The following is a 57,671-nucleotide window of genomic DNA, read 5'->3' as shown; positions in this document are numbered from 1 at the left end:
CCGTCCATCGACTACGTCGTGACCAAGCTGCCACGTTTTGCCTTCGAGAAATTCGCCAAGGCTGACGCACGCCTGACCACCCAGATGAAGTCGGTGGGTGAAGTGATGGCCATCGGCCGTACCTTCCAAGAGTCTCTGCAGAAAGCCCTGCGCGGCCTGGAAGTGGGCGTTTGCGGTCTGGACGAGAAGCTCGACCTGAGCAACCCGGAAAGCATGAGCGTGCTCAAGCGCGAGCTGACCGTGCCGGGCGCCGAGCGTATCTGGTACGTGGCTGACGCCTTCCGCGCCGGCATGACCGTCGAAGACATCTTCGGCATGAACATGATCGACCCGTGGTTCCTGGTACAGATCGAAGACCTGATCAAGGAAGAAGAGAAGGTCAAGACCCTGGGGCTTGCCAGCATCGACCGCGACATGATGTTCCGCCTCAAGCGCAAGGGCTTCTCCGATCAGCGTCTGGCCAAGCTGCTGGGTGTGACCGAGAAGAACCTGCGTACGCATCGCCACAAGCTGGAAATCTTCCCGGTCTACAAGCGCGTTGACACCTGCGCGGCCGAGTTCTCCACCGACACCGCCTACCTGTACTCCACCTATGAGGAAGAGTGCGAAGCCGCGCCGTCGGGTCGCGACAAGATCATGATCCTGGGTGGCGGTCCAAACCGTATCGGCCAGGGTATCGAGTTCGACTACTGCTGCGTCCACGCCGCCCTCGCTCTGCGCGAAGATGGCTATGAGACCATCATGGTCAACTGCAACCCGGAAACCGTTTCCACCGACTACGACACCTCCGATCGCCTGTACTTCGAACCAGTGACCCTGGAAGACGTGCTGGAAATCGTGCGCGTCGAGAAGCCCAAAGGCGTGATCGTGCAGTACGGCGGTCAAACTCCGCTGAAACTGGCGCGCGCCCTGGAAGCCGCTGGCGTGCCGATCATCGGTACCAGCCCTGACGCCATCGACCGTGCCGAAGACCGCGAGCGTTTCCAGCAAATGGTAGAGCGCCTGAACCTGCGTCAGCCGCCAAACGCCACCGTGCGCAGCGAAGACGAGGCCATCCGTGCCGCCAGCAAGATTGGCTATCCACTGGTGGTGCGTCCGTCCTACGTACTGGGCGGCCGTGCGATGGAAATCGTCTACGAAGAAGAAGAACTCAAGCGTTACCTGCGCGATGCGGTGAAAGTGTCCAATGACAGCCCGGTGCTGCTTGACCACTTCCTCAACTGCGCAATCGAGATGGACGTGGACGCTGTTTGCGACGGCACCGACGTGGTGATCGGCGCGATCATGCAGCACATCGAGCAGGCGGGTGTTCACTCGGGTGACTCCGCATGCTCCCTGCCGCCGTACTCGCTGCCGGCGCACATCCAGGACGAGATGCGCGAACAGGTCAAGAAAATGGCCCTGGAGCTGGGCGTGGTCGGCCTGATGAACGTACAGTTGGCGCTGCAAGGCGAAGACATCTACGTCATTGAAGTCAACCCGCGCGCTTCGCGCACCGTGCCATTTGTTTCCAAGTGCATCGGTGTGTCCCTGGCCATGATCGCTGCTCGCGTGATGGCCGGTAAGACCCTGAAGGAAATCGGCTTCACCAAGGAAATCATTCCTAACTTCTACAGCGTGAAAGAGGCGGTGTTCCCATTCGCCAAATTCCCTGGCGTGGACCCGATCCTGGGCCCAGAGATGAAGTCCACCGGTGAAGTGATGGGCGTTGGCGATACCTTCGGTGAAGCCTTCGCCAAGGCCCAGATGGGCGCCAGCGAAGTGTTGCCGACCGGCGGTACTGCGTTCATCAGCGTGCGTGATGATGACAAACCGCTGGTTGCAGGCGTGGCCCGTGATCTGATCAACTTGGGCTTCGAAGTCGTGGCCACTGCCGGGACCGCCAAGCTGATCGAAGCTGCCGGCCTGAAAGTGCGTCGCGTGAACAAGGTGACGGAAGGCCGTCCACACGTGGTCGACATGATCAAGAATGACGAAGTCACCCTGATCATCAACACCACCGAAGGTCGCCAGTCGATCGCGGATTCCTACTCCATTCGTCGTAACGCCTTGCAGCACAAGATTTACTGCACCACTACCATTGCTGCTGGCGAAGCCATCTGCGAAGCGCTCAAATTCGGTCCGGAAAAGACCGTGCGTCGCTTGCAGGATCTACACGCAGGATTGAAGGCATGACCAAATACCCAATGACTGTCCAGGGCTTCAAGGCCCTGGAAGAGGAGCACGCCCATCTGACCAAGGTCGTACGTCCAAAGCTGAGCCAGGACATCGGTACGGCCCGTGAGCTGGGTGACTTGAAGGAAAACGCTGAATACCACGCTGCTCGTGAGCAGCAAGGTATGGTCGAGGCGCGGATCCGTGATATCGAAGGCCGCCTGCAGAACTCGGTGGTCATCGACGTGACGACCATTCCAAAGACCGGCAAGGTGATTTTCGGCACTACCGTGGAAATCGCTAATGTTGAGACTGACGAAAGCGTGGTCTACCACATCGTTGGCGAAGATGAAGCTGACTTCAAACTCGGCAAAATCTCTGTCGGTTCTCCGCTCGCCCGCGCCTTGATTGCCAAGGAAGAGGGCGATGTGGTGTCTGTTAAAACGCCTGGCGGCGTGACCGAGTACGAGATTGTTGAAGTTCGTCACGTCTGAAAGGCGGCGCCCGCTTCGTGCGGGCGCCATGCTTTGGCAGCTCTCTCAGATGCTTTGGGTGGGTGGCCTGTGGTTGTTGCACATCGGCGTATTGCCTGCGCTGGGCTTGATTGGCCTGGCGCCGTTGCTGATCGATGAGATCGATGGATTGCTCAGTGCGTTGCTGGTGGGTTTTGCGGCGGCGTGCGTGACGCTCCAGGTATTGGTGCTGGTCAAGACCGAGGGCTTGGGGAGTTTGTGGCGGGATATTCGCGGGCAACTGCTGTTGATGGCGCTGTATGCGTGTGCAATGTATTGCATTGTGCATGTCTGGCTGCCGGAAGCGTTGCGCTGGCAGCTATTCAGCTATCTTGTGCTAGGGTTTTCCGGCCTGGTCCTGGTTTTACAGCCTGCACCCGGATGGAGTGGCGGGGCGCGCGAAGCACGCCCGTGACCCTTTTTATTACTTGAAGCGGTGTACGTTCGACAGTTGCTTGTTGACGCTGAAGTTCTTGCGATACAGCAGCGCCATCTTGCCGATGACCTGGACCAGGTCAGCTTTGCCTACCTTGCACAGTTCCGCAATGGCAGCCAGGCGCGCTTCGCGGTCAAGGATGTTGACCTTGATCTTGATCAGTTCATGATCGTTCAGCGCACGTTCGAATTCGGCTAACACACCTTCAGTCAAACCGTTATCTGCCACAATCAGAACTGGTTTCAGATGGTGGCCAATGGATTTGTACTGTTTCTTCTGCTCTTGAGTGAGCGGCATAATCTGACCCCTGCGTCTGATCTTGTAAAAAGCGGCGGCCAGTTTACCCGAGCGAGTCCGGGACCGCCCAGTTAATCACGACCCGTTTTATTTTTCGAGGTGGCCCGTGGCCCGTTCCAAAACCAGCCTTAAGTGGCTACAAGAACATTTCAACGATCCTTACGTCAAAAAGGCGCAAAAGGACGGCTACCGTTCCCGGGCCAGCTATAAGCTGCTGGAGCTCCAGGACAAGGACAAATTGTTCCGCCCCGGCATGAGCGTTATCGACCTGGGCGCCGCCCCGGGTGGCTGGTCCCAAGTGGCCAGTCGTCTGATTGGTGGGCAAGGCCGCTTGATTGCTTCCGATATCCTGGAGATGGACAGCATCCCGGACGTGACCTTCGTGCACGGCGACTTTACCCAGGACGCTGTCCTGGCCGAGATCCTGGAAGCTGTAGGAAATTCGCAAGTGGACCTTGTGATTTCTGACATGGCCCCCAATATGAGTGGATTACCGGCTGTTGATATGCCGCGAGCCATGTTCCTGTGCGAGTTGGCACTGGATCTGGCGGGTCGGGTATTGCGTCCGGGGGGTGATTTCCTGGTCAAGGTCTTCCAGGGTGAAGGCTTCGACGAGTACCACAAGAACATTCGCAAGCTGTTCGACAAGGTGCAGATGCGCAAACCGGACTCTTCTCGGGACCGGTCTCGCGAGCAGTATTTGTTGGCGCGGGGGTTCCGCGGCATTGAAGGCGCCGCCAGTGATGAGCGTCTTTGAAGGTTTGAAGGGAGTCGATAGGTTTTTTTATGTCGCTTTCGTCACGAAGCTTTACGAATATTGTGTAGTCAAAGTTTCACAAAGGGTTACAGACGGCGCCTGCCAGAGTTGTAGGTAATGTAGTAAGTTAGGCCGGTGAATATCATGCGAAGCGCGCGCCAGTAGCGGAGCTTGCTTCAGAGGGTAGTTAATTGAACGATATGGCAAAGAATCTGATCCTGTGGTTGATCATCGCGGCTGTCCTGGTGACGGTGATGAACAACTTCTCCAGCCCTAACGAGCCGCAGACCCTCAACTATTCCGACTTCATCCAGCAAGTTAAGGATGGCAAGGTCGAGCGCGTAGCGGTTGATGGCTATGTGATCACCGGCAAACGCAATGATGGCGATAGCTTCAAGACCATTCGTCCGGCCATCCAGGACAACGGTCTTATCGGCGACCTGGTCGATAACCACGTGGTTGTCGAAGGCAAGCAGCCTGAGCAGCAGAGCATCTGGACCCAGTTGCTGGTAGCCAGCTTCCCGATCCTGGTGATCATCGCCGTGTTCATGTTCTTCATGCGCCAGATGCAAGGCGGTGCGGGAGGCAAGGGTGGGCCGATGAGCTTCGGCAAGAGCAAGGCGCGCCTGCTTTCCGAAGATCAGGTGAAAACGACCCTGGCTGACGTCGCCGGTTGCGACGAAGCGAAGGAAGAAGTGGGCGAGCTGGTCGAGTTCCTGCGTGATCCGGGCAAGTTCCAGCGCCTGGGCGGTCGCATTCCTCGCGGCGTACTGATGGTCGGTCCTCCGGGTACCGGTAAAACCTTGCTGGCCAAGGCGATTGCCGGTGAAGCCAAGGTGCCTTTCTTCACCATTTCCGGTTCTGACTTCGTTGAGATGTTCGTCGGTGTCGGTGCCAGCCGTGTTCGCGATATGTTCGAGCAGGCCAAGAAACACGCGCCCTGCATCATCTTTATCGATGAAATCGACGCCGTTGGTCGCCATCGTGGTGCCGGTATGGGCGGCGGTCATGACGAGCGTGAGCAGACTCTTAACCAGTTGCTGGTTGAGATGGACGGCTTTGAAATGAACGATGGCATCATCGTTATCGCTGCAACCAACCGTCCGGATGTACTGGACCCTGCGTTGCTGCGTCCGGGTCGTTTCGACCGTCAGGTTGTAGTTGGCTTGCCGGATATCCGTGGCCGCGAACAGATCCTGAAAGTACACATGCGCAAAGTACCAATGGGCGACGATGTGGCTCCGGCCGTGATTGCGCGTGGTACGCCTGGATTCTCCGGTGCCGACCTGGCCAACCTGGTCAACGAGGCTTCGCTGTTTGCGGCCCGTACCGGCAAGCGCATCGTTGAAATGAAAGAGTTCGAATTGGCGAAAGACAAGATCATGATGGGCGCCGAGCGCAAATCCATGGTCATGTCCGAGAAAGAGAAGCAGAACACCGCTTATCACGAAGCCGGTCATGCCATTGTCGGTCGCGTTGTGCCCGAGCACGACCCGGTCTACAAGGTGTCGATCATTCCTCGTGGTCGGGCGCTGGGCGTCACGATGTTCCTGCCGGAAGAGGACCGTTACAGCCTCTCCAAGCGTGCCCTGATCAGTCAGATCTGCTCGTTGTACGGCGGTCGGATTGCTGAAGAAATGACCTTGGGCTTCGACGGTGTCACTACCGGTGCTTCCAACGACATCATGCGTGCCAGCCAGATTGCACGGAACATGGTGACCAAGTGGGGCTTGTCGGAGAAACTCGGCCCGTTGATGTATGCCGAAGAAGAAGGTGAGGTATTCCTGGGGCGCGGCGGTGGTGGTCAAAACGCTAGCTTCTCCGGTGAGACGGCCAAGCTGATCGACTCCGAAGTGCGCAGCATCATTGACCAGTGCTACGGCACCGCCAAGCAGATCCTCACGGATAACCGCGACAAGCTGGATGCCATGGCGGATGCGCTGATGAAGTACGAGACCATTGATGCCGACCAGATTGACGACATCATGGCCGGTCGCGTACCTCGTGAGCCTCGCGATTGGGAAGGCGGTTCAGGCACCTCTGGCACGCCGCCAGTGGTTCAGAATGAACGCCCTGAAACTCCGATCGGCGGCCCCGCAGCTGACGTCTAAGGTTTGAAATGACTTCTGTGTTGTCCTCCACCCGGTTGCCTTGCGGCAATCGGGTTCTTGATTTGGCCCATACGCATGTCATGGGCATTCTTAATGTAACTCCCGACTCCTTTTCCGATGGCGGCCGCTTCAGCCAGCTCGATGCTGCATTGCGTCATGCTGAAGCAATGGTTGCGGCAGGGGCGACTCTGATTGATGTCGGTGGCGAATCGACCCGGCCTGGCGCTCGCGTGGTATCTCCCTTGGAAGAGTTGGAGAGGGTCGCGCCGATTGTCGAGCGTATTGCGCGTGAACTGGATGTGATCATCTCGGTTGATACGTCGACGCCGGCCGTGATGCGCGAAACTGCGCGCCTTGGGGCGGGGTTGATCAACGATGTGCGCTCCCTTCAGCGTGACGGGGCCCTTGATGCTGCTGCGGCAACCGGGTTGCCGGTGTGCTTGATGCATATGCTGGGAGAGCCCGGCAATATGCAGGACAGCCCTCACTACGACGATCTTGTTGGTGAAGTGAGTGGTTTTCTTGCTGAGCGAGTCGCTCAATGCGCTGTCGCGGGAATTGCCGCAGAAAAGATCATCCTTGATCCCGGTTTCGGCTTCGCCAAGACCCTGCAGCATAATCTAAGCCTGTTCAAGCATATGGAATCCCTGCATGCCTTGGGTCGCCCTCTGTTGGTCGGCGTTTCACGCAAGAGCATGATTGGCCTGGCTCTGAATCGACCGGTGGGGGAGCGCTTGTACGGTGGTCTTGCGCTGGCGGCGCTTGCAGTGACCAAGGGCGCGCGAATATTACGTGTGCATGATGTTGCCGAGACGGTGGATGTAGTGCGTATGATTGCCGCGGTAGAATCAGCCGAATAAGAATGATGGAGCACTTATGACTAAAAAATACTTTGGTACCGACGGCATCCGTGGTCGGGTCGGCGAATTTCCGATCACTCCTGATTTCATGCTTAAGCTGGGTTGGGCGGCTGGTATGGCGTTCCGCAGCATGGGCGCGTGCCGCATCCTGGTGGGTAAGGACACTCGCATCTCGGGCTACATGTTTGAGTCTGCGCTCGAGGCGGGTCTATCCGCTGCAGGTGCTGATGTCCTGTTGCTGGGCCCAATGCCGACGCCGGCGATCGCTTACCTGACGCGTACCTTCCACGCTGAGGCCGGTATTGTGATCAGTGCCTCGCACAACCCGCATGATGACAACGGCATCAAATTTTTCTCGGGCCAGGGCACCAAGCTGCCGGACGAGATCGAGTTGATGATCGAAGAGTTGCTGGATGCACCGATGACGGTGGTTGAGTCCAGCAAGCTGGGCAAGGTGTCGCGTATCAATGACGCCTCAGGGCGATATATCGAGTTCTGCAAAAGCAGTGTGCCAAGCAGCACCAGTTTTGCCGGCCTGAAGCTTGTTGTCGACTGCGCTCATGGGGCGACCTATAAGGTGGCGCCAAGCGTGTTCAAGGAGCTGGGTGCGCAGGTAACTGTTTTGTCGGCTCAACCTGATGGCTTGAACATCAACGAAAACTGCGGCTCAACCCATATGGAGCAATTGCAGGCCGCTGTCTTGGCTGAGCATGCTGATCTGGGTATTGCTTTCGATGGCGATGGCGATCGGGTGCTTATGGTCGATCATACCGGCGCAATCGTTGATGGTGATGAGCTGCTGTTCATCATCGCTCGTGACTTGCATGAGCGTGACAGGCTGCAAGGTGGTGTTGTCGGGACTTTGATGAGCAACCTAGGGTTGGAGCTGGCCCTTTCGGATCTGGGCATTCCTTTTGTTCGCGCAAATGTAGGTGACCGTTACGTCATCGCTGAGCTGCTGGAGCGCAACTGGCTGATTGGTGGTGAGAACTCCGGGCATGTGGTTTGCTTCCAGCACACGACTACCGGTGATGCGATCATTGCAGCGCTGCAGGTATTGATGGCTCTGCGGGCTCGCGGGGAAAGCTTGGCCCAATCGCGTCAGGCGTTGCGTAAGTGTCCTCAAGTTCTGCTCAACGTGCGCTTCTCCGGCGGCGAAAACCCGATCGAGCACCCTGCTGTCAAAGAGGCGTGCGAGCGCGTGACCCTTGCTATGGCTGGGCGTGGCCGCGTGTTGTTGCGCAAGTCCGGCACAGAGCCTCTGGTGCGTGTCATGGTCGAAGGTGACGATGAAACACAGGTTCGCGCACACGCTGAAGACCTGGCAAAACTGGTAACTGAAGTTTGCGCCTGAATTCGGCTTGCCAGTGGTGATGTGGTTGGGTAACATCTGCGCCCACTTTGACCGACGAGGTACAGCATGCGTCGCACTATGGTAGCTGGTAACTGGAAGATGCACGGTACCCGCGCCAGTGTCGCTGAGCTGATCAATGGCCTTCGTCACTTGGCCTTGCCGAGCGGTGTTGATGTCGCGGTGTTCCCACCTTGCTTGCATATCAACCAAGTGGTTGATGGCTTGAAAGGCAAGTCGATCCAGGTCGGCGCGCAGAACTCTGCGGTGGAGCCGATGCAAGGTGCGTTGACGGGTGAGATTTCACCGAGTCAGTTGGTCGATGCGGGTTGTTCCTATGTGCTTGTCGGGCACTCCGAGCGCCGTCAGATGATGGGCGAGCGTGATAGGACACTCAATCGCAAGTTCGCAGCGGCACAGGCTTGTGGCTTGATTCCGGTGTTGTGCATAGGGGAGACCCTGGAGCAGCGCGAATCGGGCAAGACTCTTGAAGTTGTCTCGCGTCAGCTGGGCAGCATCATCGAGGAGCTGGGTGTTGGTGCGTTTGCAAAGGCAGTGATTGCTTACGAGCCGGTCTGGGCCATTGGCACCGGGCTGACTGCTACACCGCAACAGGCGCAGGATGTGCACGCAGCCATCCGCGCGCAGTTGGCGGCAGAGAATTCTGAAGTCGCACAAGGTGTGCGTCTTCTATACGGCGGCAGCGTGAAGGCGGCCAATGCGGTCGAACTGTTCGGCATGCCGGATATCGATGGGGGGCTCATTGGTGGAGCTTCCCTGAATGCAGATGAGTTCGGTGCGATCTGTCGCGCCGCGGGAAACTGAGAAAATGCTGGAAACAGTCGTAGTCGTTTTTCATCTGTTGGCTGCCCTGGGCGTAGTTGCCCTGGTTTTGTTGCAACAGGGTAAAGGTGCGGATGCTGGTGCGTCTTTCGGTGCAGGTGCTTCAAATACTGTGTTCGGAAGCCAAGGTTCCTCTACCTTTCTTAGTAAGTTTACTGCTATACTTGCCGCCGGTTTCTTCATAACCAGCTTGGGGTTAGGTTACTTTGCTAAAGAGAAAGCTCATGTGCTGACTCAAGTAGGTCTCCCAAACCCAGCAGTGTTGGAAGTACCAAAAGCAAAACCGGCTTCTGATGATGTCCCGGTGCTTCAAGAGCAAAAGTCGGCTACTCCAGCGACTGACGTACCTCCAGCTCAAGAGCAGAAGTAAGAAGGGTTGTAAACGCTGTATTGCCGAGGTGGTGGAATTGGTAGACACGCAACCTTGAGGTGGTTGTGCCCATAGGGTGTAGGGGTTCGAGTCCCCTTCTCGGTACCAATTATCAGGAGAGCCCGCTGTTGCGGGCTTTCTTGTAGGTGGAAGGTTACATTGACCCTGTAAGGGATCGGTCGTATACTTCCGCCCCAGCTTTGTCGCGGGGTGGAGCAGTCTGGTAGCTCGTCGGGCTCATAACCCGAAGGTCGTCGGTTCAAATCCGGCCCCCGCAACCAGTTTTAGCGGAGCCCCTTTTAAGGGGCTTTTTGTTAGCTGGACACTTTCAACGCCGCTGTTCGACGGCGTTTCAAGGATGGGCGTTTCGCCCATTTTTTTATTTTGCACAGCATGCACATACATGCACGAGGGGGTTCAGGTGTCGAGCAAGCTAGAAGAGTTGCAGGCCTTGTTGGCCCCGGTGGTCGTGGCCCTAGGCTATGAATGCTGGGGTATTGAGTTTTCGGCTCAAGGTCGCCACTCAATGTTGCGCGTTTATATCGATAAAGAGGGCGGCGTGCTGGTGGACGATTGTGCCATTGTCAGCCGTCAGATCAGCGGTGTCCTGGATGTTGAAGATCCAATCTCCGTTGAATACACCCTCGAAGTTTCCTCGCCAGGCATGGAACGCCCACTGTTCACTATTGATCAGTTTGCAAAATTTGCCGGTGAACAAGTGAAGATCAAGCTGCGGTCTCCCTTTGAAGGGCGACGCAACTTTCAGGGCCTTCTGCGCGGTGTAGAAGAACAGGATGTCGTGGTGCAGGTAGAAGACCATGAATTCCTGTTGCCGATCGATATGATCGACAAGGCCAACATTATTCCCAGTTTTGACTGAGACGCGGATCCCGCGGATCCAATGGCTTGCGAAAGGCGAGGCGTACGATGAGCAAAGAAGTACTGCTGGTTGTTGAGTCGGTATCCAATGAAAAGGGCGTACCGGCAAACGTGATTTTTGAAGCGTTGGAGCTGGCCCTGGCCACTGCTACCAAAAAGCGTTTTGAAGACGAAGTTGATCTGCGTGTGGAAATCAACCGCCACACCGGTGCCTATGAGACTTTCCGTCGCTGGACGGTCGTCGAAGAAGCCGATCTTGATGATCCGGCGATCGAAACCTGGCCAAGCAAGGTTGCGCAAACGCATCCTGGCGCCAAGGTCGGTGATGTCGTCGAAGAAAAGATCGAATCGATCGAATTCGGCCGTATTGCTGCACAGACCGCCAAGCAGGTCATTGTGCAGAAGGTTCGCGAAGCCGAGCGCGCTCAAGTCGTTGACGCTTATCGCGAGCGCCTGGGTGAAATCATCTCCGGCACCGTGAAAAAAGTCACCCGCGACAACGTGATCGTCGACCTGGGCAACAACGCCGAAGCGTTGCTGGCCCGCGAAGACATCATTTCTCGCGAAACCTTCCGTGTCGGCGTGCGCCTGCGTGCGCTGCTCAAGGAAATCCGCACCGAGAACCGCGGCCCTCAGTTGATCCTGTCGCGTACCGCGCCGGAAATGCTGATCGAGCTGTTCCGTATCGAAGTGCCGGAAATCGCCGAAGGCCTGATCGAAGTCATGGCTGCGTCCCGCGACCCGGGTTCGCGCGCCAAGATCGCGGTCCGTTCCAAGGACAAACGCATCGACCCGCAAGGTGCTTGCATTGGTATGCGCGGTTCGCGCGTCCAGGCAGTGTCGGGCGAGTTGGGCGGTGAGCGTGTGGACATCGTCCTGTGGGACGATAACCCGGCGCAGTTCGTGATCAACGCCATGTCGCCGGCTGAAGTGGCGGCAATTATCGTTGACGAGGATGCCCATGCAATGGACATCGCCGTTGGCGCAGACAATCTGGCTCAGGCCATTGGTCGTGGTGGTCAGAACGTGCGTCTGGCCAGCCAACTGACCGGTTGGACCCTGAACGTGATGACCGAATCGGACATCCAGGCTAAGCAGCAAGCTGAAACCGGTGACATCCTGCGCAACTTTATCGAAGAGCTGGAAGTCGATGAAGACCTGGCGCAGGTGCTGGTAGATGAAGGCTTCACCAGCCTGGAAGAGATTGCCTACGTACCGTTGGAAGAAATGCTCAACATCGACGGCTTTGACGAAGACACCGTCAACGAGCTTCGCGCTCGGGCCAAGGATCGTTTGTTGACTAAAGCCATCGCTACTGAGGAAAAGCTGGCAGACGCCCATCCGGCCGAAGACCTGCTCTCGCTTGAGGGTATGGACAAGGATTTGGCGATGGAACTGGCGGTGCGCGGCGTAATTACCCGCGAAGACCTGGCCGAGCAGTCTATTGACGATCTGCTCGACATCGACGGCATTGACGATGATCGTGCCGGCAAGTTGATCATGGCCGCCCGAGCCCATTGGTTCGAGTAACTAGGCGCGGCCTGAGGAGAGAAGTGCATGACGCAAGTCACGGTGAAACAACTGGCCGATGAGGTCAAAACACCGGTAGAGCGCCTGTTGCAGCAGATGCGTGAGGCAGGTCTGCCGCACACCGCCGCCGACGAAGGTGTGAGCGACAGTGAGAAGCAGTCTTTGCTGACTCACTTGAAGAGCAGCCACAAGGCGAAAGTGGAAGAACCGCGCAAGATTACATTGCAGCGCAAAACCACCAGCACCCTGCGTGTTGCTGGTAGCAAGAGCATCAGCGTTGAAGTACGCAAGAAGAAAGTCTTCGTACAGCGCAGCCCGGAAGAAATCGAAGCCGAGCGCAAACGCGAACTGGAAGAACGTCGCGCAGTAGAAAATGCTGCTCGTCAGAAGGCTGAAGAAGAAGCCAAGCGTCGCGCCGAAGAAGAAGCGCGTCGCCAGCCTGCTGCTGCGCAACCTGCTGGTACTGAAGCGGTCGCCGCACCTGCTGCGCCTGTTGAAGCTGTGCGTGAGGCCGCTCCGGTTGCCGCCGCACCTGCTCCTGCAGCAGACGCTCGCAAGCGCGACGAACCTCGTCGTCCGGACAAACCACGTGCCGACGATAACAATCGTCGTGGTGGTGGCGGCGATGGCGAGCGTAAAAACGCTCCACATCGTGCCTCGGTCAAAGAGAAAGCGCCTGCTCCACGCGTTGCTCCACGTACTACCGACGAAGAAAGCGATGGCTTCCGTCGTGGTGGTCGCGGCAAGGCCAAGCTGAAAAAACGCAACGCCCACGGTTTCCAGAGCCCAACCGGCCCTGTCGTGCGTGAAGTGAAGATCGGCGAGACCATCACTGTTGGCGATCTCGCCCAACAGATGTCGGTCAAGGCAGCTGAAATCATCAAGTTCATGTTCAAGCTGGGTACGCCAGCCACCATCAACCAGGTACTGGATCAGGAAACTGCCCAGTTGGTTGCTGAAGAGCTGGGCCACAAAGTGACCCTGGTCAGCGACACCGCCCTGGAAGATTCCCTGGCCGAGTCCCTGAAGTTTGAAGGTGAAGCCGTTTCCCGTGCACCGGTTGTGACCGTAATGGGCCACGTTGACCACGGTAAGACTTCCCTGCTCGACTACATCCGTCGTGCCAAGGTAGCTGCGGGCGAAGCCGGCGGTATCACCCAGCACATCGGTGCGTACCACGTTGAAACTGACCGTGGCATGGTGACGTTCCTCGACACCCCTGGTCACGCCGCGTTTACCGCGATGCGTGCCCGTGGTGCCAAGGCAACCGATATCGTGATCCTGGTGGTTGCAGCCGATGACGGCGTGATGCCACAAACCATCGAAGCCGTTCAGCATGCCAAGGCAGCTGGCGTTCCGCTGGTTGTTGCGGTGAACAAAATCGACAAGCCGGGTGCCGATCTTGATCGCATCCGTAGCGAACTGTCGGTTCACGGCGTGACTTCCGAAGAGTGGGGGGGGGACACTCCATTCGTACCGGTCTCCGCGAAGATGGGTACTGGCGTTGACGAACTGCTAGAAGCCGTTCTGTTGCAAGCCGAGGTTCTGGAACTGACCGCTACTCCATCGGCTCCTGGCCGTGGCGTTGTGGTTGAGTCCCGTCTCGACAAGGGCCGTGGCCCGGTTGCGACCGTGCTGGTTCAAGACGGTACCCTGCGCCAAGGCGACATGGTGCTGGTCGGTTCGAACTACGGCCGTGTACGTGCCATGCTCGACGAGAACGGCAAGCCAATCAAGGAAGCAGGTCCAGCTATTCCGGTCGAGATCCTCGGCCTGGACGGTACCCCGGACGCTGGCGACGAGATGAGCGTAGTGGCCGACGAGAAGAAAGCCCGTGAAGTGGCTCTGTTCCGTCAAGGCAAGTTCCGCGAAGTCAAACTGGCCCGTGCTCACGCCGGCAAGCTGGAAAACATCTTCGAGAACATGGGCCAGGAAGAGAAGAAGACGCTTAACATCGTCCTCAAATCTGACGTACGTGGTTCCCTCGAAGCGTTGAACGGCGCCTTGAACGGCCTGGGTAACGACGAAGTGCAAGTGCGCGTTGTCGGTGGCGGTGTGGGTGGTATCACCGAATCCGACGCCAACCTGGCACTGGCTTCCAACGCTGTACTGTTCGGCTTCAATGTGCGTGCCGATGCTGGCGCTCGCAAGATCGTCGAGCAGGAAGGCCTGGACATGCGTTACTACAACGTCATCTACGACATCATCGAAGACGTCAAGAAAGCCCTCACCGGCATGCTTGGCAGCGACGTCCGGGAGAACATCCTGGGTATTGCCGAAGTCCGTGACGTGTTCCGCTCGCCGAAGTTCGGCGCGATCGCCGGTTGCATGGTGGTTGAAGGTGTTGTGCACCGTAACCGTCCAATCCGTGTACTGCGTGAAGACATCGTTATTTTCGAAGGCGAGCTGGAATCCCTGCGCCGCTTCAAGGATGACGCTTCCGAAGTACGTGCCGGCATGGAATGCGGTATCGGCGTCAAGAGCTACAACGACGTCAAGGTTGGCGACAAGATCGAAGTCTTCGAGAAGGTTCAGGTTGCTCGCAGCCTCTAACTCGCGCACTTCCGGAGCCACGCCGCGTGTGGGCATGCAAATGCCTCGCGCAGCGTACGGACTCTAAACGCAACGCCCGGTCTGGCTTTTGTCAGGCCGGGCGTTTGCCGCTTTCAGACCCCACGGGTTTCACCGTGTGGCAGTAACAGGTAACAAGACATGGCAAAAGAATACAGCCGTACCCAGCGAATCGGCGATCAGATGCAGCGCGAGCTGGCCCAACTGATCCGTCGCGAAGTCAAAGACCCGCGCGTTGGCCTGGTCACCATCACCGCCGTAGAAGTGAGCCGTGATGTGGGTCACGCCAAGATCTTCATCACCGTGATGGGGCAGGACAGCAGCGAAGAAATCGCACAAAGCATCAAGGTGCTCAACTCCGCTTCAGGTTTCCTGCGCATGCAGTTGGCCCGTGAAATGAAGCTGCGCAGTGTTCCGCAGTTGCACTTCCATTACGACGAAAGCGTCGTGCGGGGTGCGCATCTGTCGGCATTGATCGAGCGCGCCGTGGCCGAAGACAGCCAGCACCCGTCCACACCTGAAGACGCCAAGGAGTAAGCGGTGGCTCAGGTCAAACGTATCCGTCGCAACGTCAGCGGCATCATTCTGCTCGACAAGCCTATTGGCTTTACCTCCAATGCCGCGTTGCAGAAGGTCCGTTGGTTGCTCAACGCCGAAAAGGCCGGGCACACCGGCAGCCTCGATCCCCTGGCCACCGGCGTACTGCCGTTGTGCTTTGGCGAGGCCACCAAGTTTTCGCAGTACCTGCTTGATTCCGACAAGGGTTACGAAACCCTGATGCAACTGGGCAAGACCACCACCACGGCCGACGCCGAAGGTGATGTTCTGCAGGTTCGCGACGTGACCGTTGGTCGTGCTGATATTGAAGCTGTTTTACCCGGTTTTCGTGGGGAAATCAGTCAGATACCGCCGATGTACTCGGCTCTCAAGCGTGATGGCCAGCCTCTCTACAAGCTGGCACGTGCGGGCGAAGTAGTGGAGCGCGAACCGCGTTCTGTTACTATTGCGCGCTTGGAATTACTCGCCTGTGAAGGCGACACCGCCCGGTTGGCCGTGGACTGCAGCAAAGGCACCTATATTCGTACCCTGGTGGAAGATATCGGTGAAAAGCTCGGTTGCGGCGCGTACGTTGCAGAACTGCGACGCACCCAGGCCGGTCCTTTCAGCCTGGCCCAGACGGTCACGCTGGAAGAGTTGGAAGCGGTACATGCCGAAGGCGGCAACGAAGCGGTTGATCGCTTCCTGATGCCATCGGACAGCGGTTTGCTCGATTGGCCGTTGTTACACTTCTCGGAGCATAGCGCGTTCTACTGGCTCAACGGCCAGCCGGTACGTGCCCCGGATGCCCCGAAGTTCGGCATGGTGCGTGTACAGGATCATAACGGTCGCTTTATCGGTATCGGTGAAGTGAGCGAAGACGGGCGTATAGCGCCACGTCGACTGATTCGGTCAGAATGACCGAACGAGTGTGGCTGTTAACAGGCACGGTCAACACTCATTTTTAGATACAGGGATTTGTCCCTGGCCTGTTGAAACTGCCCTTTGGGTGGTTTCCTGAAAAAAGGATTGCCTCATGGCTCTCGACGTTCAAGAAAAAGCACAAATCGTTGCTGACTATCAGCAAGCTGTTGGTGACACTGGTTCGCCAGAAGTGCAAGTTGCACTGCTGACCCACAACATCAACAAGCTGCAAGGTCACTTCAAGGCCAACGGTAAAGATCACCACTCCCGTCGTGGTCTGATCCGCATGGTAAACCAGCGCCGTAAGCTGCTGGACTACCTGAAAGGCAAGGATCTGGGTCGTTATCAGACTCTGATCGGTCGCCTGGGTCTGCGTCGCTAATAAGCGATTGCGCTAGAGGTTGGTTGTCTGCCGTGTGTCAGTGGGATTCCCGCTGGCCCATGGTAGGCTCCCAGCCTCAAGTTTTATCTGGATACACGTTTTACCCTGGACCAGGTTCGGGCCGATCCCCGACATTGCCCAAGAATTTCGCAAGAAGACAAGTTCCCCCAAGAGCCACAAAGAAGGTAGGACACCGTGAACCCGGTTATCAAAAAATTCCAGTTCGGTCAGTCGACCGTTACCCTCGAGACAGGCCGTATCGCCCGTCAAGCCTCCGGCGCAGTGCTGGTTACCGTTGACGACGACGTTACCGTTCTGGTGACCGTTGTTGGCGCCAAGACCGCTGACCCGAGCAAAGGCTTCTTCCCTCTTTCCGTTCACTACCAGGAAAAGACTTACGCTGCCGGTAAGATCCCTGGCGGTTTCTTCAAGCGCGAAGGCCGTCCTTCCGAGAAAGAAACCCTGACTTCCCGACTGATCGACCGTCCGATCCGTCCGCTGTTCCCAGAAGGCTTCATGAACGAAGTGCAGGTTGTCTGCACCGTCGTTTCCACCAGCAAAAAGACCGATCCGGACATCGCTGCGATGATCGGTACTTCGGCTGCCCTGGCGATCTCCGGCATTCCTTTCGATGGTCCGATCGGCGCAGCCCGCGTTGCGTTTCACGAAAGCACCGGCTACCTGCTGAACCCGACTTACGAGCAACAGAAAGCCTCGAGCCTGGACATGGTCGTCGCCGGTACCTCGGAAGCCGTGTTGATGGTTGAATCGGAAGCCAAAGAGCTGACCGAAGACCAGATGCTGGGTGCCGTACTGTTCGCGCACGACGAGTTCCAGGCCGTTATCAAGGCCGTCACCGAGCTGGCCGCAGAAGCTGCCAAGCCAACCTGGACCTGGGCTCCACAAGCTGAAGCCACCGAGCTGCTGGGCGCCATCCGCTCCGAGTTCGGCGCTGCCATCTCCGACGCCTACACCATCACTGTCAAGGCCGACCGTTACGCTCGTCTGGGCGAGCTGAAGGATCAGGTTGTCGCCAAGCTGTCCGGTGAAGAAGGCCAGCCTTCCGCCAGCGACGTTAAAGCGGCTTTCGGTGAAATTGAATACCGCACCGTTCGCGAAAACATCGTTAACGGCAAGCCACGTATCGACGGTCGTGACACCCGCACCGTACGTCCGCTGAACATCGAAGTTGGCGTTCTGCCAAAGACTCACGGTTCGGCGCTGTTCACCCGTGGTGAGACTCAGGCTCTGGTCGTCGCGACCCTGGGCACCGCCCGTGACGCCCAATTGCTGGACACCCTGGAAGGCGAGAAAAAAGACCCGTTCATGCTGCACTACAACTTCCCACCGTTCTCGGTAGGTGAGTGTGGTCGCATGGGTGGCGCTGGTCGTCGCGAAATCGGTCACGGCCGTCTGGCCCGTCGTTCGATCGCAGCCATGCTGCCTGCCGCTGACGTGTTCCCGTACACCATCCGTGTTGTCTCGGAAATCACCGAGTCCAACGGTTCCAGCTCCATGGCGTCCGTTTGCGGTGCTTCCCTGGCGCTGATGGATGCTGGTGTGCCGATGAAGGCACCGGTTGCCGGTATCGCCATGGGTCTGGTTAAAGAAGGCGAGAAGTTCGCCATCCTGACCGACATCCTGGGTGACGAAGACCACCTGGGCGACATGGACTTCAAAGTAGCCGGTACCGCCAAAGGTGTGACCGCGCTGCAGATGGACATCAAGATCAAGGGCATCACCGAAGAGATCATGGAAATCGCCCTGGGCCAAGCCCTGGAAGCGCGCCTGAACATCCTCGGCCAGATGAACCAGATCATTGGTCAGTCGCGTACCGAGCTGTCGGAAAATGCTCCGACCATGATCGCGATGAAAATCGACACCGACAAAATCCGTGATGTCATCGGTAAAGGCGGCGCGACTATCCGTGCGATCTGCGAAGAGACCAAGGCTTCGATCGACATCGAAGACGATGGCTCGATCAAGATCTTCGGCGAAACCAAGGAAGCGGCTGAAGCAGCACGTCAGCGCGTACTGGGCATCACCGCAGAAGCCGAGATCGGCAAGATCTACGTGGGTAAGGTTGAACGCATCGTCGACTTCGGTGCATTCGTCAACATCCTGCCGGGCAAGGACGGTCTGGTTCACATCTCCATGCTGAGCGACGCTCGCGTTGAGAAAGTGACCGACATCCTGAAAGAAGGCCAGGAAGTGGAAGTGCTGGTGCTGGACGTGGATAACCGCGGCCGTATCAAGCTGTCCATCAAGGACGTAGCAGCAGCCAAGGCTTCGGGCGTTTAATCGCCCCAAGCGTTCAGCTGAAAAAGAGGACTCTTCGGAGTCCTTTTTTTATGCCTGGGGGAAAATGTCGGGAAATCAGCCGCTTAGCAAAATCCAAAAGCCGCAACTTGCATGCAGAGGCGGGGGCTTTCATGCAAGATGCACGATTCCGAAAATTAGCTGTTTTCTTAACTCATTGTTTTATAAGGATTTAATCGCCGTTCACGACTTGGCACACTGCCTGCAATATCCCTGTTAACGCTGCAGCATCAAGGTTTACGCACTGCAGATTTTTAATAAAACAGGAGTTACTCGTATGAAGAAGTTCGCTCTCGCTACTGCTACCGCTCTGACCCTGGCCATGGGTGCTAACGTTGCCTTTGCTCAGACTTCCCAAGCGCCAATGACCCTTGCAGCTGGTGAAGCTACCAAGGCCAAGGAAGCTACTTCTGACACTTGGATCACCACCAAAGTTAAAGCCGACCTGTTGACCGAAAAAGGCATTCCAGGTTCTGACATTAAGGTTGAAACCAACAAAGGCGTGGTTTCCCTCTCTTCGGATGTAGCTATCTCGGACGCGCAAAAAGAGACTGCCGTAGCTATCACCAAGAAAATCAAAGGTGTAACTGCCGTATCGGCTGATGGCCTGCTGGCTGGCGGCGCGACCAAGGCTGACAACGTCGACAAAACCAAAAGCGCAGCTGCAGGTGCCAAAGAGTCCACTTCGGACACTTGGATCACCACCAAAGTAAAAGCTGACCTGGTTACTGAGAAAGGCATTCCTGGTACCGACATCAAAGTCGAAACCAACAAAGGCGTAGTGTCCCTGTCTTCGACCGCACCGGTCACTGAAGCTCAGAAAACTACCGCGGTGAACATCACCAAGAAAATCAAAGGCGTTAAAGCTGTATCGGCCGATGGCCTGAAAGCAGAGTAACGCACCCGTTTCGTCTGGACTGGACGGCGGCGGCTTAGGGTGAGTTAGATATCCACCTGATGCACCTCTGGAGTTCATGCGACCGACCACACGGATGTGGTCATTACAGGCCCCGGCACTTGTGTTGGGGCCTGTTCTATTGTGGGTCGGATACATTTTGTAGGTTTATGAAGATCAAATGTGGGAGCGGGCTTGCTCGCGAATACAGCGTTTCAGTCGACAATATTGTGACTGACACTCCGTATTCGCGAGCAAGCCCGCTCTCACTTTCAGATGTGTATGGGGGCCGGTTTACTCGGCATCCAGATGCATCGGTGTCACCACCCGCCCATCCTTCTCTGCCTGCCCCAGGTTGGCATCGATGAAGTACACCCGGTCATCCTCCAACTGTCCTTTATCCACCAGGTAGTCCTTGATGGTGCTGGCACGGTCCTGGCCGAGTTGGCGCAGCAGCACGTCACTGCTACTCCAGAACTTGATCACGCCGTCACGAAGCTTCGTGCTACGGTCATCGCTGCTCAGGTCTTTCCATTCGGCCGGTGGTTGTTGTTTCAGGCGAGTGCGGTAGATGCCTTCCAGCAATGGCGCTTTTTCCTTCTCGGGGACGACAAGCAACGATGCCTGGGCCGGCACCTTGTCTCCACGCCGCTGAAGAATCTTGTAGTAGTTGTACTGGTATTCACGCTCCAGTCGTTGGGCCGCCAGGATTGGTCCATCGCTGCTGGCCGCCGCTGTGCCTTCGATCTCCAGGCGCAGGGTAGGGCGTTCTTTCAGAGCTTTGGCCAACGTGTTCAGGGCGCCTTCAGCATCCTTGTTCAGTTCGCTGGAGCCAGCGGCGAACGATACGTTGCCAAGGTCTTCCGAGCCGCCGCCCGTCACCAGACCACCAATAAACTTGAACGGCGCCGTCGCTGCACGCACCACCAGGTTGCGCAGGGTCTGCCAGACAATTGGCATCACGCTGAACTGCGGGTTATTCAGGTCACCCGTCACCGGCAGTTCGATCGAGATTTTGCCGTCAGTGTCCTTGAGCAACGCGATTGCCAGGCGAATCGGCAAGTCCACGGCATCGGCGCTGTCGACTTTTTCACCCAGTTGCAATTGTTCGACCACCACTTTGTTCTCGGCCTTCAGTTGGCCTTTGGTGATCACGTAGTGCAGGTCGAGGTTCAGTCGACCCTTGCGGATACGGAAACCGGCGAACTTGCCGGAGTAGGGCGTCAAGGTGGTCAGCTCTACGCGTTTGAAGCTTGTTGCGATATCCAGCGACGCCATCGGGTCGAATGGGTTCACACTGCCCTTTATGGTCACCGGCGCATAACGGTCAACCTTGCCTTTGATATCGACGCTGGCCGGTTTGGCCTGGCGACTGTCGATGGTGCCGATCTGCCCGTTGAGCTGTTGAATCGCCGTCGCGAAGTTAGGCGTAAGGCTGAAGTCGGCAAAGTTGGCCGAACCGTCGTTGATCGCGATCTGGCCGATACGAATGCCCAACGGCTTTTCCTTGCTGGCGGGCTTGGGTGTTTTGTCAGCAGGTTGTGGAATCAACAGGTCATCAACGTTGGTGGTGCGGTCATCGTTGATCATGAAACGTGCATAGGGCTGCAGCAGGTTGACCTTGTCGATCGACAGGCTGTCGCCGTGCTGATAGTTCACGCCTTCGAGCACCAGGCGTTGCCATTTGAGGAAGTCGCGGGTCTTGAGGGTATCCAGGGTGTGCAACTGGTCAACCTGTGCCCGGCCCGTAACCTGGAGCTTCAAGGGATCAGTGCTTTTCAGGTTCACATCGAGATTGCTGCCGAGCATGCCGCTACGCAGTTCCAGGCGGATGAACGGGCTGATATAGGACTGGGCGACCCGCAGGTCGATGTCCTGGGTATTCACTTTCAACTTGGCGCTGACCGGGTTGAGGTTGACCTCGCCGGTCGCCTGAACCTTGCCCTGCTTGCCCAGGCCCGTGTCGACTTTCAACGTGAATGGGCTCTGGTTGAGGCTATCGAAGTTCTGCACATCGACGTTCAGCGGGCCGACTTCCAACGCGACCGCCGGCTTGGCCTGACGGTCAGCCAGGTGCACCTGATAGTTGCGCAGTTGCACGTCCTTGAGCAGCACTTGCCAAGGCTTGCCTGGCGCGACGGGTTCAGCTTTTGGCGAGTCGGCGGTGGCGGGTGCATTTTTGGGCTCGGACGCCGAGTCCGGTTTGCTGGGTTGGCTGGCAAACAGTTTCTGCCAGTCCAATTGCCCATCCGCTTCGAGCGCCGCCCAGGTTTCCAGTTTGTTGCTGCGGATCTTGCCAACGATAACCTGCTGTTTGGCGAGGTCTACCGTCGTTTCGCTGACGTCCAGGCGCTCCAGGCGCACCAAGGGGCGGCCGTCAGGCGCCTTGATGGCAAACGGCGCGATGCTGGCGGCGGTGTTGGTGAGGTTCAGTTCGGTCTCTTTGGCCAGGCTGAACTTGTACGCGGTGCTGAAGTTGAGCACGCCGTCTTCCAGTACCAAGGGCAGTGCGTCGCGTACGTAGGGCCACCAGGCTTTCATCTTGCCATCGGTGACTTTCAATGTGCCCTCGGAAGTCATCGGCACCAGGCTGAAATTACCTTTCCAGTCGATCTGCCCGCCTTCAGGCCCGGCTGCCACCAACGTCATATCGGCGTTGTCTTCAGGCAGGGTACTGAGGTTCTTCAGCTCGAAGTCGAGCTTGTCGTAGAGGAATTCGATGGGCTCGCTGGGGCGCAAGTCTTCAAAATGCACATAGCCGCCGGCCAGCTTGATGCTGTCTATGCGCAGCGGAAACGGCTTGGCATTCGGATCGGTCGGGGTCGGCTCGCTGGGCGGCAATTTGAACAACTGCGCGAGGTTCAATTGGCCGGACTTGTCGAAGAGCAGCTCGGTCTTGGGTTTGTCCAGTTGTATATCTGCCAGGTGCAGGGCGCGGGTCCAGAGGCTGTCGATCTGCAGGTTGGCGTAGAGGCGTTCGAATCCCAGCTGTTCCTTGCCTGGGTCACCGATTTTCAACCCCCATGCTGTCACTTCCAGGCTGAACGGATTGAGCTCGATCCGCTCGATCCGCGCCGGCACCGTGGCGTAATTGGCCAGTTGCTGGTTGGCAATGCGCAGCGCGACACCAGGGAGAATCAGGAAGCCCAGCAAGCTGTACAGGGCGAGTGCGGTCAACAAGGCGCCAGCGGCGCGAATCAATCCTTTGGGCATGGGGCGGCGCCATCTATGTCAATCAGGAGTGCCTTGGAGTATGGCACGGGTTTTCGGTTCCGAAGAACGGGTCCTTTGGGAAACGTCTTACAGCTGCAGTATCAAGGTTTTCAGCGGTGGCTGTTGATCCTGCGAGGGAAAGTCCGCACCTGGCGTCATGACTTTCCAGTCACGCACGGGACGTCCGGCCTTTTCTGCGCAACGCAACACGTGTTCACGCCAGTCTTCCATGCTGACTTTTGCCAAGTTGTTGCAGCAGATCAGCACACCGTTATCAGCTGTTGCCAGCAGCGCGGGCTTGAGCAGGCTCTGGTAGTCGCGCAGCAGGTCGACGGTGCCGAACGCGCTCTTGGCCCAGGCTGGCGGATCGAGCAGCACCAGATCGTATTGACGTTGCTCCAGGCGCGGATAACTGGGCAGCTTTTGCCCGCGGCGCTGGGTGATCGGCAGGCCGGCCAGTTGGCGAATTGCCGGGAAGTAGTCGGACTGTACGAATTCCATGGTCGGCAACTGCGGGTTCAGCAAGCCGTTTTCACGACCGACCGCCAGGTTGCCCTCGGCAAAGTCCAGGTTGCACACCTCACGCGCACCCCCGGCGGCCGCGCTCAGGCCTACGCCGCAGGTATAGGCGAACAGGTTCAGCACACTTTTGCCGGCACTGTGGGCCTTGACCCAGCCACGGGTGTTACGCAAATCAAGGAACAGCAGTGGGTCTTGCCCGGCATGGCGCCCGCGCACGCGGTAATTGAGGCCCCACTCGTGGCCTACCAGGTCTTCCAGTGCAGCGGGCTCGGCACGATAAACCGTGTCGTCGCGGTCAATGCGCGAGTTGCCACGGGAACGGTCGTTGTAGACCAGCAACAACTCCAGGCCCAAGCACTGGTTGACCTGTTGATGCAGGTCCAGCAGTTCTGCGGTTTCCAGGGGGTGGTGGAAGCTCTGTACGAGTAATTGCGGGCCGTAGCGGTCGACGGTCAGGCCGCCGGCGCCTTCCTGGCTGCCATGGAACAGGCGGTAGCAGTCGCTGCCTTGGGCGTGCAGCTCATTGATCAGGTCTTGGCGATGATCGAGGGCGGCGCGCAGCGCCTGATGCAGAGGAGACATGGAGCGCGCCTTGCTGGGGAAATGAGGGCGCGAAGTTTAACAGCTATGCGCCGTCGCCTACATCAACCCCATCCGCCGATGGGCCCGTTGCACTGAACCGTTGCGCATCGCCCAGCGCAGCATCGGCGCACTGCGCCTGACCCCGGCACGGATCATCTGGCGTTGCAGTGGGTGCTGGTGCTGGTCGAGCATGGTGCTGGCCCAATCCGGCAGCAGATCGATCCCGGCCTGCATCATCAGGCTGCCAAAGGGTTTGGCCAGCAGGCTGGGGGAGGGTGCATTCAAAAGCAACCGCAGCACTTCTCGGCTGCGCTCGTCGCACAGTAATTGCGGGCGGATACGTGCCAGATAATCCGAAACTTCCTGCCGAGAGCGCGGAACATGCCGCGCGCCCAACTGTTCGGCAACCAGGGCAATTTCACTGTAGTAACGGTCCTGGTCCCGACCTGAAAGACGCGGGTTGCGATAGCGCAGGTGAGCAGCGAGAAAATTACTGACCTCCGCCACATGCACCCAGGTCAGCAATTCCGGGTCGCTGGCCGCATAAGGCCGACCATCCGGAGCATGGCCGACGACCTGCAGGTGAATGGTGCGGACTTTTTCGATCAGCCATTCAGCGTCTTTGCGCGAACCAAAAGTCGTACCCGAGATGAATTGCGAGGTACGCCGCAAGCGCCCGAGCATGTCCTGACGAAAGTTCGAGTGGTCCCACACGCCCGCCAGGGCCAATGGATGCAAGGCTTGCAGCATCAAGGCGCTGATGCCGCCGATGAGCATGCTGCTGAAGTCGCCATGGACCTGCCAACTCACCGAATCGGGCCCGAACAGGCCGGGGTCGCCCTTGGGGTTTTCCAGGTCCAGTTGGCCCAGCGACAGGCCGGTCAGGCTCATCAACTGGGTTTCGATGCGGCTGCGGATAAATTCCATGGCGACTCAGGTTTTCCTATCGGTTCAAGCGTTTGTCGATCAAGCCCTCTACGACATTCGGATCGGCGAGGGTCGAGGTATCACCCAGGCTGTCGAGTTCGTTGCAGGCGATCTTGCGCAAAATCCTGCGCATGATCTTGCCGGAGCGGGTTTTCGGCAAGGCCGGGGCCCATTGGATCAGTTCCGGCTTGGCAAAGCTGCCGATTTCCTTACTGACCAACTCCAGCAGGTGCCTTTTCAACGCATCGTCGGGTTCCACCCCATTCATGGGGGTCACAAAGGCATAGATGCCCTGGCCTTTGACGTCATGGGGGTAGCCCACCACAGCGGCCTCTGCCACCAGGTCATGCAGCACCAGGGCGCTTTCCACTTCGGCGGTGCCGATACGGTGGCCGGACACGTTGATCACATCGTCGATGCGCCCGGTGATCCAGTAGTCGCCGTCTTCATCACGCCGTGCGCCGTCACCAGTGAAGTAGTAGCCGGGGTAGGGCTTGAAATAGGTGTCGATCATGCGCTGAGGGTCACCATACACACTGCGGATCTGCCCTGGCCAGCTCGCTTTGATCGCCAGCACGCCACTGCCGGCGCCGCTGAACTCTTTACCCTGTTCGTCCAGCAATACGGGCTGTACGCCAAACATTGGCTGAGTCGCGCAGCCGGGCTTGATGCGCTGCGCGCTGACCAAGGGGCTGAGCATGATGCCGCCGGTCTCGGTCTGCCACCAGGTATCCACAATCGGGCAGCGCTGTTCGCCGACGGCGTTGAAGTACCAGTCCCAGGCTTCCGGGTTGATCGGTTCGCCGACGCTGCCCAATAGGCGCAGGCTGGCGCGGGACGTGTTTTCCAGCGGCGCGTGGCCTTCACGCATCAACGCCCGCAAGGCGGTGGGCGCGGTGTAGAAAATATTGACCTTGTGCTTGTCGATCACCTGCCAGAAGCGTGAGCTGTCCGGGTAGCTCGGTACGCCTTCGAACATCAGTGAGGTTGCGCCATTGGCCAGCGGGCCGTACACAATGTAACTGTGGCCGGTGACCCAGCCCACGTCGGCGGTGCACCAGAACACTTCGCCATCGCGGTAGTCGAGCACGTATTTGAAGGTCATCGCGGCTTGCAGCAGGTAGCCGCCGGTGGTGTGCAGCACGCCTTTGGGTTTGCCGGTGCTGCCGGAGGTGTAGAGGATGAACAACGGGTCTTCGGCATCCATGGGCTCGGGCGGGCAGTTGTCGCTTGCCGCATCCAGGGCCTGTTGATACTTGAGGTCGCGGCCTTCGCTCCAGTTGACGGTCGCTCCGGTACGCTCCACCACCAGCACCGTGCTCACGTTCGGGCAACTGGCCAGGGCTTTGTCGACGTTCTGCTTAAGTGCCACCGGCTTGCCGCCGCGCACGCCTTCATCAGCGGTGATCACGGTGCGGCAGTCGGCGTCTTGAATGCGGTCGCGCAGGGCGTCCGGCGAGAAGCCACCAAATACCACGGAATGCACCGCGCCAATCCGCGTACAGGCGAGCATGGCGTAGGCGGCTTCGGGGATCATCGGCATGTAGATGCACACCCGGTCGCCTTTCTTTACGCCACGGCTTTTCAGCACATTGGCCAGGCGGCTGACGTTCTGGTGCAGTTGGCGGTAGGTGATTTTGCAAGACTTTGCAGGATCATCGCCTTCCCAGATGAAGGCCGGCTGCTCGGCGCGTTGCGCCAGGTGGCGGTCGATGCAGTTGTAGCTGACGTTCAGTTGGCCGCCGGCAAACCAATGGGCGGCGCCGGTGTTGATGTCTGAGCGTTGAACGGTGTGCCACGGGGTTATCCAGTCGAGAAAGCCTTTGGCCTGTTCGGCCCAGAAGGTATCCGGCTGTTCGATGGATTGGCGATAGAGGCGCTTATAGTCCTCTTGACTGAGTTGCGCAGCCCGACGGACGGCATCGGCGGTGGGGAACGTGCTGATATCGAACATGAGCAATCCTTATTCTTGTTTTTGCGACAAGTCATAAAGATGCACCCTGCACGGTGAGGGTTCAAGGCCAACGTCCAAACGGATGTTGGCCTTGCGATACCTGGATCAGCCGCGGTGACGACCGCGGAAGTAGTTGATCAGGCCCTGGGTCGAAGCATCCTCGGCCGAGGTTTCTTCGGCGCCGGTCAGGCGGTTGTAGACGCCCTTGCCCAGCTCTTTACCCAGTTCCACACCCCATTGGTCGAACGCGTTGATACCCCAGATCACGCTCTGCACGAACACTTTGTGCTCATACATCGCGACCAGCGCACCCAGGCGACGCGGGCTGATGCGCTCAACCACAATGGTGTTGCTCGGGCGGTTGCCCGGAATCACCTTGTGCGGTGCCAGCTTCTGCACGTCTTCTTCCGGGATGCCCTTGTCGCGCAGCTCGGCTTCGGCTTCAGCGCGGGTCTTGCCGAGCATCAGTGCCTGGCTCTGGGACAGGCAGTTGGCGTAGAGCCACTGATGGTGGTCGGACACCGGGTTGAAGCTGACGATCGGCACGATGAAGTCGGCCGGGATCAGTTGGGTCCCCTGGTGCAGCAACTGGTGATAGGCGTGCTGACCGTTGCAACCCACGCCACCCCAGATCACTGGACCGGTATCGGTCCCCACTGGGGTGCCATCCTGGCGCACGCTCTTACCGTTGGATTCCATGTCCAGCTGTTGCAAGTGTTTGGTAATGTTACGCAGGTAGTGGTCGTACGGCAGGATCGCATGGCTCTGCGCGCCCCAGAAGTTGCCGTACCACACACCCAGCAGGCCCAGCAGCACCGGCATGTTGGCTTCGAAGGGGGCGTTCTGGAAATGCTGGTCCATGGTGTAGGCACCGGACAGCAGTTCCTTGAAGTTGGACATGCCGATCGCCAGGGCGATTGGCAAGCCGATGGCCGACCACAGCGAGTACCGTCCGCCAACCCAGTCCCACATCGGGAAGATGTTTTCTTCACGGATACCAAAGGCCACCGCCGCCGCGTTATTGCTCGATACGGCGATGAAGTGGCGGTACAGCTCGGCTTCCGAGCCACCCTGGGCCAGGTACCAGGCGCGAGCGGCCTGGGCGTTTTTCAGGGTTTCCAGGGTGTTGAAGGATTTCGACGAAACGATGAACAGCGTGGTCTCGGCGCGCAGCTTCATGGTCAGCTCATGGAACTCGCTGCCGTCAATGTTCGCCAGGTAATGGCAGCGCACGCCTTTGTGGGCGTAGGACAACAGCGCTTCGGAGACCAGCTCCGGACCGAGGAACGAGCCACCGATACCGATGTTCACCACGTCGGTGATCGGCTTCTCGGTGTAGCCACGCCACAGGCCGTCGTGGATGCGGCCGACCAGGTCAGTGATCTGGTTCAGCACCTTGTGCACGTCCGGCATGATGTTCACGCCGTTCACCGACAGCTTGTCGCCCACCGGGCGGCGCAGGGCGGTGTGCAGGGCCGGGCGGCCTTCGGAGGAGTTGACCGGCTCACCGGCATACAGCGAGTTGATCGCGTCTTTGAGGCCGACTTCTTCGGCGAGGCCCACGAGCAGGTCGCGGGTTTCGCTGGTGATCAGGTTTTTCGAGTAATCGAGGAAAAGTCCGCAGCTGCTCAGGGTGAACTGGGAAAAACGCTGTGGATCGGCATTGAACGCTTCGCGCATGCTGAAATCCTGCATGGCTTGGCGATGTTGATTGAGCGCTTGCCAGGCGGGCATAGCGGTAACGTCATGAGGGGTGCGGTAGTACGCCATCGCTGCGGGTTTCCTTTTATTACGGGGACTGCCTTTAGGACACTTCTAAGCCCGGAACGTCCAGTCTTTCATCAAGCAATGGGTTCCGGACAGCGCTAACCATAGCGCAGGGCGATTACATTAAACCTAGCGTGTCGATATGTCTTGGCTTTGTCTGCGCTCAGGCCGGTACTTTTTTATACCGGCACTTTTTATTTACGCAACGAGGAGGGCAATTTGGAGCGGGTCAGTCGAGGGTCAGGTGCAGATTGTCGATGAGTCGGGTGGCGCCCAGATAAGCGGCTACCAGTATCACGATATCCCGGTCCTCGGCCGTGGCCGGGCGCAAATGCACGCCCTGGCGCACTTCGAGGTAGTCCAGGCGCAGCCCGGCGGCTTCGATCTGCTGGACCTGTTCGGCACGCAGCTTGGCAAAGTCGTGGTCACCGGCTTTGATCGCTGCACCGATCTGGCTGAGGCAGCGGTACAGCACCGGCGCAATGGCCCGTTGTTCGTCGGAGAGGTAGCCGTTGCGCGACGATAGCGCGAGACCGTCGTCGGCGCGTACGGTGGGCTCGCCAATGATTTGGATCGGCATGTTCAGGTCATGAACCATGGCGCGGATCACCGCCAGTTGCTGGTAATCCTTCTGGCCAAATACCGCCATGTCCGGCTGGACCATATTGAACAGCTTGCTGACCACCGTCGCCACGCCTTCGAAGTGCCCCGGACGGCTGGCGCCGCACAGGCCTTCAGACAGTTGCGGCACGCTGACACGGGTCTGGCCGGTCATGCCGCCGGGGTACATTTCCTCGACGGTGGGCGCGAATAACAGGTTGCAGCCGGCTTGCAGCAGCTTTTCCTGGTCGGCTGCCAGCGTGCGCGGATACTTGTCCAGGTCTTCGCCGGCGCCAAACTGCAACGGGTTGACGAAGATGCTGGCGACTACGAAATCCGCCTGCTGGGCGGCCTTGGTCACCAAAGTGGCATGGCCGCTGTGCAGGTTGCCCATGGTCGGCACAAAGCCAATGCGCTTGCCGGCATTGCGGGCGTGGGTCACAGCGGCCCGCAGTTCACGTACGGTTTTTACGGTGTTCATGCAGAAAATCCGTGTTCGGCGCCAGGGAAGGTCACCGCTTTGACTTCGGCGACGTAGGCACTCAGTGCGGCGTGAATGCTGTCCTGGCCGGCCATGAAGTTCTTCACGAACTTCGGCACACGGCCGCTGATCGACAGGCCGAGCATGTCGTGCAATACCAGCACCTGGCCATCGGTGGCCGAGCCTGCGCCAATGCCGATCACCGGTACCTTCACCGCCTGAGTAATTTCTGCCGCCAGCTCGCTCGGCACGCATTCGAGCAGGATCATTGCCGCGCCCGCCTGTTCCAGGGCGATGGCATCCGCGCGCATCTGCCGCGCCTGGGCCTCATTGCGGCCTTGTACCTTGTAGCCGCCGAGGATGTTCACCGACTGTGGCGTCAGGCCCATGTGCGCACACACCGGCACGCCGCGTTCCGCCAGCAGGCGGATCGACTCGGCCAGCCACACTGCGCCTTCAACTTTGATCATGTGCGCACCGGCTTGCATCAGCTTGCCGGCATTCTGGAACGTCTGTTCGAGCGTCGCGTAACCCATGAACGGCAGGTCGGCGATGATGAAGGCACCATCGTTGCCGCGCTTGACGCTGGCGGTGTGGTACGCAAGTTCATCGGTGGTGACGGGCAGGGTGCTGTCATTCCCTTGAAGAACCATGCCCAGGGAGTCGCCCACCAGCAGCACTTCAACACCCGCCTGGCAACTGGCGTGGGCGAAGGTGGCGTCATAGCAGGTCAGCATGGTGATTTTTTCACCTTTGAGCTTGAGGCTCTGCAAGGTGGTCAGGGTAATGTCTGGCATGAAAAGGGTCCTCGTTCAGGCGCTTGGAAACAGCGAGTAACGCGCGTGAGTCTTCGTTTATACAGGCGCACCGTCTTGAGAGCAGTGCTTATAAGGCCTGGATTGCGCCCTTTAGCGCCGGGTTGGCGGCAGCGGGACGCCTATAGTCGTGAGGAGGGCACGGGAAGTCAATTGGATGTGTTACCGCATTGTTACGATGGCGGTGTTACCGCTGTTACTGACGCGATTCAGCAAGTGGGAAAGCGATTTTGAGTGCGCAGGTGATCGAAATGTGGGAGCTGGCAAGCCAGCTCCCACATTGAGCGAGTCAGTCTTGGGGCAGGCGTTCCAGGCCGACAAACGGGCAGGCGGCCAGCACTTCGCTGAGCGTCTGCCCGTTGGGCAGTTGCAGCGCGACGGGCGCCAGTTCAGCCAGCGGATACAGCACAAACGCCCGCAGGTGCATTTGATAGTGCGGCACCTTGAGGCGCGGCTCGTCGATCAGGCGATCGCCAAACAACAGGATGTCCAGGTCGAGCGTGCGTGGGCCCCAGCGCTCAAGGCGTTCGCGGCCTTGGTCGTTCTCGATGGCTTGCAGCGCATCCAGCAACTCCAGGGGCGCAAGGTTGCTGTCCAAGGCAGCAACCGCATTGGTATAGCGCGGTTGGCCTGGGAGCAGGGAGTCACTTTGATAAAAGGCGGAGACGCCGGCGACGGTGGTGCCTGGCAATCGTGCCAGTGCTTCGACAGCGCTGCGCAATTGCTGAGCCGGGGCAGCCAGGTTGCTGCCCATGCCGATGTAGATGCGTTCCACGTTTATTCGCCCGCAGCGCCCGAGGCGTCAGCCGAACTGCGCTTGCGTTTGGTGCCGCTGCGACGACGCTTCTTAGGGCCGGCGCCTTCGCCATCGCCTTTGCTGCCGAGCTCACGAATCATGTCGCGGCGCCCGCTGTCATTGGCGTCCTGGTAATCGGTCCACCATTCGCCCAGGCCGTCGGTCTGCTCGCCGGCACTTTCGCGCAGCAGCAGGAAGTCGTAGCCGGCGCGGAAGCGTGGGTTGTCCAGCAACAGGTCAGCGCGTTTGCCGCTGCGGCGTGGCAGACGCTCCTGCATGTCCCAGATCTCGCGGATCGGCATGGTGAAGCGTTTCGGGATGGCGATGCGCTGGCACTGCTCGGCGATCAACTCATGGGCGGCTTCCTGCATGGCCGGGATCGGCGGCATGCCACGTTCCTGCAAGCGCAGTACGCGTTTGGGCAAGGCTGGCCACAACAGCGCTGCAAACAGGAACGCCGGGGTGACCGGCTTGTTCTGCTTGATGCGCAGGTCGGTGTTGATCAGCGCTTCGCTGATCAGGGTGTGGGTGTACGTCGGGTTGTATTCCAAAGCCTCGGCGCTGGCCGGGAACAGCGGGTCGAACAACTGCAGATCCACCAGCATTTCAAAGGTGTCGGCGGCATAACCCGAGAGGAATAGTTTGAGCACTTCTTCGAACAGGCGCGCCGAGGGGATCTCTCGCAGCATCGGGGCCAGTTCGCGAATCGGCGCGGCGGTATGGCGCTCGATGCCGAAGTTCAGCTTGGCAGCAAAACGCACGGCCCGCAGCATGCGTACCGGGTCTTCCTGGTAGCGCTGGACGGGGTCACCGATCAGGCGGATCAGGTTGTTGCGAATGTCGTGTACGCCATTGGCGTAATCGAGGATGCGCTCGCTGACCGGGTCGTAATACAGGGCGTTGATGGTGAAGTCGCGGCGTTGCGCGTCTTCTTCCAGGGTGCCGTAAACGTTGTCGCGCAGGATGCGCCCGCTTTCGTTGCGGGAGGACTGATTGGTGTCTTCCTCTTCATCGTTTTGCGGATGGCCGGCACGGAACGTCGCGACTTCGATGATTTCGCGACCGAAGTGAATATGCACCAGCTTGAAGCGTCGGCCGATGATCCGCGCATTGCGGAATTCGGCACGCACTTGCTCAGGCGTGGCGCTGGTGGCGACGTCGAAGTCCTTGGGTGTGATATTGAGCAGCATGTCGCGAACGCACCCGCCCACCAGATAAGCCTGGTAGCCGGCGTTCTGCAAACGTTCGACGATGTTCACGGCGTAACGGCTGAATTGAGCGCGTTGCAGCGAATGTTGGCTGCTGTTGAGCACTTCAGGCGTGCTGCGTTTGTGTTGCGTACGACGCAAGGGAGAACGGAATGACTGGAACAACTTCTTCAGCATGGGATGCACTGTTTGAAGGAATGTTCGGCCATAACGAAGAATGACCGCATGATGGGCGGGGATTCTAGCATTTAGTCAGGGGATGGTGTAGGAACAAGCTGCAGGCATTGCGCCGTAAGCGTTGAAAGGTCAAATCGCAGAAACTACAAGGGGAGCCGAAGCTCCCCCAGAAGTAGTTGCGTGCTCTATTTTTATTATTGGTTTCGGGCTTCTTGTTTTTGTTGATCGCCCTCGCCATGAAGTTTCACCTTCATGACACTCCCAATCGGGAGTCAAGAGCAAACGGATTGCTTTGGTCGCTGTGTTGCTGATCTACGATCCAACCAGTTCAGGCTCTGCCTTAGGGCAGTTTTTGTTGTTCTCGGCCTGGTTGCGGGGCAAGCCCCAAATGCAACGCCTCTCCAAAAGAATCAATTAGCTGCGCCTCCGCCGTGTTGTTTTTGTTATGCGTGAGTCGATTCGTCTTATTTTTATTGTCTTGTACAAAGCTTGTTATTGTTTTTGTACTAAGCATATAGCAGGGTGCGTGCCAACTTTTGCGCCGCCCAGTAAAAACAGGGGGTTGAGGTGGTTTCGGGTTTTTGACGGACCAAAAAAAGCCGGGGCTTCGTTACCGTAAGCCCCGGCTTTTGTTACGCGAAATATCCGCGGTAACAGTTTTTTCACCTCTGTGGGTGTTACCTGTGGGGGCGCCCCCTCAACTCTCGCTGGCGACTCCGGTCTTGCGTCGAGGAATGCCCAGGCGCTGGCGGCGTTCCCACAGGCATTTACGGCTCACGCCCAGTTTGCGCGCCAGCTCGGTCTCGGTCATATGGTCCTGATGCTCAAGGACAAAATGCTGGAAGTAATCCTCCAGTGACAGATCCTCAGTCGGCTCATGGCTGGTATTGCTACCGCCCTGTGAGGGCGCCAGGCCGATGAAATCATCGTCCTCCAGGTCACTCAGCTCGATATCGATGCCCAGCAGCTCGGCGGAAATTTCCGGGCTTTCGGACAGGATCACCGCACGTTCAACCGCGTTTTCCAGCTCGCGCACGTTACCAGGCCACGAATAATGCCGAATCGCCTGCTCAGCGTCCGGCGCAAACTTCAGGTCGGTACGGTTGATGCGTGCGCTCTGGCGCAGCAGGAAGGCGTGGGCGATCTCGTTGACGTCGGCGCCACGTTCACGCAGGGCCGGCAGCTTGAGGGCGATCACGTGCAGGCGGTAATACAGGTCTTCACGGAACTGGCCGATCTTGGCCAGGCTCTTGAGGTCGCGGTGGGTCGCCGCGATCAGGCGCACATCGACCTTTTGCGATTGCACCGAGCCTACCCGGCGGATTTCACCTTCCTGAAGCACACGCAGCAACCGCGCTTGTGCTTCCAGCGGCAGTTCGCCGATCTCATCGAGGAACAGCGTGCCGCCGTCCGCCGCTTCCACCAGGCCCGCACGCCCGGCGCTTGCACCGGTAAACGCGCCTTTCTCGTGGCCGAACAGTTCGGACTCGATCAGGGATTCGGGGATCGCCGCGCAGTTCACCGAGATCATCGGCGCCTTGGCGCGTTTGGACAGATTGTGCAGCGCGCGGGCCACCAGCTCTTTACCGGTGCCCGACTCGCCCTGGATCAAGACATTTGAGTCAGTCGGCGCGACTTTGCGGATCTTGCCGTACAGGTCCTGCATCGGTGGGCAGGAGCCGATGATGCCGATCTCGCCGTTGCTGTTGTCGACGCCTGGTTTGTCGGCGGCTTTTCCCGCCGGACGTTGCTCGGCGGGCGCACTGCTGGCCGACTGGCGGTCCCGCAGGATGCGGGCCACGGCCTGAAGCATCTCGTCATGGTCGAAAGGCTTGGCGATGTAGTCCACCGCGCCCATCTTCATGGAGTCCACTGCCGAGCGCAGGCTGGCGTAGCTGGTCATGATCAGCACCGGGGTGCCCTGGCCAAGCTTGATCAACTCGGTGCCAGGCGCGCCAGGCAGACGCAGGTCACTGACAATCAGGTCGAACGTGGGAATGCTGAAACGCTCCTGGGCTTCCTGCACCGAGCCGGCTTCGCTGACTTGGTACTGATTACGTTCAAGCAGGCGACGCAAGGCAGAGCGGATGATGGTTTCGTCTTCGACGATCAAAATGTGCGGCATTGATTCAATTCTCTCGACGGTCTCAGTTCACAGCGGACGTCGCTTCGACATGACGCGGCAAGGTCACCCGAATACGGGTGCCGCGTTGGCTTTCGGTGTCAGCCGGGCTGTCGATGGTGATTTGTCCATAATGCTCTTCAACGATGGAATAGACCAGTGCAAGGCCCAGACCGGTACCTTCACCTGGGTCCTTGGTGGTGAAGAAGGGTTCGAACAATCGGTCCATGATGTTCTGTGGAATACCGCTACCTTCATCTTCGACGATCAGATCGACCGTATGTTCGAAAGCCTCGGTCTTGACGCGTACCGCGCCGCCGGCCGGGGTGGCGTCACGGGCGTTGGACAACAGGTTGATCAGCACTTGTGCCAGGCGCTGTGAGTCGCCATCGACCCAATGGTCGGGGTCGCACAAGTTGAAAAACTGTACTTCGAAATTGCGCCGGTTCAAGGCCAGCAGCCCAATGGCATCCTGCGCCACTTCGGCCAGGCAGACGGCTTCGTCCTGGTTCTGGTGCGCGCCGGCGTGGGCGAAGCTCATCAACGACTGCACGATGCGTGAAACACGCTTGGTCTGTTCGAGGATCTGCCCGCTGATCTCGGTGATTTCGCCATCTTCTTCGCGCTCTTCCCGCAGGTTCTGCGCCAGGCAAGCGATACCGGTGATCGGATTGCCGATTTCATGGGCCACACCCGCCGCCAGTCGGCCGATGCTCGCCAGGCGCTCGGAGTGCACCAGCTTGTCTTCGAGCATCTGGGTGTCGGTCAGGTCTTCCACCAGCAACACCAAGCCGCTGTTACCGGGCGCCAAAGGCTCGTCGATAGCGGCTTTGTGCAGGTTGAGCCAACGGGTCTGGCCGTCGAGCGCCAGGTGCTGTTTGTGCAAGTGTTCGTCGGGCAGGTTGATGAAGCCTTGCAGCAACTCTTTCCAGGGATCGCCCAAGGTATTGAGGCGCGAACCGACCACGCGCTGCGCGGCAATGCCGGTGAGCTCTTCCATGGCCTTGTTCCACATCAGGATCTCCTGATCCTTGGCCAGGGAGCACACGCCCATCGGCAATTCCTGCAGGGTCTGGCGGTGGTAGCGGCGCAAGGCATCGAGTTCGGCGGCGAGGCCAGTAAGGCGTGAGTGGTAATCCTCCAGTCGGCTTTCGATGAAATGGATGTCTTCGGTCACGTAGTTTTCGCCGCCGGCCTTGTAAGGCAGGAAGGTTTCCACCATGTCCTGGGACACGCTCGGTCCCATCAGCCCGGACAGGTTGGCTTCAATGCGGTCACGCAGACGGCGCAGCGCGTACGGGCGCCGTTCATCGAACGGCAGATAGAGATCGCGCAGCGCCTGCTCGACTTCCTTCTGCGCCGCTTTTGCGCCCAGTGGCTTGGCCAGTTGCGTGGCGAATTCCTGGGGGGAAGCCGCATGCAATTCGCGTCGCTGTGGGCGGCGTACGTTATCCACCGCGCAGGCCTCGGCGGCGCTGGTTTCTTCCGGACTGGCGTTGGTGAACAGCGAGATCAGGGTGAACATCAAGACGTTGGCGGCCAGGGAAGCAATCGCGGCCATGTGCCAACTGGTGTCATCCAGCACGTAGATCATGTTCAGCAATGGGATGTAGAAGCCTTGCAGGTTGCCGACCAGCGGTAACAGCATGGTCACGACCCACACCAGGATCCCCGCCAGCAACCCGGCGATGAAACCGCGGCGATTGGCGGTCGGCCAATACAGCACCGACAGCACGCCCGGCAGGAACTGCAAGGTCGCGACAAACGCGACGATGCCGAGGTTGGCCAGGTCTTGGCCTGCGCCCAGCAACAGGTAGAACCCGTAGCCGGCCATGATGATTGCGACGATCAGCGCGCGGCGTGTCCATTTCAGCCAGCGGTAGATATTGCCTTCGGCCGGCGGCTGATACAGCGGCAGCACCAGATGATTGAGCGCCATGCCGGAAAGTGCCAGGGTTGTGACGATGATCAGTCCGCTGGCCGCTGACAAGCCACCGACATAAGCCAGCAGCGCCAAGGCCGGGCTGTTGGCGGCGATGCCGATGCCGAGGGTGAAGTATTCAGGGTTGGTGGTGGCGCCCAGCTTCAAGCCTGCCCACAGGATCAGCGGCACCGCCAGGCTCATCAACAGCAGGAATAACGGCAAGCCCCAACTGGCACTGACCAGCGAGCGCGGGTTGAGGTTTTCGGTGAAGGTCATGTGGTACATGTGCGGCATCACGATGGCCGAGGCGAAGAACACCAGCAGCAGCGTGCGCCATGGGCCTTCCTGCAATGGGGTGTGCAGGGCGGCGAGGGCGGTCTGGTTTTGCAGCAGCCACAGTTCCAACTGCTGCGGGCCATCGAATACGCCGTAAAGCGCATACAGGCCGACGCCGCCAATGGCGATCAGCTTGATCACTGACTCAAAGGCAATCGCAAACACCAGGCCTTCATGTTTTTCACGGGTGGCGATATGGCGCGAGCCGAAGAAAATCGTGAACAGCGTGATCAGCGCACAGAAGGCCAGGGCGACGCGGTGTTGCACCGGCTCACGGGTCAGGATGCTGATGGAGTCGGCCACCGCCTGGATTTGCAGGGCCAGCAATGGCAATACGCCGATCAGCATGAAAATGGTGGTCAGCGCGCCGGCCCAGGTACTGCGAAAGCGGAAGGCAAACAGGTCGGCGAGGGATGACAGCTGGTAAGTACGGGTGATCTTCAGGATCGGGTACAGCAGCACCGGTGCCAGCAAAAAGGCGCCGGACACGCCTAGGTAACTGGACAAAAAGCCATAGCCGTACTGATAGGCCAGGCCCACAGTGCCATAGAACGCCCAGGCACTGGCGTATACGCCGAGGGACAGGGTGTAGGTCAACGGATGGCGAATGATCGCCCGCGGAATCATTCCGCGCTCACTGATCCAGGCCACCCCGAACAGCGCGGCCAGGTAGGCGGCGCTGATCAGCAGCATCTGGGTGAGGCTAAAGCTCATCGGCATCTTTTTGGCTCTGCAGGATGAAAGTCACGACGATCAGGATCAGCCACAGCAGATAAGGGCGGTACCAGGCGCCCGTGGCGTCGATCCACCAATCCATGATGGCGGGGGAGAACAGGTAGATCCCGACGACCAGCAGCAGGACCAATCGATAGATGTACATGTTGGCCTCTGTGTAAAAACGTGCGGCGATGGTAACGGATGCCGGGCAAGCTGCAAGCGCCTTCAGCTCAATTGCGCTTCGGCCAGCGTGAGTGTGCGCGGGATCCGGCTGGCATCCCAGTGCGCAATGCCCCAATCCAGCAGCTCCCGTGGGCTGGCGTGCAACAGCTCAGCGCCGGGTTGCTGGCCGAGGGCGCGCAGTGCTCTCAATAGCAAAGGCGTCGCCTGGTCGGGTGTCAGTGGCGGGGAGCGGTAGGATTTGCCCAACTTGTTGCCGTCCGGCTGAATAATCAGCGGCACATGCAGGTAGCGTGGTTGGCGCAGGCCCAGTAGTTCTTGCAGGTAAAGCTGGCGTGGCGTGGAGTCGAGCAGGTCGGCACCGCGCACGATGTCGGTCACACCTTGCCAGGCATCGTCGAGCACCACAGCCAATTGATAGGCATAAAGGCCGTCGCGGCGACGGATGACGAAGTCGCCTACATCGCGGCCCAGGTGCTGTCGGAATTCGCCTTGGACGCGGTCGGTAAAGTGGTACTCAAGTTCGGGAACGCGCAGACGGATGGCGGCGTCTTGCTGGGCGTGACCAACATTACGGCACAGGCCGGGGTAGATGCCGTTGTAAGGCTCCAGTTGTTTGCGTGAGCAGGTGCAGGCGTAGGCCAGGCCGTGGTTGAACAGGCCGTTCAGCACGTTGGCGTAGGCATCGTGCCGCTCGCTTTGTCGGACCAGTTCGCCGTCCCATTCAAAGCCATAGCTTTCCAGTGCGTGCAGGATTGCCGCCTGGGCACCGGGCTCTTCGCGGGGCGGGTCAAGGTCTTCCATGCGCATCAGCCAGCGGCCTTGGTTGGCGCGGGCGTCGAGGTAGGAGGCGAGGGCGGCGACCAGAGAACCGAAATGCAAATGGCCGCTGGGCGTGGGGGCGAAGCGCCCGATATAGGTAGAGGCTGTCATGGGCCGGATACTACTGGAAATTCGGTAAACGCCAGCAACAAAAATGGGGCGTTCGCACGCCCCATTCGTTCAGTTCGGCTGGATTACTTGCCGACCTGTTTTTCCTTGATTTCGGCCAAGGTCTTGCAGTCTACACAGAGGTCCGCGGTTGGGCGGGCTTCCAGGCGACGAATACCGATCTCGACACCGCAGGATTCGCACCAGCCGTATTCTTCGTCCTTGATCAGCTGCAGGGTCTTGTCGATCTTCTTGATCAACTTGCGCTCGCGATCACGGGCGCGTAGTTCAAGGGCGAACTCTTCTTCCTGGCTGGCACGATCGGCCGGATCAGGGAAGTTGGCTGCTTCGTCCTTCATATGGTCAACCGTGCGGTCGACCTCCTGCATCAAGTCCTGTTTCCACTTGTTCAGGATTTTGGTGAAGTGGTCGCGCATGGGCTCGCCCATGTACTCCTCACCTTTCTTTTCTACGTAAGGTTCGAAGCCGTTGAGGCCTTGAGTCTGCTGTTGCTTTGCTTGGGTGGACATGAATAGACCGCCTCTCACTCTTCTAATCCATTGCGCAGGATTGCAACGTCACCGACACCTGCCGGCCCTGCGGCTGCAAGCGGGCGAACTTACCAGATAGATTCGGGGTGCGCCACTCCCGGTTGTCGAGGCCCACGGCAATGGGGTTGCAAACTACGACAGCCCGCCGTTGCTGGGTATGTATTGCCTCAGCTTTAGATTTTAGTCGTTTTGCAGGCACTTGCCCGAACGCCACATGCCGCCGGGCAGGCAATAGAACATGTTTTACGGCGCGGGTTCGGTAGAATCCAGATTTTGTCCTCACCGTTAAGGAAGGCTAATGGCTCAGCCCTACAGTGCGCGCAGTCGCGCCATCGAACCTTTTCATGTCATGGCATTGCTGGCGCGGGCCAATGAGCTGCAAGCCGCTGGTCATGACGTGATCCACCTGGAAATCGGCGAGCCGGATTTCACCACCGCCGAGCCGATCATCAAGGCCGGCCAGGCGGCTTTGGCCAACGGCAAGACGCGTTATACCGCCGCCCGCGGCTTGCCGGAACTGCGCGAGGCCATCAGCGGTTTCTACCAGCAGCGCTACGGGCTGAACGTGGACCCCGAGCGTATCCTGATCACCCCCGGCGGTTCCGGCGCTTTGCTGCTGGCCAGCAGCCTGTTGGTGGATCCGGGCAAGCACTGGTTGCTCGCAGACCCCGGTTACCCGTGCAATCGTCATTTCCTGCGGTTGGTGGAGGGCGCGGCCCAACTGGTGCCAGTCGGCCCCGAAGTGCGCTACCAGTTGACCGCCGACCTGGTGGCCAAGCACTGGAATCAAGACAGTGTCGGCGCGCTCGTGGCGTCCCCGGCCAACCCGACCGGGACGATCCTCACGCGTGACGAATTGGCCGGGCTTTCCGCCGCCATCAAGGCGCGAAACGGCCACTTGGTCGTGGACGAGATTTACCATGGCCTCACCTACGGCACGGACGCGGCCAGCGTGCTGGAAGTCGACGACGAAGCATTTGTGCTGAATAGTTTTTCCAAGTATTTCGGCATGACCGGCTGGCGCCTGGGTTGGCTGGTGGCGCCCCCGGCCGCAGTGGGGGAATTGGAGAAACTGGCGCAAAACCTTTACATCAGTGCGCCAAGCATGGCCCAGCACGCGGCGTTAGCGTGTTTCACCCCGCAAACCCTGAGCATTCTTGAAGAACGTCGCGCTGAATTCGGCCGTCGTCGTGACTTCCTGCTGCCTGCCTTGCGCGAGTTGGGGTTTGGCATCGCCGTCGAGCCGGAAGGGGCGTTCTATTTGTATGCCGATATCAGCGCGTTTGGCGGTGATGCCTTCGCATTCTGTCGTCACTTCCTCGAAACCGAGCATGTGGCCTTTACCCCTGGCCTGGATTTTGGCCGCTTTAAAGCCGGTCATCATGTGCGCTTTGCCTACACGCAAAACCTCGACCGCCTGCAGGAGGCGGTGGAGCGAATCGCCCGTGGCTTACGGAGCTGGCAAGGCTGATGCGCTTTCATCCTCCTCTTGAAGAAGCCCGGCTGATTCGTCGCTATAAGCGCTTTCTCACCGATATCGAAACCGTCACCGGCGAGTTGCTGACCATTCATTGCCCCAACACCGGCTCGATGCTTAATTGCATGGTCGAAGGTGGGCAGGTCTGGTTCAGTCGCTCCAATGACCCCAAGCGCAAGCTCCCCGGCACGTGGGAGATTGCCGAAACGCCCCAGGGCCGACTTGCGTGCGTCAATACGGCACGCGCGAATCAGTTGGTCGAGGAGGCGTTGCGTGCGGGTGTAATCACCGAGCTCAATGGCTTTACCGCTTTGAAGCGCGAAGTGCCTTACGGTCAGGAGAAAAGCCGCATCGACTTTCGCCTGGACTATCCCGACGGTGCGGCCTACGTCGAAGTCAAAAGTGTAACCCTGGGTTTTGACGGTACCTCGATCGCCGCCTTCCCCGATGCAGTGACTCAGCGAGGCGCCAAGCATTTACGCGAGCTGGCCCATCTGGCGCGTGACGGTGTGCGTGCGGTGCAGTTGTATTGCGTCAATCTCTCGGGGATTGATGCCGTGCGCCCGGCGGTGGAGATTGATGCGGCCTATGCTGCGGCGCTGCGCGAAGCCGAAGCGGCAGGCGTGGAAGTGCTGGCCTATGGTGTGCGAGTGACCTGCGAAGAGATCTACGTGGACCGGCGATTGGACGTACTGCTCGACTAGAGTTCCACCCACAACCCCTGGGCGTCTTCGCGGCCGGGCAGGGCAGTAAGGCTTTGCCCGGCACACGGGCCGGCGATGCACTCGCCGCTCTCGATCAGGAACAGCGCGCCGTGGGTGGCACACTGGATCAGGCTGGCGCTGTCGTCGAGAAACCGGTTGGGCTGCCATTCCAGTGGGACGCCGCGATGGGGGCAACGGTTGATATAGAAGTAGGCAACACCGTCCCGGCGCACGGCCAACAATTTGCAACCATCGATTTCAAAGCCCAGGCTGCTGTCTGGCGCGAGGGTATCGGAGGAGCAGAGAAACTTCATTTCAATCCTTAAGTGCCTTGACGTTCAAATGCAAACAATTATCAAATGCCGGCTTCGCCCGTTAGCTGACCGGGCGCTCAATACGATGCGGGGCAGGGCATATCTGTCACATTGATGAGCGTTTGAGCGGCCCCGCCCTAGGAAGGAAACCCTGTTATGCGCCTGAGTGCCAGCGCTATTGCGCTTGTTGTCGGACTGCTGGTCAACCCTGGGGCTCAAGCCTCTGAACTGCCACAACGCTGGGTAAGTGCCGGCGGCGCGCTGTCGGAGTGGGTGATGGCCTTGGGCGGCGAGTCGAAGTTGGTGGGGGTGGATACCACCAGCCAGCATCCAGACGCCCTCAAGGCGCTACCGAGTATTGGCTACCAGCGGCAGCTGTCGGCTGAAGGCATCTTGAGCTTGCGCCCACAAGTGCTGGTAGGCACCGAAGAAATGGGCCCGCCGCCGGTGCTGGCGCAGATTCGCGGTGCGGGTGTGCAGGTGGAGATGTTCTCGGCGCAGCCTGACTTGCCGACGTTGAAGGGCAACCTTCAGCACTTGGGCAAGTTGCTGGGCACTGATGCCAAGGCCAACGAATTGTTTACCGGATATGAGCAGGCACTGGATCAGCAGAAACGCTGGGTTGCCAACGCTCAGTCCACCCAAAAGGCCCCCGGCGTATTGCTGTTGCTGGGGCATGCGGGCGGTAAACCACTGATTGCGGGCAAAGACACGACGGCTGACTGGATGTTGCAGCAGGCGGGCGGGCGCAATTTGGCGACGCATACTGGCTACAAGCCGTTTTCGGTGGAGTCGTTGGCGGGGTTGAGCCCGGATGTGTTGGTGTTTGCTGATCGTGCTTTGAACGGGGATGCGGCGCGTGCTGCGCTGTTCAAAGAGAATCCGATCCTGGCTTCCACGCCGGCGGCCAAGAACGGGCGAGTGTTTGAGGTCGATCCCACGCTGCTGGTTGGCGGGCTTGGGCCGCGTATGCCACAAAGCCTGGCGGATCTGTCTGCCGGGTTTTATCCGTCCCAGACTAAGCCTGCCCCATGACCACGCTGGTCAAGCCGAAGACGCTGTTTGTTGGGCTGGCGCTGTTGTGTGTCTTGGCGATCTGGCTGTCGCTGGCGCTGGGCCCCGTCAGCTTGCCACTGCTGGACACACTTAAGGCCGCGTTGCGTTTGATGGGGCTGCCGATCGAGGCCCAGGGGTTGGAGCAGGCTGAGCTGATCCTGGGGCAGATCCGTTTGCCGCGCACGTTGCTGGGCTTGGCCGTCGGCGGTGTACTGGCCTTGTCGGGTGTGGCGATGCAGGGGTTGTTCCGCAACCCCCTGGCTGATCCTGGTTTGGTCGGGGTCTCCAGCGGCGCTGCGCTGGGGGCGGCGGTGGCGATTGTCGGTGGTTCGTTTTTCGGCGGTTTGCCGGATGCGTTCGGGCCCTATCTGCTGTCGTTCTGTGCATTCCTGGGTGGGCTGGGTGTTACTGCACTGGTCTATCGACTGGGGCGGCGTAACGGCCAGACCAACGTCGCGACCATGCTGCTCGCCGGCATTGCCCTCACAGCCCTCGCCAGTTCGGCGGTGGGTCTGTTTACCTACCTGGCCGACGACGCCACCCTACGCACCCTGACATTTTGGAACCTGGGCAGCCTCAATGGCGCCAGCTATTCACGGTTATGGCCGTTGTTACTGGTGAGCGCGGGCGTGGCAATGTGGTTGCCGCGCCGGGCCAAGGCGTTGAATGCCTTGCTGCTGGGAGAGTCGGAGGCCAATCACCTCGGCATCGATGTGGAAGGGCTTAAGCGCGAGTTGGTTTTCTGCACGGCGCTGGGTGTAGGGGCTGCGGTGGCTGCCGCGGGCATGATCGGTTTTGTGGGGCTGGTGGTGCCGCATCTGGTGCGTTTGCTGGCGGGGCCGGACCATCGTGTGCTGTTACCAGCGTCGGTCCTCGCGGGTGCGAGCCTGTTGTTGTTTGCCGATCTGGTCGCGCGGCTTGCCTTGGCGCCGGCTGAGCTGCCGATCGGAATCGTCACTGCGTTCATCGGTGCGCCGTTTTTTCTTTACCTGTTATTGCGGGGGCGTGCCTGATGCTGCGTGTTGAAGACCTGCAGATCCGTCGCGGTCACAAAACTGTATTGGCAGATGTCACCCTCGACCTGTTGCCGGGTGAAGTGCTCGGGGTGCTGGGCCCCAACGGTGCGGGCAAGAGTACGTTGCTCGGTGGATTGTGCGGTGAGCTGCACCCCGACCAAGGCAAGGTGTGGTTGGATCAACGCCCGTTGAACGAGTGGGGTGGTGCGCAGCGGGCACAACGCCTGGCGGTATTGCCGCAAAGCTCGACGCTGGACTTTGCTTTCCGTGTCGAAGAGGTTGTCGGCATGGGCCGCTTGCCGCATCAGACCGGGCGAGTGCGCGATGACGAGATCATCGAGGCCGCCTTGCAGGCGGCAGATGTCGGCCACTTGAGCGGCCGCAGCTACCTGGCACTGTCCGGTGGCGAGCGTCAGCGGGTGCATCTGGCGCGGGTGCTGGCGCAGTTATGGCCGGGCGAGGCAGGGCAGACGTTGCTGTTGGATGAGCCGACGTCGATGCTGGACCCTTTGCATCAACACACCACCTTGCAGGCCATTCGCACCTTTGCCGACCGTGGGGCGGCGGTGCTAGTGATCCTTCACGACCTGAACCTGGCGGCGCGTTACTGCGATCGGATTCTGCTGCTGGAGGCGGGGCGGCCACACGCGTTGGATACGCCGGCGCAAGTGATGCAACCTGAACCGTTAAAGGCTGTATTTGGTCTGGATGTGCTCGTGCAGCCCCATCCGGAGCGTGGGCATCCACTGATCATTGCGCGTTGATTGTCCGTAGGCCGCTTTTTATAGATAAAAAAAGACCCGGCAAGAGCCGGGTCAAATAACCGTGATTAGCCTGATGAGGAGATAATCTGAGAGTCCGAACCAAGGGCCTTTCAGTTATCGGCTGATCTCGCGACCAGTTGTGATAATCATAACGATTCTCATTTGAGAGTCAACATTTGTTTTTGCATGTGCGCTGCGTTTTCTCAAACGCCTGTTTGCAATGCCTGTAAATGTTGGGGATTGTCGGCGCGCTAATTCTTCTGGCGTGCCGATAGCGCGTCCAATTGACGGTTCAAGGCTTCCTTGCGCTCGGCAGGAATGTCATTCCAGTGCACATCCATCAACGCCCCTTCGATGGCATACAACAGGACTTTCGAGGCACGAAACCCCCGCGTCCGGACGGCCCGGTACGCATCGACCGCACCCAGGCGGCGCAAGTCCGACGCACTGTGGATGCCCACCGCATGCAGCCACTGCGCTGACGTCTTGCCGAGGTTTTTCAGGTGTTGCAGCTCATCGTTCATCAAGCCTCCTTGCGACGGCCGAATGGTGCGGTGGGTATCGAAACCAGGCAAGCCTGAACAGGAGTGTAGCGCTCAGTAGGAAAAGCGTAGTTCTTTAGTCGGAAACGGCCTAAAGCTTATTGGCGTGGCGAGACCAGTCAGGTGGGAAGTCCCCGGTACGCCTGCGCGAAACCGGGGCTGGAGCAGAGGGTTTCAGCGGGTGCGGTAGCGCAGGCGAGTACCGAAATTAACCGACATGAGGATCTCATCGGCGGTCAGTTCGGGTGGGAAGTAGGTGCCGGAAATTTGTGCGTGGGCCAGGCTGGCGCCTTCCATTGGGCAGTCGCGCAGGTCCAGGCCGCGCAGGTCGGCGGAGCGGAAATAGGCGTCGGTAAAATCCACGCCGGTGGTATTCAGCTCACGCAAGTCCAATCCACGGAAGTCGCCACCGCGCATGTCGATGACGCCGTCTTTTGGGCGCTCTTGGTTGAAGCCTCGGATATCGTCTTTGTGCAGGAGCGAGTAAAGCGGAGTATCAAGAAGCTTGGGCTGACTCATGAAGGCGACTCCTGTTGGATTTATGACGCCATTATAGTGCCACTATTGCTTGACCGTGCCCCCTAAGCAGGCGACACGACCAAGAAATTTTTCTTACAGGCCGGGCAGGCGCTGACGAATATGCGCCACCAACGCGTCGAGGGTGCCACTTTCGTTCGTTTCGACGCGTTTGCTGAGGCGCAATTCCTCGGCAGTCAGCGGGTCGCGATTGGCTTGCTGTTCTTCGATAATCGTCAGTGTCGCGTCGGAAGGATCGTTTTTGTCCGCCTGACGTTGCGCCAACCAGCTGGCGATAACGGCTTGCGGCGCATTGCAATCCAGGATCAGGAAGGGCGCGCCTGTGGCCTCAGCTACTTTAGCAGCAGCATCGCGTTGCTCGCGTTTCAGGAAAGTAGCGTCCAGCACCACTGGGTAACCGGCGCGCAGCACGGTGTCGGCAATTTCATTCAACCGTGCGTAGGTCGCTGCGCTGGCGTCGGCGGCATAGATGCCGGCTTGTGGCGTGTTCTCCACGTGTTGCTCGCCGAACAGGCGCTTGCGCTCCACGTCCGAGCGCAGGCGTACAGCGCCAAGGGCTTCAACCAAACGCATGGACACGTGGCTTTTACCGACGGCCGACACACCGTGGGTAATGGCCAGGAAACGCGAAGGAATGGTGCTATAGCTTTCCGCCAGGTTGGCGTAGTTGCGGTATTGGCGCAGGGTCGTGGCGCGTTGCACCGGGCTGGCTTCGCTTGGCATGCTGAACAGCGCGATTTTGGCGCGGACCAAGGCGCGATAGGCTTTATAGAAGTTCAGCACCTCCAGGCCCTGATAGTCGCCGGTCAGTTCCAGGTACTGGCTGATAAAGCGGCGCGCCAGGGACTTGAGGCCCCGGTCTTCAAGGTCCATGGCCAGGAAGCCGGTATCGGCATACACATCGGTGAAACGGAATGGCTCATTGAACTCGATGCAGTCGAAGATCACCACATGGCCATTGATCAACGTGGCGTTGCCTAAGTGAATATCGCCGTGGCATTCGCGGGTGAAACCGTCTGTTTTGCGCTGGGAGAACAGCGGCTTGAGGCGCTCAAAGCTGCTTTCGGCCCAGGCTTGCAGAGCGTCCAACTGAGCCAGGTCAGACTTGTCGCTCAGGAACGGACGGATCTGGTCGAAATTCTGGCGAACCGGCGCCATCACTTCATCCGGGGTACCTGCCGGGTGTTCTTGCGGGACTTTTGGTGCCGTGAGATGGAAGTGCGCGATTTGCTTGGCCATCTCATCGATGTGCGCACTGGTCAGTTCGCCGTTGGCTTGCAAGGTGCTGAGCAACTGGCTCTGCGGGAACTGGCGCATTTTCAGCGCGTATTCGATGACCGGGCCCTCACCGCCCAATTGCGGGGCTTCGGCACTGCCGGTAATCGGCAGCACTTCAAGATACAAATCTTCGGTCAGGCGCTGGTTGAGGCGCAGTTCTTCGTGGCAGAAGTGCCCGCGCTTTTCCAGATCGGTGAAATCCAGAAACCCGAAGTTCATCGGCTTTTTCAGCTTATAGGCATACGGGCCGGTCAGGACGACCCAGGAAATATGGGTTTCGATGACTTGAAACGCTTCAACCGGGTGAGGGTATAAAGCCGGGTTTTGCAGGGCAGCGATCAGGGACTGGCTCACGGGCGATCCTTCAGAGTCTGGGGAAAAACATGGCGGGCATTATGGCCGCTACGAGCGGTCGTGCAAACCGCTGTCCGGCTCATGTTGATCATCGATAAAGTGCGTATAATCCGCCGCCATGACTCGAACTCGATCTCCCCGTTCCCGTAAAAAACCTCCTTCCCGCGGCCTGCGTCCTTGGCTGGGCTGGGCGCTCAAGCTCGGCCTGGTAGGCCTGGTGGTACTCGCTGGCTTTGCGGTGTACCTCGACGCTGTGGTGCAGGAGAAATTCTCCGGCAAGCGCTGGACCATCCCGGCCAAGGTGTACGCTCGCCCGCTGGAGTTGTTCACCGGCCAGAAGCTGAGCAAGGATGATTTTCTCACTGAACTCGACGCCTTGGGCTACCGCCGCGAACCCGTGAGTAACGGTCCCGGTGCCGCCGCCGTCAGTGGTAACACCGTCGACCTGAACACCCGTGGCTTCCAGTTCTACGAAGGCCTGGAAAAAGCACAGCCTGTGCGCGTGCGCTTCTCCGGCGATTACGTCGCCGAACTGTCGTCGCTCAACGGCTCCAAGTTGCCTGTGGTTCGCCTGGAACCGCTGATGATTGGGGGCATTTACCCAAAAAACCTGGAAGATCGCATCCTGATCAAACTTGATCAGGTGCCACCGTATCTGCTGGAAACGCTGGTCGCCGTTGAAGACCGCGATTTCTACCATCACTGGGGTGTTTCGCCGAAGTCGATCGCCCGCGCGGTCTGGGTGAATACCTCCGGCGGCAAGATGACCCAGGGGGGCAGTACGCTGACGCAACAATTGGTCAAGAACTTCTACCTGACCAACGAGCGCAGCCTGACCCGCAAGCTCACCGAAGCTATGATGGCGATGCTGCTGGAGCTGCACTACAGCAAGCAGGAAATCCTTGAGGCGTACCTCAACGAGGTATTCGTCGGTCAGGATGGCCAGCGAGCGGTACATGGTTTCGGCTTGGCCAGCCAGTTCTTCTTTGGTCAGCCGCTGTCCGAACTGAAGCTGCACCAGGTCGCACTGTTGGTGGGCATGGTCAAGGGACCTTCCTACTACAATCCGCGCCGCAATCCTGAGCGTGCGCTGGAGCGCCGTAACCTGGTGCTCGATGTGCTTGAGCAGCAAGGCGTCGCCACGGCTGAACAAGTCGCCGCAGCCAAGAAAATGCCACTTGGTGTAACAACCCGCGGCAAGCTGGCAGACAGCTCCTTCCCGGGCTTTATCGACCTGGTCAAACGCCAGTTGCGTGAAGACTACCGCGACGAAGACTTGACTGAAGAAGGCCTGCGGATTTTCACCAGTTTTGACCCGATCCTGCAGATGAAGGCCGAAGCGTCGGTCAACGACACCTTTAAACGTCTGACAGGCCGTAAAGGTTCGGACGAAGTCGAAGCGGCCATGGTGGTGACCAACCCGGAAACCGGTGAAGTGCAGGCGATGATCGGCAGTCGCCAAGCCAGCTTTGCCGGCTTCAACCGCGCGCTGGATGCGGTGCGGCCGATCGGTTCGCTGGTCAAGCCAGCCGTTTACCTGACCGCCCTGGAAAAACCGAGCAAGTACACGCTGACCAGTTGGTTGTCGGATGACCCGCTGTCGGTCAAAGGTGGCGATGGGCAGGTGTGGACGCCGCAGAACTTCGATCGGCGTTCTCACGGCACAGTGTTCCTGTATCAGGGTATTGCCCACTCCTACAACATTTCCACGTCGCGACTCGGCCTTGAAGTCGGTGTACCGAATGTCCTCAAGACCATTGCGCGGCTGGGCGTCACTCGTGAGTTCCCGGCGTTCCCATCGATTCTGCTGGGCGCTGGCGCGATGACCCCCATGGAAGTCGCGACCATGTACCAGACTCTCGCCAACGGTGGCTTCAATACGCCGATGCGCGGGATTCGCAGCGTGTTGACCGCCGAGGGCGAGCCGCTCAAGCGCTACCCGTTCCAGATTCAGCAGCGTTTCGACGCAGGCTCCATCTACCTGATCCAGAACGCCATGCAGCGCGTTATGCGTGAAGGTACCGGGCGCTCGGTCTACAGCGTGCTGCCGGCGAACCTGACATTGGCAGGCAAGACCGGTACCAGTAACGATTCGCGTGACAGCTGGTTCGCTGGTTTCGGCCAGGATGTGCTGGCAGTGGTGTGGCTGGGGCGCGACGATAACGGCAAGACGCCATTCACCGGTGCTACCGGTGCGCTGCAGGTCTGGACCAGCTTCATGCGCAAAGCCGACCCGCTGCCGTTGAACATGCCGCAGCCGGACAACATCGTGCAGGCCTGGATTGATCCGCACACGGGCCAGGGCTCCGATGCCAACTGTCCGGGCGCGGTGCAGATGCCGTATATTCGCGGCAGCGAACCGCCACCCGGCGCCGCATGCGGTGGCAGTGCCCCCGCTGACGCGGAATCGGTGATGGATTGGGTCAAGGGCTGGATGAATTAAGCAAAGAGGGTTTCAAGTGAACAAGTGGTTGTTTCCAGCTATTACAGCTCTGGCTTTGCTCAGCGGTTGCTCCAGCGTGCAGCGCGGTTCCATTCCCGTGGTGGACTCGAGTACAGCCGTCTCCAATAACGACCGGATCTCGGCCAATGGCGGTTTCCGCCAGACCGTAACCAATCGTCCTGCCCAGGCCAAGCCACAAGCCATGCCGCAGGATTCGGGCGTGGTGGTAATGGTGCCAGGCAGTGGGGCTGCGACATCAGCTCCGATCAGCGCCGAGCCGTGGACTCCTGGGCCAAGCAACTCCGGCCCGATCGATACCGCGCCGATACAGACCGCTCCAAGCAACCAGGGCACCTACAACATGCCATCGACGCCGAGTGGCATTCCATCGTCGTCCAGCAGCGGTGGCCTTTCGGCTGACGAGCAACTGGATGGCCCGGTGCTGGCTTTGTTGACCACTGCCCAGCAACAGCAGGCGGGCGGTGATTTGAACGGCGCCTCGTCGAGTCTCGAACGTGCCCAGCGCGTTGCGCCGCGTGAGCCGCAAGTGCTGTATCGCCTGGCTCAAGTACGCATGGCTCAAGGTGACGCTCCCCAGGCCGAACAATTCGCCCGTCGCGGCTTGTCTCTCGCCAACGGCCGTCCCGACCTGCAAGCCAGCTTGTGGGCGTTGATTGGTGACGCTCGTGCCGCACAAGGTGATGCCGCCGGCGCCGCCCAGGCGCGTCAAAAAGCCAAGGTCAGCCTCTGATGGATGCACGGTTTCCTGCGATTGCTGAACAATTATTGCTGATTGAGCGCGAATTGCGCGTGCAGGGCTGGTGGGACGACGTGTCCCCCAGCGTCGAGGCGCTCAGCAGTGTCGAGCCGTTTTCGGTGGATACCCTGGATTTTCACCAGTGGCTGCAATGGATATTCCTGGTCCGCATGAAGCAGATCCTCGAACAGGACCTGCCGTTGCCCAATGCGTCAGGCATCCTGGAGATGGCCGAGATGGTCTATGCCGACCGCCCGCAAGAGAGCCTTGGCTTGCGTAACGCGCTGAAAAAGTTCGACCAATTGATCGTCGACGCTCGTTAATTGCCTGACTGCCGGTTTTTCCGGCAGTCTTGCGCATATTTCTACCGCTTGACGACATTCAGGCGAGTTTTATCCCTCCTCAAAGCCCTTTCTCCTACGTTCTCATGCGCTTAGTTGGAAAAAAGCGCAATTATTGCTTGACTTGAAGGGCCTGAAACAGAAGAATCCAAAGTCCGCTGTATCGGGACTGCCAGAAGCAGGCCCGCTCAGCAGATCATGAGGCGCACATCCGCGCCGACCTGTTACACCCGCAACGCGTTACCTCGCGCTGGGTGGGAAAAGCCCGCAACACTTGGGACGATCCCAATACTTGCTCAGTCAGTGCTGACGTAGTCGGCGACCACCGTCGCTCATGCTCTGTTGAGAAGTAAACCTATTAAGACCCGTCGGTTTTCAACGGACGGTATTCTGGCGTTTTAGAGGTGAACAACGTGGAGCTTTTATCTGGTGGTGAGATGCTCGTCCGCTTTTTGCGTGACGAAGGCGTCGACTATATCTACGGGTACCCAGGTGGTGCTCTGCTGCATGTCTACGACGCACTGTTCAAGGAACCGGCTGTTACCCACATCCTGGTTCGCCACGAACAGGCTGCGACCCATATGGCTGACGGTTATGCCCGTGCCACCGGTAAAGCCGGCGTGGTACTGGTGACGTCCGGCCCAGGCGCAACGAATGCCATTACCGGCATCGCGACTGCGTATATGGACTCCATCCCGATGGTGATCATTTCCGGCCAGGTGCCCAGCACCATGGTGGGTACCGATGCATTCCAGGAAACCGACATGATCGGTATTTCCCGGCCGATCGTGAAACACAGCTTCATGATCAAGCATCCGTCGGAAATCCCGGAAGTCATGAAAAAGGCGTTCTACCTCGCACAGTCCGGTCGCCCGGGTCCTGTCGTGGTCGACGTGCCGAAAGACATGACCAACCCGGCGGAAAAATTTGAATACATCTTCCCGAAGAAGGCCAAGCTGCGTTCCTACAGCCCGGCCGTTCGTGGGCACTCGGGGCAAATCCGCAAGGCGGCAGAAATGCTCCTGGCGGCCAAGCGTCCTGTGCTGTACTCGGGCGGTGGCGTCATTCTGGGCGGCGGTTCTGCGCCTTTGACCGAACTGGCCAAGCTGCTCAATCTGCCGGTGACCAACACCTTGATGGGCCTCGGTGCCTTCCCGGGTACAGACCGTCAGTTCGTGGGCATGCTCGGCATGCACGGCAGCTACACCGCCAACCTGGCGATGCACCACGCCGACGTGATCCTGGCAGTGGGCGCGCGTTTCGACGACCGGGTAATCAACGGCGCGAGCAAGTTCTGCCCGAATGCCAAGATCATTCACATCGACATCGACCCGGCGTCCATCTCCAAGACCATCAAGGCCGATGTGCCGATCGTAGGTCCTGTGGAAAGCGTGTTGACCGAAATGGTTGCTGCGCTCAAGGACATTGGCGAGACCCCAAACAAGGAATCCGTTGCCAGTTGGTGGAAGCAGATCGACGAATGGCGCGGTGACCGCGGCCTGTTCCCTTATGACAAGGGCGACGGCAGCATCATCAAGCCACAAACCGTGATCGAGACCCTGTGCGAAGTGACCAAGGGCGACGCCTTTGTGACCTCAGACGTGGGCCAGCACCAGATGTTCGCTGCGCAGTACTACAAGTTTGATAAGCCTAACCGCTGGATCAACTCCGGTGGCCTGGGCACGATGGGCTTTGGTTTCCCTGCAGCCATGGGTGTGAAACTGAGCTTCCCGGACACCGACGTCGCGTGCGTCACCGGTGAGGGCAGCATCCAGATGAACATCCAGGAACTGTCGACGTGCCTGCAGTACGGTCTTCCGGTGAAGATCGTCTGCTTGAACAACGGCGTGCTGGGCATGGTTCGTCAATGGCAGGACATGAGCTACAACAGCCGTCACTCCCATTCCTACATGGAATCGCTGCCGGATTTCGTGAAATTGGTTGAAGCCTATGGCCATGTCGGCATTCGCATCACTGATTTGAAAGATCTGAAGCCGAAGATGGAAGAGGCGTTCGCCATGAAGGACCGCCTGGTGTTCATCGATATTCAGGTGGATACCAGCGAGCACGTCTACCCGATGCAGATCAAAGACGGCTCTATGCGCGATATGTGGCTGAACAAGACGGAGCGTACCTAATCATGCGGCACATTATCTCCCTGCTTCTGGAGAACGAGCCCGGCGCTCTGTCTCGTGTTGTCGGCTTGTTTTCGCAACGCAACTACAACATCGAAAGCCTGACGGTGGCCCCGACCGAAGACCCGACCCTGTCGCGCCTGACGTTGACTACGGTTGGCCACGATGAGGTGATCGAACAGATCACCAAGAACCTCAACAAGCTGATCGAAGTGGTCAAGCTGGTCGACCTGTCGGAAAGTGCCCACATTGAGCGCGAGCTGATGCTGGTTAAAGTCAAGGCTACGGGTGCCCAACGTGCCGAGATCAAGCGCACGACCGACATCTATCGCGGGCAGATCGTCGATGTGAGCGCCAGCGTTTATACCGTTCAACTGACCGGTACGAGCGACAAGCTGGACAGCTTCATCCAGTCGATCGGGACGGCCTCGATTCTGGAAACGGTACGCAGTGGTGTCACCGGGATTGCCCGTGGCGACAAAGTACTTAGCATCTAACCCAAATTAGCGAATGGCCTCACGGCCTGGATATATAGAGGAACCTCATGAAAGTTTATTACGATAAAGATTGTGACCTGTCGATCATCCAGGGCAAGAAAGTCGCCATCATCGGCTACGGCTCCCAGGGGCACGCCCAAGCGTGCAACCTGAAAGATTCCGGCGTTGACGTAACTGTTGGCCTGCGTAAAGGTTCGGCCACTGTTGCCAAGGCTGAAGCCCACGGCCTGAAAGTGACTGACGTCGCTTCCGCCGTTGCTGCTGCCGACCTGGTCATGATCCTGACCCCGGACGAGTTCCAGTCTTCGCTGTACAAGAATGAAATCGAGCCGAACATCAAAAAAGGCGCCACCCTGGCCTTCTCCCACGGCTTCGCGATTCACTACAATCAGGTTGTGCCGCGCGCCGACCTCGACGTGATCATGATCGCGCCGAAAGCACCGGGCCACACCGTGCGTTCCGAGTTCGTCAAAGGTGGCGGTATCCCTGACCTGATCGCGATCTACCAGGACGCATCGGGCAACGCCAAGAACGTAGCATTGTCCTACGCCGCAGGCGTTGGTGGCGGTCGTACCGGCATCATCGAAACCACCTTCAAGGACGAGACTGAAACCGACCTGTTCGGCGAACAAGCCGTTCTGTGCGGCGGTACCGTTGAGTTGGTAAAAGCCGGTTTCGAAACCCTGGTTGAAGCTGGCTACGCGCCGGAAATGGCCTACTTCGAATGCCTGCACGAACTGAAGCTGATCGTTGACCTCATGTACGAAGGCGGTATCGCCAACATGAACTACTCGATCTCCAACAACGCCGAGTACGGCGAGTACGTGACTGGCCCGGAAGTCATCAACGCCGAGTCCCGTCAGGCCATGCGCAACGCCCTGAAACGTATTCAGGACGGCGAATACGCCAAAATGTTCATCAGCGAAGGCGCTACCGGCTACCCTTCGATGACCGCCAAGCGTCGTAACAACGCCGCTCACGGTATCGAAGTCATCGGCGAGCAACTGCGCTCCATGATGCCGTGGATCGGTGCCAACAAGATCGTCGACAAAGCCAAGAACTAAGTCGTACGCATCAAGGGAAAACGCGGCTTAGGCCGCGTTTTTTCGTTTGGGGGGCGTGTTCTGGTATAAAGCTGCATCGTTTGCTGGCGAACACTCGCCGCAAGTATCTGTCGAATTTTTTCACACAGTTGCAAGGTAAAGTCCATGAGCGAACGTCCCGAAGAGCCAAGCCCGGCTCCTGACGCCGAAAGCCTGCTGCCGATCGATGAACATGTCGAAGAAGGGCATGACGCGGAAGGCCGCAAGGTCCGGCATCGTGGCATCTATCTTTTGCCCAACCTTTTCACCACGGCGAACCTGTTTGCCGGGTTCTACTCCATCATCAACTCCATGAGCGCCCAAAGCGCGTTGGCGGCAGGTGATACGGCGAATGCCAGCAAGTATTTCGGTTTTGCTGCTATCGCCATCTTTGTCGCCATGGTGCTCGATGGCCTGGACGGTCGCGTCGCGCGCATGACCAATACGCAAAGTGCCTTTGGTGCCGAGTACGACTCATTGTCGGACATGGTTGCGTTCGGTGTGGCGCCTGCATTACTGGCCTTCGCCTGGGCGTTGGGTGACATGGGCAAGGTCGGTTGGATGGTTGCCTTCATCTATGTCGCAGGTGCAGCTTTGCGTCTGGCGCGCTTCAATACCCAGGTGGGGACCGCCGACAAGCGCTACTTCATCGGTCTGGCCAGCCCTGCGGCGGCAGGTGTGGTGGCAGGTATTGTCTGGGCATTCAGCGATTACGGCATTCAGGGTTCGAAGATGTCGTTCCTGGTGGCCTTGATGGTGGCAGCGGCCGGCATGCTGATGGTCAGCAACATCAAGTACAACAGCTTCAAGGAGCTGGACCTGAAGGGGCGTGTACCTTTTGTGGCTATCCTGGCAGTGGTTCTGGTGTTCGCCGTAGTGTTCAGCGATCCGCCTCGCATTCTGTTGCTGGCGTTCCTGGTTTACGCTGCTTCGGGGCCGGTTCAATACTTGTTGCATCTGCGCCGCGACAAAACATTGCCTTAATGTAATTTCCCCCATACTCCGCAGTCTATTGGTGCATCAGTTCTCCAATGCTGCGGAGTTGCCATGTTAATCAAATTGCCTAAAGCGTCCGATTGCCACGAATCGGATGTCACCCCTGAATCCTTCTATCTCTCTCGCCGTAGCTTGCTCGGTGGTGCGCTTGCCGGTATTGCAGCCAGCAGCTTGCCGCGTTGGGCGAGTGCTGACCAAGCCTCGCGTTATGCCGATGTCGAAGCGGGCAGGGCGCCGGGCTGGTTTACCGAGAAGCTGTCAGGCACCAAATGGCAGGCGGTCACGGTGAAGGACGAAGCGATCACGCCGTTCAAGGATGCGACCCACTACAACAACTTCTATGAGTTCGGTACAGGCAAGGGCGACCCGGCGACGAATGCGGGCTCCCTCAAAACCGAGCCTTGGAGCGTTGTGATTGATGGCGAGGTCGCCAAGCCAGGCCGTTATGCCCTGGAAGACTTCATGAAGCCTTATCAATTGGAAGAGCGGATCTACCGTCTGCGCTGTGTCGAGGCGTGGTCGATGGTTATTCCGTGGATCGGTTTTCCGATCTCGGCGTTGCTCAAACAGGTTGAGCCGACTTCCAAGGCCAAATACATTCGTTTTGAAACGCTTCAGGATCCAAAGAGCATGCCGGGGCAGCGTTCAAGTTTTGGCTTGATCGATTGGCCTTATGTAGAGGGGCTGCGTCTGGATGAAGCGATGAACCCTTTGGCGATCCTGGCGGTGGGGATGTACGGGCGCGAATTGCCTAACCAGAATGGTGCGCCGCTGCGGTTGGTCGTGCCGTGGAAGTATGGCTTCAAGAGTGTGAAGTCCATTGTCCGTATCAGCCTTGTAAGCGAGCAGCCGAAAACCACCTGGCAGAGCATTGCAGCGGACGAGTATGGTTTTTACGCGAATGTGAACCCTACGGTCGACCACCCGCGTTGGACTCAGGCGCGGGAGCGTCGTCTACCGAGTGGGCTGTTCAGTCCCAATGTGCGTGAGACGCAGATGTTCAATGGCTATTCGGATGAGGTGGCGTCTCTTTATACCGATCTCGATCTGCGGAAGAACTACTGATGCGCTTCCCGATCTGGCGCATTGGCGTCTTTATAGCGGCGGCGGTATGGCCGTTGTTCTGGCTATATGAAGCTTGGAGTTCTGTCCTGGGGCCGGATCCGGGCAAGGTGTTGGTTGATCGACTGGGTCTTGGCACGCTGATTCTATTGTTGATCACCCTGACAATGACGCCGTTGCAGAAGCTCAGTGGCTGGGCGGGGTGGATAGCGGTACGCCGTCAACTCGGGTTGTGGTGCTTTGCTTATGTTGTGCTGCATCTGGCTGCTTATTGTGTGTTTGTGCTGGGGCTGGATTGGTCGCAGTTGGGTGTTGAGTTGCGCAAGCGGCCTTACATTATTGTCGGGGCGTTGGGTTTCCTGTCGCTGTTGGTGCTGGCGGTGACGTCGAATCGTTACAGTCAGCGCCGGTTGGGCAGCCGTTGGAAGAAACTGCACCGGCTGGTGTATGGGGTTCTGGGGCTTGGGTTGCTGCATATGCTGTGGATCGTGCGGGCGGATCTGAAGGAGTGGGCTATCTATGCTTTTATAGGTGCGCTTCTCTTGGTGCTGCGGATACCGCCGGTCATGCGGCGAATCCCTCGTCTTATTGCGAAAAAACCAGTTTCTGCAACAAAAGCGTAATTAAGGGTTGACGACGGATTCCAGACGTCTATAATTCGCCCCGCTTCCGGCGCAGTCGAAACGGAAAACTCCTTGGTAAACAATGAGTTATGTAAGTTTCGGCAGCAAGTTGCTTCAGTTCATCGAAGCCAAAAGGGAGTTGAAAAAGAGGTGTTGACAGCAG

At 58.8% G+C, this 57,671-nt stretch carries 50 protein-coding genes and 2 tRNA genes (1 of these 52 running past the window's edge); 33 read left to right on the top strand and 19 right to left on the bottom strand.

What is annotated here, in order from left to right; genetic code table 11:
* The 3 genes in view from carB to AC4PS7_RS24405 are tightly spaced (at most 28 nt apart) and all read left to right on the top strand, a layout consistent with a single transcriptional unit that may run on beyond the window.
* Window positions 1-2,175: the 3' portion of a carbamoyl-phosphate synthase large subunit gene (gene carB, locus AC4PS7_RS24415; RefSeq protein WP_010206612.1), read on the top strand. Its footprint begins 1,047 nt before the window's first position; only the last 2,175 of its 3,222 coding nucleotides appear in the window; its start codon lies off the left edge, out of view; the stop codon is at window positions 2,173-2,175.
* Entirely contained in the window at window positions 2,172-2,648 is a 477-nt protein-coding gene (gene greA, locus AC4PS7_RS24410) for a transcription elongation factor GreA (protein WP_010206609.1), read from the top strand. The genes carB and greA overlap by 4 nt, the downstream gene beginning before the upstream one ends.
* A 28-nt stretch (window positions 2,649-2,676) precedes the next feature.
* Window positions 2,677-3,081 carry a hypothetical protein gene (locus AC4PS7_RS24405; RefSeq protein WP_031291218.1) on the top strand — a complete coding sequence of 135 codons (405 nt, stop codon included), beginning with the start codon at window positions 2,677-2,679 and terminating at the stop codon, window positions 3,079-3,081.
* 9 nt (window positions 3,082-3,090) lie between these two features.
* Here AC4PS7_RS24405 and AC4PS7_RS24400 read toward each other — a convergent pair whose 3' ends face one another.
* Complete coding sequence (locus tag AC4PS7_RS24400) at window positions 3,091-3,399, bottom strand: YhbY family RNA-binding protein (RefSeq protein WP_010206607.1); 309 nt, start codon at window positions 3,397-3,399, stop codon at window positions 3,091-3,093.
* 106 nt (window positions 3,400-3,505) lie between these two features.
* On the opposite strand from AC4PS7_RS24400, the gene rlmE reads away from it, so the two are divergent.
* From rlmE to AC4PS7_RS24320, 16 genes are all read left to right on the top strand, one after another.
* Entirely contained in the window at window positions 3,506-4,156 is a 651-nt protein-coding gene (gene rlmE / locus AC4PS7_RS24395) for a 23S rRNA (uridine(2552)-2'-O)-methyltransferase RlmE (RefSeq protein ID WP_010206606.1), read from the top strand.
* A gap of 200 nt (window positions 4,157-4,356) precedes the next feature.
* Window positions 4,357-6,267: an ATP-dependent zinc metalloprotease FtsH gene (gene ftsH, locus AC4PS7_RS24390; RefSeq protein ID WP_010206605.1), complete on the top strand. Its 1,911-nt coding sequence runs from the start codon at window positions 4,357-4,359 to the stop codon at window positions 6,265-6,267.
* 8 nt (window positions 6,268-6,275) lie between these two features.
* Window positions 6,276-7,127, top strand: a complete 852-nt coding sequence (gene folP / locus AC4PS7_RS24385; protein WP_010206604.1) for a dihydropteroate synthase — start codon at window positions 6,276-6,278, stop codon at window positions 7,125-7,127.
* A 16-nt stretch (window positions 7,128-7,143) separates the two neighbouring features.
* Complete coding sequence (gene glmM / locus AC4PS7_RS24380) at window positions 7,144-8,481, top strand: phosphoglucosamine mutase (RefSeq protein ID WP_010206601.1); 1,338 nt, start codon at window positions 7,144-7,146, stop codon at window positions 8,479-8,481.
* A 66-nt stretch (window positions 8,482-8,547) separates the two neighbouring features.
* On the top strand, window positions 8,548-9,303 hold the full coding sequence (gene tpiA / locus AC4PS7_RS24375; RefSeq protein WP_305375329.1) for a triose-phosphate isomerase: 756 nt from the start codon (window positions 8,548-8,550) through the stop codon (window positions 9,301-9,303).
* 4 nt (window positions 9,304-9,307) lie between these two features.
* Window positions 9,308-9,691: a preprotein translocase subunit SecG gene (gene secG / locus AC4PS7_RS24370; RefSeq protein ID WP_010206600.1), complete on the top strand. Its 384-nt coding sequence runs from the start codon at window positions 9,308-9,310 to the stop codon at window positions 9,689-9,691.
* Between the two features lie 22 nt (window positions 9,692-9,713).
* Window positions 9,714-9,799 (top strand) — tRNA-Leu (locus tag AC4PS7_RS24365).
* A 96-nt stretch (window positions 9,800-9,895) separates the two neighbouring features.
* Window positions 9,896-9,972: transfer RNA gene (locus AC4PS7_RS24360), tRNA-Met, on the top strand.
* A 140-nt stretch (window positions 9,973-10,112) separates the two neighbouring features.
* Window positions 10,113-10,571, top strand: a complete 459-nt coding sequence (gene rimP, locus AC4PS7_RS24355; protein WP_003235029.1) for a ribosome maturation factor RimP — start codon at window positions 10,113-10,115, stop codon at window positions 10,569-10,571.
* Window positions 10,572-10,618: 47 nt separating this feature from the next.
* On the top strand, window positions 10,619-12,100 hold the full coding sequence (gene nusA, locus AC4PS7_RS24350) for a transcription termination factor NusA (RefSeq protein ID WP_010206599.1): 1,482 nt from the start codon (window positions 10,619-10,621) through the stop codon (window positions 12,098-12,100).
* 27 nt (window positions 12,101-12,127) lie between these two features.
* On the top strand, window positions 12,128-14,653 hold the full coding sequence (gene infB, locus AC4PS7_RS24345) for a translation initiation factor IF-2 (protein ID WP_010206598.1): 2,526 nt from the start codon (window positions 12,128-12,130) through the stop codon (window positions 14,651-14,653).
* A 159-nt stretch (window positions 14,654-14,812) separates the two neighbouring features.
* Window positions 14,813-15,208, top strand: a complete 396-nt coding sequence (rbfA, locus tag AC4PS7_RS24340; protein ID WP_010206596.1) for a 30S ribosome-binding factor RbfA — start codon at window positions 14,813-14,815, stop codon at window positions 15,206-15,208.
* Window positions 15,209-15,211: 3 nt separating this feature from the next.
* Window positions 15,212-16,129 (top strand): tRNA pseudouridine(55) synthase TruB, encoded by a 918-nt coding sequence (gene truB / locus AC4PS7_RS24335; RefSeq protein ID WP_010206595.1) that lies wholly within the window; start codon window positions 15,212-15,214, stop codon window positions 16,127-16,129.
* Window positions 16,130-16,244: 115 nt separating this feature from the next.
* A complete protein-coding gene (gene rpsO / locus AC4PS7_RS24330; protein WP_003177875.1) occupies window positions 16,245-16,514 on the top strand; it encodes a 30S ribosomal protein S15 in 270 nt (89 codons plus the stop codon).
* Window positions 16,515-16,709: 195 nt separating this feature from the next.
* Window positions 16,710-18,815, top strand: coding sequence for a polyribonucleotide nucleotidyltransferase (gene pnp, locus AC4PS7_RS24325; protein WP_010206593.1), 2,106 nt, complete (start codon window positions 16,710-16,712; stop codon window positions 18,813-18,815).
* A gap of 295 nt (window positions 18,816-19,110) precedes the next feature.
* Window positions 19,111-19,731, top strand: coding sequence for a BON domain-containing protein (locus AC4PS7_RS24320; RefSeq protein WP_010206591.1), 621 nt, complete (start codon window positions 19,111-19,113; stop codon window positions 19,729-19,731).
* A gap of 291 nt (window positions 19,732-20,022) precedes the next feature.
* On the opposite strand, the gene AC4PS7_RS24315 is transcribed toward AC4PS7_RS24320, so the two are convergent.
* The 14 genes from AC4PS7_RS24315 to dksA all read right to left on the bottom strand — a co-directional run bounded on the left by AC4PS7_RS24315 (window position 20,023) and on the right by dksA (window position 39,509).
* Window positions 20,023-22,941 (bottom strand): DUF748 domain-containing protein, encoded by a 2,919-nt coding sequence (locus AC4PS7_RS24315; protein ID WP_305375328.1) that lies wholly within the window; start codon window positions 22,939-22,941, stop codon window positions 20,023-20,025.
* An 87-nt stretch (window positions 22,942-23,028) separates the two neighbouring features.
* Entirely contained in the window at window positions 23,029-24,045 is a 1,017-nt protein-coding gene (locus tag AC4PS7_RS24310) for a class I SAM-dependent rRNA methyltransferase (protein ID WP_010206587.1), read from the bottom strand.
* A 57-nt stretch (window positions 24,046-24,102) separates the two neighbouring features.
* Window positions 24,103-24,972 carry an oxygenase MpaB family protein gene (locus AC4PS7_RS24305; protein WP_010206586.1) on the bottom strand — a complete coding sequence of 290 codons (870 nt, stop codon included), beginning with the start codon at window positions 24,970-24,972 and terminating at the stop codon, window positions 24,103-24,105.
* Between the two features lie 16 nt (window positions 24,973-24,988).
* Entirely contained in the window at window positions 24,989-26,926 is a 1,938-nt protein-coding gene (gene acs / locus AC4PS7_RS24300; RefSeq protein WP_154847213.1) for an acetate--CoA ligase, read from the bottom strand.
* A 105-nt stretch (window positions 26,927-27,031) separates the two neighbouring features.
* Window positions 27,032-28,696 (bottom strand): glucose-6-phosphate isomerase, encoded by a 1,665-nt coding sequence (gene pgi / locus AC4PS7_RS24295; RefSeq protein ID WP_492179789.1) that lies wholly within the window; start codon window positions 28,694-28,696, stop codon window positions 27,032-27,034.
* Between the two features lie 226 nt (window positions 28,697-28,922).
* The gene (gene panC / locus AC4PS7_RS24290) at window positions 28,923-29,774 is read right to left on the bottom strand and encodes a pantoate--beta-alanine ligase (RefSeq protein ID WP_021492887.1); all 852 of its coding nucleotides are present in this window, start codon (window positions 29,772-29,774) and stop codon (window positions 28,923-28,925) included.
* Window positions 29,771-30,571 (bottom strand): 3-methyl-2-oxobutanoate hydroxymethyltransferase, encoded by an 801-nt coding sequence (panB, locus tag AC4PS7_RS24285; protein ID WP_010206582.1) that lies wholly within the window; start codon window positions 30,569-30,571, stop codon window positions 29,771-29,773. The genes panC and panB overlap by 4 nt, the downstream gene beginning before the upstream one ends.
* A 307-nt stretch (window positions 30,572-30,878) precedes the next feature.
* A complete protein-coding gene (gene folK, locus AC4PS7_RS24280; protein ID WP_183703519.1) occupies window positions 30,879-31,364 on the bottom strand; it encodes a 2-amino-4-hydroxy-6-hydroxymethyldihydropteridine diphosphokinase in 486 nt (161 codons plus the stop codon).
* A 2-nt stretch (window positions 31,365-31,366) separates the two neighbouring features.
* A complete protein-coding gene (locus AC4PS7_RS24275; protein ID WP_010206578.1) occupies window positions 31,367-32,770 on the bottom strand; it encodes a polynucleotide adenylyltransferase PcnB in 1,404 nt (467 codons plus the stop codon).
* Between the two features lie 697 nt (window positions 32,771-33,467).
* On the bottom strand, window positions 33,468-34,895 hold the full coding sequence (locus tag AC4PS7_RS24270; protein WP_021492886.1) for a sigma-54-dependent transcriptional regulator: 1,428 nt from the start codon (window positions 34,893-34,895) through the stop codon (window positions 33,468-33,470).
* A 22-nt stretch (window positions 34,896-34,917) separates the two neighbouring features.
* Window positions 34,918-37,872, bottom strand: a complete 2,955-nt coding sequence (locus AC4PS7_RS24265; RefSeq protein ID WP_021492885.1) for a sensor histidine kinase — start codon at window positions 37,870-37,872, stop codon at window positions 34,918-34,920.
* Window positions 37,856-38,032 (bottom strand): hypothetical protein, encoded by a 177-nt coding sequence (locus tag AC4PS7_RS24260; protein ID WP_003176118.1) that lies wholly within the window; start codon window positions 38,030-38,032, stop codon window positions 37,856-37,858. The genes AC4PS7_RS24265 and AC4PS7_RS24260 overlap by 17 nt, the downstream gene beginning before the upstream one ends.
* A 62-nt stretch (window positions 38,033-38,094) precedes the next feature.
* Window positions 38,095-38,982 carry a tRNA glutamyl-Q(34) synthetase GluQRS gene (gluQRS, locus tag AC4PS7_RS24255; RefSeq protein ID WP_010206571.1) on the bottom strand — a complete coding sequence of 296 codons (888 nt, stop codon included), beginning with the start codon at window positions 38,980-38,982 and terminating at the stop codon, window positions 38,095-38,097.
* A gap of 83 nt (window positions 38,983-39,065) precedes the next feature.
* Entirely contained in the window at window positions 39,066-39,509 is a 444-nt protein-coding gene (gene dksA, locus AC4PS7_RS24250; protein WP_010206570.1) for an RNA polymerase-binding protein DksA, read from the bottom strand.
* Between the two features lie 319 nt (window positions 39,510-39,828).
* On the opposite strand from dksA, the gene AC4PS7_RS24245 reads away from it, so the two are divergent.
* Together AC4PS7_RS24245 and sfsA are read left to right on the top strand one after the other, a co-directional pair.
* Window positions 39,829-41,001: a pyridoxal phosphate-dependent aminotransferase gene (locus AC4PS7_RS24245; RefSeq protein ID WP_021492883.1), complete on the top strand. Its 1,173-nt coding sequence runs from the start codon at window positions 39,829-39,831 to the stop codon at window positions 40,999-41,001.
* Window positions 41,001-41,711: a DNA/RNA nuclease SfsA gene (sfsA, locus tag AC4PS7_RS24240; protein WP_010206568.1), complete on the top strand. Its 711-nt coding sequence runs from the start codon at window positions 41,001-41,003 to the stop codon at window positions 41,709-41,711. Before AC4PS7_RS24245 ends, sfsA begins: the two co-directional genes overlap by 1 nt.
* On the opposite strand, the gene AC4PS7_RS24235 is transcribed toward sfsA, so the two are convergent.
* Window positions 41,708-42,025, bottom strand: coding sequence for a Rieske (2Fe-2S) protein (locus tag AC4PS7_RS24235; RefSeq protein ID WP_010206567.1), 318 nt, complete (start codon window positions 42,023-42,025; stop codon window positions 41,708-41,710). The two genes, sfsA and AC4PS7_RS24235, sit on opposite strands and share 4 nt — an antisense overlap.
* A 156-nt stretch (window positions 42,026-42,181) precedes the next feature.
* Between AC4PS7_RS24235 and AC4PS7_RS24230 the strand changes: the two genes are divergently transcribed.
* The 3 genes from AC4PS7_RS24230 to AC4PS7_RS24220 are packed head-to-tail and all read left to right on the top strand — an operon-like array spanning window position 42,182 to window position 44,861.
* Complete coding sequence (locus AC4PS7_RS24230; RefSeq protein ID WP_154847215.1) at window positions 42,182-43,060, top strand: heme/hemin ABC transporter substrate-binding protein; 879 nt, start codon at window positions 42,182-42,184, stop codon at window positions 43,058-43,060.
* Complete coding sequence (locus AC4PS7_RS24225; RefSeq protein ID WP_010206565.1) at window positions 43,057-44,094, top strand: FecCD family ABC transporter permease; 1,038 nt, start codon at window positions 43,057-43,059, stop codon at window positions 44,092-44,094. Before AC4PS7_RS24230 ends, AC4PS7_RS24225 begins: the two co-directional genes overlap by 4 nt.
* Window positions 44,094-44,861, top strand: coding sequence for a heme ABC transporter ATP-binding protein (locus AC4PS7_RS24220; protein ID WP_183703523.1), 768 nt, complete (start codon window positions 44,094-44,096; stop codon window positions 44,859-44,861). Before AC4PS7_RS24225 ends, AC4PS7_RS24220 begins: the two co-directional genes overlap by 1 nt.
* A gap of 251 nt (window positions 44,862-45,112) precedes the next feature.
* Here AC4PS7_RS24220 and AC4PS7_RS24215 read toward each other — a convergent pair whose 3' ends face one another.
* The 3 genes from AC4PS7_RS24215 to AC4PS7_RS24205 all read right to left on the bottom strand — a co-directional run bounded on the left by AC4PS7_RS24215 (window position 45,113) and on the right by AC4PS7_RS24205 (window position 47,572).
* Complete coding sequence (locus AC4PS7_RS24215) at window positions 45,113-45,385, bottom strand: TfoX/Sxy family protein (RefSeq protein WP_010206563.1); 273 nt, start codon at window positions 45,383-45,385, stop codon at window positions 45,113-45,115.
* A 192-nt stretch (window positions 45,386-45,577) separates the two neighbouring features.
* A complete protein-coding gene (locus AC4PS7_RS24210; RefSeq protein ID WP_010206561.1) occupies window positions 45,578-45,922 on the bottom strand; it encodes a pentapeptide repeat-containing protein in 345 nt (114 codons plus the stop codon).
* Window positions 45,923-46,015: 93 nt separating this feature from the next.
* On the bottom strand, window positions 46,016-47,572 hold the full coding sequence (locus AC4PS7_RS24205; protein ID WP_198729750.1) for a bifunctional aminoglycoside phosphotransferase/ATP-binding protein: 1,557 nt from the start codon (window positions 47,570-47,572) through the stop codon (window positions 46,016-46,018).
* Between the two features lie 118 nt (window positions 47,573-47,690).
* Between AC4PS7_RS24205 and mrcB the strand changes: the two genes are divergently transcribed.
* The 9 genes from mrcB to msrQ all read left to right on the top strand — a co-directional run bounded on the left by mrcB (window position 47,691) and on the right by msrQ (window position 57,508).
* Complete coding sequence (gene mrcB / locus AC4PS7_RS24200) at window positions 47,691-50,015, top strand: penicillin-binding protein 1B (RefSeq protein ID WP_010206558.1); 2,325 nt, start codon at window positions 47,691-47,693, stop codon at window positions 50,013-50,015.
* 16 nt (window positions 50,016-50,031) lie between these two features.
* Complete coding sequence (locus AC4PS7_RS24195; protein ID WP_010206557.1) at window positions 50,032-50,766, top strand: tetratricopeptide repeat protein; 735 nt, start codon at window positions 50,032-50,034, stop codon at window positions 50,764-50,766.
* Window positions 50,766-51,095: a YqcC family protein gene (locus AC4PS7_RS24190; protein ID WP_021492878.1), complete on the top strand. Its 330-nt coding sequence runs from the start codon at window positions 50,766-50,768 to the stop codon at window positions 51,093-51,095. The genes AC4PS7_RS24195 and AC4PS7_RS24190 overlap by 1 nt, the downstream gene beginning before the upstream one ends.
* Before the next feature lie 431 nt (window positions 51,096-51,526).
* Window positions 51,527-53,251 carry an acetolactate synthase 3 large subunit gene (locus AC4PS7_RS24185; RefSeq protein ID WP_010206555.1) on the top strand — a complete coding sequence of 575 codons (1,725 nt, stop codon included), beginning with the start codon at window positions 51,527-51,529 and terminating at the stop codon, window positions 53,249-53,251.
* Window positions 53,252-53,253: 2 nt separating this feature from the next.
* Window positions 53,254-53,745 (top strand): acetolactate synthase small subunit, encoded by a 492-nt coding sequence (gene ilvN / locus AC4PS7_RS24180; RefSeq protein WP_003176102.1) that lies wholly within the window; start codon window positions 53,254-53,256, stop codon window positions 53,743-53,745.
* Window positions 53,746-53,792: 47 nt separating this feature from the next.
* Window positions 53,793-54,809: a ketol-acid reductoisomerase gene (gene ilvC, locus AC4PS7_RS24175; protein ID WP_003194132.1), complete on the top strand. Its 1,017-nt coding sequence runs from the start codon at window positions 53,793-53,795 to the stop codon at window positions 54,807-54,809.
* Between the two features lie 144 nt (window positions 54,810-54,953).
* The gene (gene pssA / locus AC4PS7_RS24170; RefSeq protein WP_010206554.1) at window positions 54,954-55,811 is read left to right on the top strand and encodes a CDP-diacylglycerol--serine O-phosphatidyltransferase; all 858 of its coding nucleotides are present in this window, start codon (window positions 54,954-54,956) and stop codon (window positions 55,809-55,811) included.
* A 63-nt stretch (window positions 55,812-55,874) separates the two neighbouring features.
* Window positions 55,875-56,888 carry a protein-methionine-sulfoxide reductase catalytic subunit MsrP gene (gene msrP / locus AC4PS7_RS24165; RefSeq protein WP_198729751.1) on the top strand — a complete coding sequence of 338 codons (1,014 nt, stop codon included), beginning with the start codon at window positions 55,875-55,877 and terminating at the stop codon, window positions 56,886-56,888.
* Window positions 56,888-57,508 (top strand): protein-methionine-sulfoxide reductase heme-binding subunit MsrQ, encoded by a 621-nt coding sequence (msrQ, locus tag AC4PS7_RS24160; protein WP_010206552.1) that lies wholly within the window; start codon window positions 56,888-56,890, stop codon window positions 57,506-57,508. Before msrP ends, msrQ begins: the two co-directional genes overlap by 1 nt.
* The last annotated feature ends 163 nt before the right edge of the window (window positions 57,509-57,671 follow it).

The sequence above is a fragment of the Pseudomonas sp. DW-iso3 genome (assembly GCF_058725305.1).
This window is presented reverse-complemented; position numbering and strand designations above follow the sequence as displayed.

Bases quoted from the DNA above. Each gene is read 5' to 3' on its own strand.
- greA (WP_010206609.1), top strand. From the start codon at position 2,172: ATGACCAAATACCCAATGACTGTCCAGGGCTTCAAGGCCCTGGAAGAG.
- AC4PS7_RS24405 (WP_031291218.1), top strand. From the start codon at position 2,677: ATGCTTTGGCAGCTCTCTCAGATGCTTTGGGTGGGTGGCCTGTGGTTG.
- AC4PS7_RS24400 (WP_010206607.1), bottom strand. From the start codon at position 3,399: ATGCCGCTCACTCAAGAGCAGAAGAAACAGTACAAATCCATTGGCCAC.
- ftsH (WP_010206605.1), top strand. From the start codon at position 4,357: ATGGCAAAGAATCTGATCCTGTGGTTGATCATCGCGGCTGTCCTGGTG.
- folP (WP_010206604.1), top strand. From the start codon at position 6,276: ATGACTTCTGTGTTGTCCTCCACCCGGTTGCCTTGCGGCAATCGGGTT.
- glmM (WP_010206601.1), top strand. From the start codon at position 7,144: ATGACTAAAAAATACTTTGGTACCGACGGCATCCGTGGTCGGGTCGGC.
- tpiA (WP_305375329.1), top strand. From the start codon at position 8,548: ATGCGTCGCACTATGGTAGCTGGTAACTGGAAGATGCACGGTACCCGC.
- secG (WP_010206600.1), top strand. From the start codon at position 9,308: ATGCTGGAAACAGTCGTAGTCGTTTTTCATCTGTTGGCTGCCCTGGGC.
- nusA (WP_010206599.1), top strand. From the start codon at position 10,619: ATGAGCAAAGAAGTACTGCTGGTTGTTGAGTCGGTATCCAATGAAAAG.
- infB (WP_010206598.1), top strand. From the start codon at position 12,128: ATGACGCAAGTCACGGTGAAACAACTGGCCGATGAGGTCAAAACACCG.
- rbfA (WP_010206596.1), top strand. From the start codon at position 14,813: ATGGCAAAAGAATACAGCCGTACCCAGCGAATCGGCGATCAGATGCAG.
- rpsO (WP_003177875.1), top strand. From the start codon at position 16,245: ATGGCTCTCGACGTTCAAGAAAAAGCACAAATCGTTGCTGACTATCAG.
- AC4PS7_RS24320 (WP_010206591.1), top strand. From the start codon at position 19,111: ATGAAGAAGTTCGCTCTCGCTACTGCTACCGCTCTGACCCTGGCCATG.
- AC4PS7_RS24315 (WP_305375328.1), bottom strand. From the start codon at position 22,941: ATGCCCAAAGGATTGATTCGCGCCGCTGGCGCCTTGTTGACCGCACTC.
- AC4PS7_RS24310 (WP_010206587.1), bottom strand. From the start codon at position 24,045: ATGTCTCCTCTGCATCAGGCGCTGCGCGCCGCCCTCGATCATCGCCAA.
- AC4PS7_RS24305 (WP_010206586.1), bottom strand. From the start codon at position 24,972: ATGGAATTTATCCGCAGCCGCATCGAAACCCAGTTGATGAGCCTGACC.
- acs (WP_154847213.1), bottom strand. From the start codon at position 26,926: ATGTTCGATATCAGCACGTTCCCCACCGCCGATGCCGTCCGTCGGGCT.
- pgi (WP_492179789.1), bottom strand. From the start codon at position 28,696: ATGGCGTACTACCGCACCCCTCATGACGTTACCGCTATGCCCGCCTGG.
- panC (WP_021492887.1), bottom strand. From the start codon at position 29,774: ATGAACACCGTAAAAACCGTACGTGAACTGCGGGCCGCTGTGACCCAC.
- panB (WP_010206582.1), bottom strand. From the start codon at position 30,571: ATGCCAGACATTACCCTGACCACCTTGCAGAGCCTCAAGCTCAAAGGT.
- AC4PS7_RS24275 (WP_010206578.1), bottom strand. From the start codon at position 32,770: ATGCTGAAGAAGTTGTTCCAGTCATTCCGTTCTCCCTTGCGTCGTACG.
- AC4PS7_RS24270 (WP_021492886.1), bottom strand. From the start codon at position 34,895: ATGCCGCACATTTTGATCGTCGAAGACGAAACCATCATCCGCTCTGCC.
- AC4PS7_RS24265 (WP_021492885.1), bottom strand. From the start codon at position 37,872: ATGCCGATGAGCTTTAGCCTCACCCAGATGCTGCTGATCAGCGCCGCC.
- AC4PS7_RS24260 (WP_003176118.1), bottom strand. From the start codon at position 38,032: ATGTACATCTATCGATTGGTCCTGCTGCTGGTCGTCGGGATCTACCTG.
- gluQRS (WP_010206571.1), bottom strand. From the start codon at position 38,982: ATGACAGCCTCTACCTATATCGGGCGCTTCGCCCCCACGCCCAGCGGC.
- dksA (WP_010206570.1), bottom strand. From the start codon at position 39,509: ATGTCCACCCAAGCAAAGCAACAGCAGACTCAAGGCCTCAACGGCTTC.
- AC4PS7_RS24245 (WP_021492883.1), top strand. From the start codon at position 39,829: ATGGCTCAGCCCTACAGTGCGCGCAGTCGCGCCATCGAACCTTTTCAT.
- sfsA (WP_010206568.1), top strand. From the start codon at position 41,001: ATGCGCTTTCATCCTCCTCTTGAAGAAGCCCGGCTGATTCGTCGCTAT.
- AC4PS7_RS24235 (WP_010206567.1), bottom strand. From the start codon at position 42,025: ATGAAGTTTCTCTGCTCCTCCGATACCCTCGCGCCAGACAGCAGCCTG.
- AC4PS7_RS24230 (WP_154847215.1), top strand. From the start codon at position 42,182: ATGCGCCTGAGTGCCAGCGCTATTGCGCTTGTTGTCGGACTGCTGGTC.
- AC4PS7_RS24225 (WP_010206565.1), top strand. From the start codon at position 43,057: ATGACCACGCTGGTCAAGCCGAAGACGCTGTTTGTTGGGCTGGCGCTG.
- AC4PS7_RS24220 (WP_183703523.1), top strand. From the start codon at position 44,094: ATGCTGCGTGTTGAAGACCTGCAGATCCGTCGCGGTCACAAAACTGTA.
- AC4PS7_RS24215 (WP_010206563.1), bottom strand. From the start codon at position 45,385: ATGAACGATGAGCTGCAACACCTGAAAAACCTCGGCAAGACGTCAGCG.
- AC4PS7_RS24210 (WP_010206561.1), bottom strand. From the start codon at position 45,922: ATGAGTCAGCCCAAGCTTCTTGATACTCCGCTTTACTCGCTCCTGCAC.
- mrcB (WP_010206558.1), top strand. From the start codon at position 47,691: ATGACTCGAACTCGATCTCCCCGTTCCCGTAAAAAACCTCCTTCCCGC.
- AC4PS7_RS24190 (WP_021492878.1), top strand. From the start codon at position 50,766: ATGGATGCACGGTTTCCTGCGATTGCTGAACAATTATTGCTGATTGAG.
- ilvN (WP_003176102.1), top strand. From the start codon at position 53,254: ATGCGGCACATTATCTCCCTGCTTCTGGAGAACGAGCCCGGCGCTCTG.
- ilvC (WP_003194132.1), top strand. From the start codon at position 53,793: ATGAAAGTTTATTACGATAAAGATTGTGACCTGTCGATCATCCAGGGC.
- pssA (WP_010206554.1), top strand. From the start codon at position 54,954: ATGAGCGAACGTCCCGAAGAGCCAAGCCCGGCTCCTGACGCCGAAAGC.
- msrP (WP_198729751.1), top strand. From the start codon at position 55,875: ATGTTAATCAAATTGCCTAAAGCGTCCGATTGCCACGAATCGGATGTC.
- msrQ (WP_010206552.1), top strand. From the start codon at position 56,888: ATGCGCTTCCCGATCTGGCGCATTGGCGTCTTTATAGCGGCGGCGGTA.